44 protein-coding genes (2 of these 44 running past the window's edge) are annotated in these 57,671 nt (G+C 63.5%); 20 read left to right on the forward strand and 24 right to left on the reverse strand.

Features of this window, described 5'->3' with window-relative positions:
• Positions 1 to 1,007 carry the 3' portion of an MFS transporter gene (locus A8V01_RS00665; protein ID WP_103094028.1) on the forward strand. 253 nt of this gene lie to the left of the window's left edge, so 1,007 of the gene's 1,260 nt are visible here — the last part of the coding sequence; its start codon lies beyond the left edge, outside the window; it ends in the stop codon at positions 1,005 to 1,007.
• Between the two features lie 42 nt (positions 1,008 to 1,049).
• Here the strand turns inward: A8V01_RS00665 and A8V01_RS00670 are convergent, their stop codons facing one another.
• Entirely contained in the window at positions 1,050 to 2,141 is a 1,092-nt protein-coding gene (locus A8V01_RS00670) for an acetamidase/formamidase family protein (protein ID WP_103094029.1), read from the reverse strand.
• A 187-nt stretch (positions 2,142 to 2,328) separates the two neighbouring features.
• Between A8V01_RS00670 and A8V01_RS00675 the strand changes: the two genes are divergently transcribed.
• From A8V01_RS00675 to A8V01_RS00685, 3 genes are all read left to right on the forward strand, one after another.
• Entirely contained in the window at positions 2,329 to 2,814 is a 486-nt protein-coding gene (locus tag A8V01_RS00675) for a VOC family protein (RefSeq protein ID WP_103094177.1), read from the forward strand.
• A 109-nt stretch (positions 2,815 to 2,923) separates the two neighbouring features.
• Positions 2,924 to 4,117, forward strand: a complete 1,194-nt coding sequence (locus A8V01_RS00680) for an aromatic ring-hydroxylating oxygenase subunit alpha (RefSeq protein ID WP_103094030.1) — start codon at positions 2,924 to 2,926, stop codon at positions 4,115 to 4,117.
• Between the two features lie 49 nt (positions 4,118 to 4,166).
• Entirely contained in the window at positions 4,167 to 6,473 is a 2,307-nt protein-coding gene (locus A8V01_RS00685) for an acetamidase/formamidase family protein (protein ID WP_211294921.1), read from the forward strand.
• Positions 6,474 to 6,490: 17 nt separating this feature from the next.
• Here A8V01_RS00685 and A8V01_RS00690 read toward each other — a convergent pair whose 3' ends face one another.
• Positions 6,491 to 7,330, reverse strand: a complete 840-nt coding sequence (locus A8V01_RS00690) for an oxidoreductase (RefSeq protein ID WP_103094031.1) — start codon at positions 7,328 to 7,330, stop codon at positions 6,491 to 6,493.
• Between the two features lie 197 nt (positions 7,331 to 7,527).
• Between A8V01_RS00690 and A8V01_RS00695 the strand changes: the two genes are divergently transcribed.
• The 3 genes from A8V01_RS00695 to A8V01_RS00705 all read left to right on the forward strand — a co-directional run bounded on the left by A8V01_RS00695 (position 7,528) and on the right by A8V01_RS00705 (position 10,670).
• Positions 7,528 to 8,679, forward strand: coding sequence for an LLM class flavin-dependent oxidoreductase (locus tag A8V01_RS00695; protein WP_245892181.1), 1,152 nt, complete (start codon positions 7,528 to 7,530; stop codon positions 8,677 to 8,679).
• Positions 8,672 to 9,310, forward strand: coding sequence for a cysteine hydrolase family protein (locus tag A8V01_RS00700; protein ID WP_103094032.1), 639 nt, complete (start codon positions 8,672 to 8,674; stop codon positions 9,308 to 9,310). Before A8V01_RS00695 ends, A8V01_RS00700 begins: the two co-directional genes overlap by 8 nt.
• A gap of 139 nt (positions 9,311 to 9,449) precedes the next feature.
• Positions 9,450 to 10,670 carry an MFS transporter gene (locus A8V01_RS00705; protein WP_103094033.1) on the forward strand — a complete coding sequence of 407 codons (1,221 nt, stop codon included), beginning with the start codon at positions 9,450 to 9,452 and terminating at the stop codon, positions 10,668 to 10,670.
• Between the two features lie 22 nt (positions 10,671 to 10,692).
• Here the strand turns inward: A8V01_RS00705 and A8V01_RS00710 are convergent, their stop codons facing one another.
• A complete protein-coding gene (locus tag A8V01_RS00710) occupies positions 10,693 to 13,089 on the reverse strand; it encodes a TonB-dependent receptor (RefSeq protein WP_245892183.1) in 2,397 nt (798 codons plus the stop codon).
• 505 nt (positions 13,090 to 13,594) lie between these two features.
• Between A8V01_RS00710 and treF the strand changes: the two genes are divergently transcribed.
• On the forward strand, positions 13,595 to 15,217 hold the full coding sequence (gene treF, locus A8V01_RS00715) for an alpha,alpha-trehalase TreF (protein WP_425437239.1): 1,623 nt from the start codon (positions 13,595 to 13,597) through the stop codon (positions 15,215 to 15,217).
• A gap of 262 nt (positions 15,218 to 15,479) precedes the next feature.
• Here the strand turns inward: treF and A8V01_RS00720 are convergent, their stop codons facing one another.
• Together A8V01_RS00720 and A8V01_RS00725 are read right to left on the reverse strand one after the other, a co-directional pair.
• Complete coding sequence (locus A8V01_RS00720; RefSeq protein WP_103094035.1) at positions 15,480 to 16,532, reverse strand: sugar phosphate isomerase/epimerase family protein; 1,053 nt, start codon at positions 16,530 to 16,532, stop codon at positions 15,480 to 15,482.
• Positions 16,533 to 16,549: 17 nt separating this feature from the next.
• Positions 16,550 to 17,671 carry a Gfo/Idh/MocA family protein gene (locus A8V01_RS00725; protein WP_103094036.1) on the reverse strand — a complete coding sequence of 374 codons (1,122 nt, stop codon included), beginning with the start codon at positions 17,669 to 17,671 and terminating at the stop codon, positions 16,550 to 16,552.
• A 231-nt stretch (positions 17,672 to 17,902) separates the two neighbouring features.
• On the opposite strand from A8V01_RS00725, the gene A8V01_RS00730 reads away from it, so the two are divergent.
• The 4 genes from A8V01_RS00730 (at position 17,903) to A8V01_RS00745 (ending at position 22,931) form a co-directional block, all read left to right on the forward strand.
• Positions 17,903 to 18,853: a sugar phosphate isomerase/epimerase family protein gene (locus A8V01_RS00730; protein ID WP_103094037.1), complete on the forward strand. Its 951-nt coding sequence runs from the start codon at positions 17,903 to 17,905 to the stop codon at positions 18,851 to 18,853.
• Positions 18,850 to 20,172: an MFS transporter gene (locus A8V01_RS00735; protein ID WP_103094038.1), complete on the forward strand. Its 1,323-nt coding sequence runs from the start codon at positions 18,850 to 18,852 to the stop codon at positions 20,170 to 20,172. Before A8V01_RS00730 ends, A8V01_RS00735 begins: the two co-directional genes overlap by 4 nt.
• Positions 20,162 to 21,775, forward strand: coding sequence for a GMC family oxidoreductase (locus A8V01_RS00740; protein ID WP_103094039.1), 1,614 nt, complete (start codon positions 20,162 to 20,164; stop codon positions 21,773 to 21,775). Before A8V01_RS00735 ends, A8V01_RS00740 begins: the two co-directional genes overlap by 11 nt.
• Before the next feature lie 127 nt (positions 21,776 to 21,902).
• Entirely contained in the window at positions 21,903 to 22,931 is a 1,029-nt protein-coding gene (locus A8V01_RS00745; protein ID WP_103094040.1) for a LacI family DNA-binding transcriptional regulator, read from the forward strand.
• Positions 22,932 to 22,955: 24 nt separating this feature from the next.
• Here the strand turns inward: A8V01_RS00745 and A8V01_RS00750 are convergent, their stop codons facing one another.
• Complete coding sequence (locus A8V01_RS00750) at positions 22,956 to 24,194, reverse strand: amidase (RefSeq protein ID WP_103094041.1); 1,239 nt, start codon at positions 24,192 to 24,194, stop codon at positions 22,956 to 22,958.
• A gap of 99 nt (positions 24,195 to 24,293) precedes the next feature.
• Here A8V01_RS00750 and A8V01_RS00755 point away from each other — a divergent pair, with 99 nt between their 5' ends.
• The gene (locus A8V01_RS00755; protein ID WP_103094042.1) at positions 24,294 to 25,508 is read left to right on the forward strand and encodes an MFS transporter; all 1,215 of its coding nucleotides are present in this window, start codon (positions 24,294 to 24,296) and stop codon (positions 25,506 to 25,508) included.
• A gap of 165 nt (positions 25,509 to 25,673) precedes the next feature.
• On the opposite strand, the gene rutA is transcribed toward A8V01_RS00755, so the two are convergent.
• From rutA to A8V01_RS00770, 3 genes are all read right to left on the reverse strand, one after another.
• Positions 25,674 to 26,756 carry a pyrimidine utilization protein A gene (gene rutA / locus A8V01_RS00760; RefSeq protein ID WP_103094043.1) on the reverse strand — a complete coding sequence of 361 codons (1,083 nt, stop codon included), beginning with the start codon at positions 26,754 to 26,756 and terminating at the stop codon, positions 25,674 to 25,676.
• 24 nt (positions 26,757 to 26,780) lie between these two features.
• Entirely contained in the window at positions 26,781 to 28,148 is a 1,368-nt protein-coding gene (locus tag A8V01_RS00765) for an amidase (RefSeq protein ID WP_103094044.1), read from the reverse strand.
• A gap of 138 nt (positions 28,149 to 28,286) precedes the next feature.
• Positions 28,287 to 30,410 (reverse strand): TonB-dependent receptor, encoded by a 2,124-nt coding sequence (locus A8V01_RS00770; protein ID WP_103094045.1) that lies wholly within the window; start codon positions 30,408 to 30,410, stop codon positions 28,287 to 28,289.
• Between the two features lie 579 nt (positions 30,411 to 30,989).
• Here A8V01_RS00770 and A8V01_RS00775 point away from each other — a divergent pair.
• The gene (locus tag A8V01_RS00775) at positions 30,990 to 32,057 is read left to right on the forward strand and encodes an oxidoreductase (protein ID WP_103094046.1); all 1,068 of its coding nucleotides are present in this window, start codon (positions 30,990 to 30,992) and stop codon (positions 32,055 to 32,057) included.
• A gap of 3 nt (positions 32,058 to 32,060) precedes the next feature.
• Here the strand turns inward: A8V01_RS00775 and A8V01_RS00780 are convergent, their stop codons facing one another.
• The 4 genes from A8V01_RS00780 to A8V01_RS00795 form a co-directional block, all read right to left on the reverse strand.
• Entirely contained in the window at positions 32,061 to 35,369 is a 3,309-nt protein-coding gene (locus tag A8V01_RS00780) for a trifunctional glycoside hydrolase family 18/polysaccharide deacetylase/glycosyltransferase family 2 protein (protein WP_103094047.1), read from the reverse strand.
• Positions 35,370 to 35,629: 260 nt separating this feature from the next.
• Entirely contained in the window at positions 35,630 to 36,361 is a 732-nt protein-coding gene (locus tag A8V01_RS00785; protein WP_103094048.1) for an AcvB/VirJ family lysyl-phosphatidylglycerol hydrolase, read from the reverse strand.
• On the reverse strand, positions 36,358 to 38,967 hold the full coding sequence (mprF, locus tag A8V01_RS00790; protein WP_103094049.1) for a bifunctional lysylphosphatidylglycerol flippase/synthetase MprF: 2,610 nt from the start codon (positions 38,965 to 38,967) through the stop codon (positions 36,358 to 36,360). Before mprF ends, A8V01_RS00785 begins: the two co-directional genes overlap by 4 nt.
• The gene (locus tag A8V01_RS00795; RefSeq protein ID WP_245892185.1) at positions 38,964 to 39,371 is read right to left on the reverse strand and encodes a DUF2147 domain-containing protein; all 408 of its coding nucleotides are present in this window, start codon (positions 39,369 to 39,371) and stop codon (positions 38,964 to 38,966) included. Before A8V01_RS00795 ends, mprF begins: the two co-directional genes overlap by 4 nt.
• A gap of 239 nt (positions 39,372 to 39,610) precedes the next feature.
• On the opposite strand from A8V01_RS00795, the gene A8V01_RS00800 reads away from it, so the two are divergent.
• The 3 genes from A8V01_RS00800 (at position 39,611) to nhaA (ending at position 42,981) form a co-directional block, all read left to right on the forward strand.
• A complete protein-coding gene (locus tag A8V01_RS00800; protein ID WP_103094051.1) occupies positions 39,611 to 40,297 on the forward strand; it encodes a winged helix-turn-helix domain-containing protein in 687 nt (228 codons plus the stop codon).
• Complete coding sequence (locus A8V01_RS00805) at positions 40,294 to 41,655, forward strand: sensor histidine kinase (protein WP_103094052.1); 1,362 nt, start codon at positions 40,294 to 40,296, stop codon at positions 41,653 to 41,655. Before A8V01_RS00800 ends, A8V01_RS00805 begins: the two co-directional genes overlap by 4 nt.
• Positions 41,656 to 41,799: 144 nt before the next feature.
• Positions 41,800 to 42,981 carry a Na+/H+ antiporter NhaA gene (gene nhaA / locus A8V01_RS00810; RefSeq protein ID WP_103094053.1) on the forward strand — a complete coding sequence of 394 codons (1,182 nt, stop codon included), beginning with the start codon at positions 41,800 to 41,802 and terminating at the stop codon, positions 42,979 to 42,981.
• A gap of 6 nt (positions 42,982 to 42,987) precedes the next feature.
• Here nhaA and A8V01_RS00815 read toward each other — a convergent pair whose 3' ends face one another.
• The 8 genes from A8V01_RS00815 to ectA are packed head-to-tail and all read right to left on the reverse strand — an operon-like array spanning position 42,988 to position 51,044.
• Positions 42,988 to 43,830: a hypothetical protein gene (locus A8V01_RS00815; protein WP_245892187.1), complete on the reverse strand. Its 843-nt coding sequence runs from the start codon at positions 43,828 to 43,830 to the stop codon at positions 42,988 to 42,990.
• Positions 43,831 to 43,866: 36 nt separating this feature from the next.
• Positions 43,867 to 45,150 (reverse strand): MFS transporter, encoded by a 1,284-nt coding sequence (locus A8V01_RS00820; protein ID WP_103094055.1) that lies wholly within the window; start codon positions 45,148 to 45,150, stop codon positions 43,867 to 43,869.
• The gene (locus tag A8V01_RS00825; protein ID WP_103094056.1) at positions 45,147 to 46,382 is read right to left on the reverse strand and encodes an MFS transporter; all 1,236 of its coding nucleotides are present in this window, start codon (positions 46,380 to 46,382) and stop codon (positions 45,147 to 45,149) included. The genes A8V01_RS00820 and A8V01_RS00825 overlap by 4 nt, the downstream gene beginning before the upstream one ends.
• An 18-nt stretch (positions 46,383 to 46,400) precedes the next feature.
• Entirely contained in the window at positions 46,401 to 47,873 is a 1,473-nt protein-coding gene (locus A8V01_RS00830; RefSeq protein ID WP_103094057.1) for an aspartate kinase, read from the reverse strand.
• A complete protein-coding gene (thpD, locus tag A8V01_RS00835; protein WP_103094058.1) occupies positions 47,870 to 48,784 on the reverse strand; it encodes an ectoine hydroxylase in 915 nt (304 codons plus the stop codon). Before thpD ends, A8V01_RS00830 begins: the two co-directional genes overlap by 4 nt.
• An 18-nt stretch (positions 48,785 to 48,802) precedes the next feature.
• Positions 48,803 to 49,207: an ectoine synthase gene (locus A8V01_RS00840; RefSeq protein ID WP_103094059.1), complete on the reverse strand. Its 405-nt coding sequence runs from the start codon at positions 49,205 to 49,207 to the stop codon at positions 48,803 to 48,805.
• A 30-nt stretch (positions 49,208 to 49,237) separates the two neighbouring features.
• Entirely contained in the window at positions 49,238 to 50,545 is a 1,308-nt protein-coding gene (gene ectB / locus A8V01_RS00845) for a diaminobutyrate--2-oxoglutarate transaminase (protein ID WP_103094060.1), read from the reverse strand.
• Between the two features lie 16 nt (positions 50,546 to 50,561).
• Positions 50,562 to 51,044 carry a diaminobutyrate acetyltransferase gene (ectA, locus tag A8V01_RS00850; RefSeq protein ID WP_103094181.1) on the reverse strand — a complete coding sequence of 161 codons (483 nt, stop codon included), beginning with the start codon at positions 51,042 to 51,044 and terminating at the stop codon, positions 50,562 to 50,564.
• 301 nt (positions 51,045 to 51,345) lie between these two features.
• On the opposite strand from ectA, the gene A8V01_RS00855 reads away from it, so the two are divergent.
• A complete protein-coding gene (locus A8V01_RS00855; protein ID WP_103094061.1) occupies positions 51,346 to 51,798 on the forward strand; it encodes a MarR family winged helix-turn-helix transcriptional regulator in 453 nt (150 codons plus the stop codon).
• 10 nt (positions 51,799 to 51,808) lie between these two features.
• On the opposite strand, the gene A8V01_RS00860 is transcribed toward A8V01_RS00855, so the two are convergent.
• Positions 51,809 to 53,599 (reverse strand): sensor domain-containing diguanylate cyclase, encoded by a 1,791-nt coding sequence (locus A8V01_RS00860; RefSeq protein ID WP_245892190.1) that lies wholly within the window; start codon positions 53,597 to 53,599, stop codon positions 51,809 to 51,811.
• Positions 53,600 to 53,819: 220 nt separating this feature from the next.
• Here A8V01_RS00860 and A8V01_RS00865 point away from each other — a divergent pair, with 220 nt between their 5' ends.
• Positions 53,820 to 54,770, forward strand: coding sequence for an alpha/beta fold hydrolase (locus A8V01_RS00865; RefSeq protein ID WP_103094183.1), 951 nt, complete (start codon positions 53,820 to 53,822; stop codon positions 54,768 to 54,770).
• A 4-nt stretch (positions 54,771 to 54,774) separates the two neighbouring features.
• Here A8V01_RS00865 and A8V01_RS00870 read toward each other — a convergent pair whose 3' ends face one another.
• Together A8V01_RS00870 and A8V01_RS00875 are read right to left on the reverse strand one after the other, a co-directional pair.
• On the reverse strand, positions 54,775 to 55,074 hold the full coding sequence (locus A8V01_RS00870; RefSeq protein WP_103094062.1) for a hypothetical protein: 300 nt from the start codon (positions 55,072 to 55,074) through the stop codon (positions 54,775 to 54,777).
• 144 nt (positions 55,075 to 55,218) lie between these two features.
• The gene (locus tag A8V01_RS00875) at positions 55,219 to 56,535 is read right to left on the reverse strand and encodes an NAD(P)/FAD-dependent oxidoreductase (RefSeq protein WP_103094063.1); all 1,317 of its coding nucleotides are present in this window, start codon (positions 56,533 to 56,535) and stop codon (positions 55,219 to 55,221) included.
• A gap of 173 nt (positions 56,536 to 56,708) precedes the next feature.
• Between A8V01_RS00875 and A8V01_RS00880 the strand changes: the two genes are divergently transcribed.
• Positions 56,709 to 57,671, forward strand: partial view of a glucose/quinate/shikimate family membrane-bound PQQ-dependent dehydrogenase gene (locus A8V01_RS00880; protein WP_103094064.1) — the 5' portion only. 1,467 nt of this gene lie beyond the right edge of the window; 963 of the gene's 2,430 nt are visible here — the first part of the coding sequence; its start codon is at positions 56,709 to 56,711; its stop codon lies off the right edge, out of view.

Here is a 57,671-nt window from a genome sequence, read left to right on the forward strand (position 1 = left end):
GCATTCTGGTGGCAAGCCTTGCGTGGACCACCGACAGTCTGTGGCTGTTCTATCTGCAGTACGGCCTTATCGGTTTCGCCGGAGCCGCTTGCGCTTCGCCGATGATATCCAAGGTCGTGTCCAACTGGTTCGATAGCCGCCGCGGCTTGATGCTGGGCGTCACTGCCGGAATAGGAAACGGCGTGGGGGCAACGATGATGCCGGTGCTGGCGGGTATCCTGCTGCCCCAGATCGGGTGGCGGGCGTCCTATGGAGCGATCGGCGCGGCGGTTGTTCTTCTCGGATTTCCGGTCATGTGGTTATGGCTGCACGACACGCCGGATCATGCATCCCCGCGCCCCGACGAGCCGCAACGCGTTTTCGAAGGCATGACGCTGGGCGAAGCTGCCTCCACCCGGCGCTTCTGGGTGCTGCTGATTGCCGTGGCAAGCGGCGCGGGCGGAATGACGGCAGTGTTCACGCATGTCGTCCCGATGATGACCGATCGCGGTTTCGGCCTTGGCGAAGCGACAGGCGTTGTCGCAACTTTCGCGCTGGTCACCGCCGCCTGGCAGGTCGTGACTGGCGGACTGCTGGACAAGCTGCGCACGCCGTTGCTGATCGTCCCCATGTATGCGGCGGCGATGGCCGGCCTTGCCCTGCTGCAGTTCGGACAGGGCAGCCTTTCGGCCACTGCGGCGGGTGTGCTGCTGGGCATCGGCATGGGCGCGGAATACGCCGCGCTGCCCTATTTCTGTTCGCGCTACTTCGGTCTCAGGCATTTCGGGGCGATCAACGCCGTGCTCTACGCCGCCGTCATTCTTGCACAGGGCCTGACCCCGGCCGCGATGGACCTCAGCTATGACGCGACGGGCTCCTACGACCGGGCCTCGATGGTGATCATAAGTGTGCTGGGCGCGGGCATGGGGTTGCTGCTCCTGCTCCCCGGCATCGGCGTTGACGGCCGCCCCCGAACGCGAGCACCCAACGTCATGGAACCCGCACAACTGACTTTCGCGGCAGGCTGATGGAGAAGCGGCCCAGCTTCGCATCGTCCGTTGAAGCAGCCGTCAGCCGGGATCGATCACCGTTCCCTTTGCCGGGAACATCCTGCGTTCGATCCGCGCATGGACGCCCAGCGTACCATCCACCACTTGCGTCACGCCGAAGTCGGCCGCCACGCTCATCAGCGAATAGGCGTCCTCCTTGCTGAGCCCCTGCTGTTCGTGAAGCAGATGCAGCATGTCCATCGAGCAGTTTTTCATCGCCTGATCGAGATCCTCGCCGAAGCCGTGGACGATCCAGTTCTCCGGCGTTTCCAGCAGGGGTGAGGGGAAGGAGAAATCCTTCCTCAGTACGATCTGGAACAGGCAGTCCAGCGACGCTTCGATCGCCGTGCCGCTGATTTCCCCGTCACCCTGGCTGACGTGGGGATCGCCGATCGAGAACAACCCGCCCTTGACCTGACATTTGTAGAACATGGTCGAGCCCGCGCCGATGCGCCAGTTATCGATGTTGCCGCCGTGCAGGCCGGGCGGAATGGTCGATACCGGCGCGTCCACGGCAGGGGCAACTCCCGCCGTGCCCAGATGCGGCCGCGCCGGGATCGTGATGCCGGGAAGCGCGGGATGACGATCGCACACAGGGCAATTGGTGATCGTTCCGGGAATAAGGTATTCACCAGGGAAATCATAGGCATAAAGGGCATGTGCGGTATTGGCGCCGGCATCCAGTTCATAGATGGTCACACGCTCTTTCCGGCCGAACTCCTCGTACAGATGGCCCCAGTTTGCGGCCAGGTTCGAACCATAGTTGTTGCGCGGCTGCATCTGCAGATAACGGACCTCGATCATGTCGCCCGGCTCTGCATCGTCGATGTAGATCGGGCCGGTCATGATATGCACGCCGGGCGCACGCGATGCGGGATCGACTTCGCGAAAGATGCGCTCCACGCCTTCGTCGAACATCAGGTCGGGGGCGTCGCCGGCGTGGTGCGTAACCGCTTCGGCATGCACCAGATCGCCGCTCCTGATCGTCAGCGCGGGCTTGATGTCGGGAGAGAAAAAGCCCCAGTGAATGGTCTCCGGCGTGGCCTTCAAATGCCAGATCGCCGAGGGCCGCGTGTCCGCCTTCGCCGATGTCAAAGTGGTGACCGAAGCCATGCAGTGTCCTTTGCAGAGTGGAGGATCGACGGCTTCACCTTCCTCCGGGGGACTGAAAGGGTCTTGGCCTCCAGCGCACTGGTAGTTGGCGGCGGGTGCCGTCAACAAACCGGACGCCTGCCGCCAAGAGCCTTGCGAACAACTGGCGCAGACCGTGGGAACCACAAGAACGGGGACCAACGCCGCCATGCCCAACACGCTCATCTTCGTCGATCTGCCCGCCGATGACCCGGCGGCCGCAGCGCGGTTCTACGCCGAAGTCTTCGGCTGGCGCGACGATCACAAGCCGCTGGGAATCTATCATCGGATGGTGCCGGGGGGCATGTTCGCGAACCCCGACGGAACCGAAAGCCTGGTGGGCAATCTGCATGTCGGGATATTCAATCCCGCCAATGCCCGCCCGCATCCCGATCCTTCAGGCGTCGAGCCGCGCAGCATTGCTGCAGAGGGGAGAAAGCCCCGCATCTGGGTGCTGATCGGCGATGACGACACGCCTGAACGCATCCTTTCCGCTGCCGAAGAACGGGGAGCGACGGTGCTGTGGCGGGATCACTTCTGGAGCACGTTTAACGGTCTGAACCACGCATTCCGCGACCCTTGGGGCAACGAGATCGTGCTTTGGGGCAAGGCCGGAGATCCGCCCGCCGTTCCAGAAGGCTACACCAGAGAATAAGCCGTCTCGCATTTGCGATATTGCCTTCGCAGATGCCGCATGCACAAATGCACGGAACGGCACATCGCGGCACCCCAAGCATACCTAACCCGCACGCAGGACGGTCCCCATGCCCGCATCGACCATGACAGACGCCTTCATCGATTCCCTTTCCGCATCGGCGGTAGACCTTGCCGATGCGGTGACGCTGCCGCCGTCCTGCTACACCTCCGACACGTTCTACGAATTCGAGAAAGAGGCGCTCTATTACGGCGAATGGCAATGCGTCGGACGCGAGGACTGGATCGCGAAGCCGGGGGACTACTTCACCACCCGCACGGTCAACGAACCGATCATCGTATCGCGCAATCTTGAGGGCAAAGTGCGCGCAATGTCCGCCGTGTGCCAGCACCGAGCGATGCTGGTGGCCGAAGGCAGCGGATCGGCGCGCGGGTTCCTCTGCCCGTACCACCACTGGAGCTATTCGCTTGACGGTACGCTGGTGGCGGCGCCCGCAATGAACCGGACCTGCAATTTTGACCGCAAGGCCAGCAGCCTGCCGCGTTTTGCCGTAGAGATCTGGAACGGGTTCATCTTCGTCAACTTCAACGAGAACGCCGCGCCGCTGGCCCCTCGCCTTGCCCATGTGGCCGAAGCGATCGCGGGCTATGACCTTCCCACCGCCGAAGGGCCGCGCCCCGATCCGGGGGCAAGGCTGCCTTGGAACTGGAAGGTGATGTTCGAGAACAACAATGACGGCTATCACGCCAGTCGCCTTCACGCCGGGCCGCTGCATGACTTCGTCCCTTCGGGCAAGGCCGAATTTCCGCCGTCCGAGCCCGAGGATGCGGGCTTCCTGCGTTTCAACGGCACGCTTCACGCCGACGCCAGTTTCAACGCCACACAGCGCGCGGTGCTGCCGATCTTCCCCGGCCTGTCCGATGCCGCGCGCAACCGGATGACCTTCGCCAATGTTCCGCCATCGCTCAGCCTCATCATGATGAGCGATATGGTGATCTACCTGATCCTGCGCCCCGATGGCCCGCAATCGCTGGAGATGGACACCGGCCTGCTGTTCGCGCCCGGCGCAATGAAAGACCCCACTTTCGATCACAAGCTGGACATGAACATGCGCGCAACCGCACATATCATCGCGCAGGACTTTCACGTCGACGAACTGGTGCAGGAGGGCCTGCGATCCCGCTTTGCCCCGCGCGGCCGCTATTCCTGGCAGGAAGGAGCGCAGGGCCAGTTCAACAAGTGGCTGGTCCACCGTTACCGCACTGCACACAAGCGTCTGGCGGGATTGGAAAACGTAAGTTAGGCTGACATCCAAAGGGTCCGGAAGCGTTAGACACAAGGAAATTCCCGGCATGACCGGCGTGCGATTGACCACCAATGCCTACCCGCACGACCAGCGATTACAGGCCTGGCGTTTCGCACTGCAGCGCGTGTCGCTGGAACTGGATTCCGACAACGAGGATATCTACGGCGACATCGCCAGCTTCACCAGCGGGCAGAAGATCCAGTTCGTGCGCTGCACCGGAACCGCGCAGGCGCTGACCCTCGATTTCGGGCAGGAAGCGCAGTGCTTCTGGCTGGTGTTGCTGCTGGAAGGGGCGCTGGTGGCCCAGGCCGGGGATCGCACCGCCGAGATCGGGGAAGGCGACATGGTCTATGGCGGCGGCGACACCCGTTGCCGGATCGCCATGGAGGGCGATTTCCGCCTGCTGCTGGTCAAGGTGCCGCACAGCCTGCCCGCGCTCAAGTCCCGTTCCCAGTTGCCGACAGAGATCAGCGACCTTGTGGCCGACACTGCCGTCGGCCGCATGATGTCCAGCCTGCTGCGCACCGTTGCCGATACCATCCTTGAAATATCGGACGATCAGATCCGCCCGGTCGAACTGGCGCTGCCGGAAATGATCGCCGCCACCCTGCTGGACCGCGCACCCGCCAAACAGCTTGGCGGCGCCGCGGGCGGACGGGCGGCCATTCTTGAACGGGTGTTCCAGTCAATCGAGATGCGGCTGTCTGACCCCAATCTCAACACGCACCAGATCGCGTCCGAACACAATATCTCGCCGCGCTATCTGCAGAAGCTGTTCGAATCCCACGGGGAAAGCTTCGGCCACTATGTAAAGCTGCGCCGCCTTGAGCGTTGCCGCCTTGACCTTGGCAGCCCGCTCCACGCGCAGCGCTCAATTTCGGAAATCCTGTTCCAGTGGGGTTTCAACGACAGCGCCTCTTTCAGCCGTGCTTTCCGCGAACAGTACGGGATGAGCCCGCGCGAATATCGCAAGTCCCCCGAAATCGCCACCGCAGCGCCTGCAACCCCGCGCCGGGGCCGCCCGGAAAAAGCGCGCGACGTGCGGATGGACAACCGTGAACCGCCCAGCGTGCTGGCGGGCCTGCCCTCTCTGGATGACGCCGTGCGATCGCGCCGGCATCACTTCCTGCCCGCCCGGCCGGACACCATCCACTGGGGCTACTTCAGCCGGTCCCTGCAACCCGCGCTGGAGATCCGGTCAGGTGACTATGTCACGATCGAAACGCTGACCCACCACGCCAACGACGATGCCGAACGCATGATCGAAGGCGATGCGGGCGCAGAAGCGGTGTTCCACTGGACCGCCGAAGGCAAGGCCGTGGAGCGGCGGGGCGCCGGGCCGTTCGATGCCTCTGCGCTTGGCCGCGGCCCCGGCGAGGGGTTCGGCGTCCACATCTGTACTGGCCCGATTGCGGTGGAAGGAGCGCGCCCCGGCGACCTCATCGAAGTCCGCATACTCGACATGGAGAACCGCCCCAGCCAGAACCCCCGCTTTGCGGGAAGGGCGTTCGGCAGCAACGTGGCGGCCTATTGGGGCTACCACTACAACGACCTGCTGACCGAACCCAGGCAGCGCGAAGTCGTGACCATCTACGAAATCGAGAACGGCGCCGGTCGCGCCAGCGCGCAGGCGGTCTATTCCTATCGCTGGACGCCGCAGACGGACCCGTCGGGCGTAGTCCATGAACGGTACGATTACCCCGGCGTGCCGGTCGATCCCGAGACGATCACCCGCAACTTCGATGTGCTGCGCGACGTGACGATCCCGGTGCGCCCGCACTTCGGCGTGGTGGCGCTGGCGCCGGCCCATTCGGAACTGATCGATTCCGTGCCGCCTGCCAACTTCGGCGGCAATATCGACAACTGGCGGTTGGGCGCGGGGGCAAGCGTGTTCCTGCCGGTCGGCGTTCCGGGCGGCCTTCTGTCGATGGGCGACCCCCACGCCAGCCAGGGCGATTCCGAACTGTGCGGCACGGCGATCGAATGTTCGATGACGGCGGTGATCCAGGTGATCCTCCACCCCGCCAAGAACCGCGCGAAATATATCCTCGACATAGACTATCCGATGATCGAAACCCGTGACGAATGGGTGATCCTGGGCTTCTCCAGCGCGGAATACCTCAAGGATCTGGGCGCCAATGCCCAGAGCGAGGTCTACAAGCAGTCCTCCATCGATGCGGCCATGCGCGACGCCTTCCGCAAGGCGCGCCGCTTCCTGATGACCTTGCGCGATCTCAGCGAAGACGAGGCGATATCACTGCTTTCGGTCGGCGTGGATTTTGGGATCAGTCAGGTCGCCAACGGCAACTGGGGCGTTCACGCGGTCATCCGCAAGAGCCTGTTCCCGGCCTGAGCCTTTGCCTTATTGCGCTACTGCGCGCCGCCCTGCTGCGCCGCAACGCCGGTGGTCAGATGCTGCCAGTCGTCAAACTGGGCTTGCAGCATCGCGAACTCATGCCGGGCATAGCCCTGCGCGTCGGTTCCCAGCAGAAGCACCAGCGGCGGATGGGGCGACGAGACGGCCTCAAGCACTGCGTGGGCCACTTTGACGGGATCGCTCGGTTCTTCCCCGTGGTGGCCCGTCAGCACCTGGCGCGCCATGTGCGCCGTCCCGGCGTAATCGGAGATGCGCGGCTCTGCCCCCAGCAGGCGGGATGCGGCGAATTCGGTGCGCATGCCGCCCGGTGCTACGTTGGTCACCTTGATGCCAAGCGGCCCGACCTCCTGCGCCAGTGTGCGTCCGATGCAGTCGAGCGCGAACTTGCTGGCGCCGTAGATGCCGGTGCCGTTCCAGCAGGCCATGCCGCTGATCGAGCCGACATTGACGATATGCCCTGCCCTGCGCGCGCGAAGATGCGGCAACGCCGCCTGGATCACCGCCAGCGGGCCCCAGACGTTGACGTCGAACAACGTCTTTGCGTCATCGATCGGGGTTTCCTCGATCGCGCCGGTATAGCCCAGCCCGGCATTGTTGACGATGACGTCAAGCCCGCCGGTCCGCGCCTCTGCCGCATCCACGGTGGCCTTAACCGCCTGCGCATCGGTGACGTCGAGGACAACGCCGACGGCCCGCTCACCCAGCGTCTCGAAGGCGACAACGGCGGCCGGATCGCGCAGGGTGCCGACAACGGTGTGGCCCGCTTCCAGCGCGACTTGCGCGATAGCGCGGCCAAGGCCGGTGCTGACGCCGGTGATGAACCAGGTGCTCATGTCGATCTTCCCTCGTGAAACCCTCGGCGCGAACGGCGCGCTCGGCACCGCCCAGCCCCTAGCCTCATCGCCCATGCGCATCTATACCCCCTGCGCCTCATGCCTTGACCGGCGACAACAGCATGGGCGCACGGTGACAAGAACCGCGCGCCACCCCATTCTAGCCTGTGCCAAGGACGAGCGAGCAGGGAACCCGGATGAGCCCCCAGACGATGCCTCAGACGATGCAGGCCCAACCGCGACCGGCCAGCTTCGGCCTGCCCTCCGATAGCGGCGGGCGCGATCTGGGCATTTTCATGCCGATGGCGAATGGCGGCTGGATCCTTTCGAAGAACGCGCCCACGCTTGACGGATCCTACGACTATAACCTCAAAGCCGCCCGGCTGGCCGAGGAGATCGGCCTGGACTTCATCATGGCCATGGCCAAGTATCGCGGTTACGGCGGCGAGACTCAGCACTGGAACGCATCGCTGGATTCGCCGATGATGATGGCGGGTCTGGCCCAGGCGACCAGCCGGGTGAAAGTCTGGGCAACCGTCCACACGATCCTGCAAAACCCGGCCGTCGTTGCCAAGATGATCGCCACGCTCGACCAGATCAGCCACGGCCGCGCCGGGCTCAACGTCGTCACCGGTTCGTACAAGGGCGAATTTTCGCAGATGGGCGCCTGGCCCGAAGGCGTCGACCACGATGAGCGCTACGTCCTGGCCACCGAATGGATCCAGGGCATCAAGGCGCTGTGGACGCAGGATACGGTGACGATGAAGGGCAGGTACTTCACCCTCGACGATTGCATGTCGAACCCCAAGCCCTCCGCCCCGCCCTTTCTTGTCTGCGCAGGAACCTCCAAAGTCGGGATCGAATTCACCGCCAACGAAATGGATGCGCTGTTCCTTTCGGGCGGCAACGTGGATGAGCTGGCAAAGGCCAGCGCCGATGCAAAGGCCGGCGCGGCAGAGCATGGGGCCAGGATACGCACGTATTCGATGATGACCGTCGTGTTCGGCGAAACCGATGAGGCCGCAGAAGAAACCGCCGCCTCGTTCCGCGCCGGGTTCGACGAAGGCGCCCTTCACGGCATGATGCGCGCCTACGGCTTTCTTGACGCGGAAATCGGCAAGGAGAACGCCTTCACGCAAAAGGCCCGCTCCACGTTCATGACCCCGCATGTGCTGGGCACGCCGGAAACGGTGACCGCGCGCCTGTCCGAGATCTTCGACAAGACCTCGCTTGACGGGCTCATGCTGATCTTCCCGGATTATCACGCGGCGCTGCCGGTCTTCGGTGAAAAGGTGCTTCCGGTCCTGCGCGAACGCTTCCCCGCGCAGATGGAAAACGCGCATGGCTGACCTGCCGCACGTGGCCGATCCGGGCGATATGATCGCGCCCGCGCGCACCGCGTTGATTGTGGTGGACGTGCAGGTGGACTTCGCCTCTGCCAAGGGACTGATCGGCCGCCACGGCACCGACATGGCCGCCGCCGAAGCCGCGATCGACCATATCGAACCGCTGATCGCAGCCGCGCGCAGCGCCGGAGCCACGGTGGGTTTCATGCGCGTCATGACGCGGCCCGAAACCGATGCCAATGCACTGGTGACGCTGATGGTCCGGCGCGGTATGCCGGGGGCGGAAGGCATCTGCCGCGTCGGCAGCGGCGGCGAGGACTATTATCGCCTTTTCCCCGAACCCGGCGACATCGAAGTGGAAAAGCGCGCCTATTCCAGCTTCCACGGCACGGATTTGGAGGCGCAGTTGCACGCGCGCGGGATCGACACGCTGGTGATGACCGGCCTTACGACTGACTGTTGCGTCGATTCCACCACGCGCGATGCGTTTCACCGCGATTTCCATACCTTCGTGGTCTCTGACGCCTGCGCCGCTTTCGATCCAGACCTTCACAGCCATGCGCTCAGGGCGCTGAGCCAGCACACATCGCTGCTGGTGACGAGCGAGGCGGTGATTGCGGCATGGGCGCCATGAACCACCTCTCTACGGTGAAGGGCTGTGATGCCATCCTGCTCCACGTGGAGAGCAATATCGACGCAGGGCTTGCGCCAACCCACGATAAAGTCACCGCAACCGCTTCTACCACCCGTTCCGTGATAGGGACCATGCCGCGATGAATACCCGTCTGCTCGTCATCATCGTGCTTCAGGCGCTGTGCCTGATGTACTTCCTGCTTTCGGCGGGGACGTTCAATTCGCTGGGCATGGTGCTGCCCTCCATGGTGGAGGCGTTCGGCATGAACTGGGCGCAGGCAGGTTTCGGCTTCACCCTGCTGGGCACCGCCTGTGGGCTTGTCAGCCTTGCGCCGGCGCTTACCATCCGCAAACTGGGCGTAGGGCGCACGCTGGCAGCGGGTACGGTGATGCTCTTCGCCGCCTTCATGCTGCTTTACACCTCTACCGGCGTGATGAGCTACTATCTGGGCACCACCCTGCTGGGCATCGGCTACTGCTTCTGCGGCACGGTGCCCGCTGTTCACGTGCTGTCGAGCAGCTTTCGCCGTCGCTCCACGGTGCTTGGGCTCTATTTCACCATCGGCAATCTGGGCGCAGTGGCCGGACCGCTGCTGTGGTACGCATCGCAAAGCGCCGGGTTCGACTGGCGGTTCTACTGGCTGTTGTTCGCCGTGGCGTCGGTGATCGTCGGCGCCTTCTGCACCCTGACTGCCGGACGCCTGCACATCGCGGCACCGGAAGAGCAGGCCCCCTCCCCCGACACCTCTACCGAATGGACGGTGCGCCGGGCGCTTGGCACCGTGCAGTTCTGGGTCGTGGTGGGCGCTTATACTGCCTGCCTTGCCATCAACACGACAACGCACGGCTTCGCCTATCAGCACCTGATGGAGCACGGCGTCGGGCAGGATCGCGCGTCGCAGCTCATCAGCCTGTCCGCCCTTGTCTGCGCGGTCGGCTCGGCGCTGGCGGGAATCGCGGGCGAGAAGGCAAGCGCGCGCACCCTGACGCTGTTCTCGCTCGGCTGCCTCGGCGTGTCGGCGGCGACGCTGGCGCTGGTGGACGGCCCACTATCGCTGATGCTCTGGATGGTGACCTTTGGCGGAGGGCTGGGATTCAGCTACGTCAGCACGGTCATGCTGCTGCAATCGTACTTCGGCCAGCGGGCATCGCTTGAACTCTATTCGATCATGATGGCGGTATCGACATCGGCCGCGATCGGCCCTGCGCTGGGCGGAGCGGTAAAGGACCAGACCGGCAGCTTCGCGGGCATCTTCATCGGCCTTGCAGCCATCAGCGCCGTGCTGTTCTGCGCTGTTGCAATCCTGCGCAAGCCGGGCGCACGCCCGGTGCCCGATACCCCGGCGATACCGGCGGAGTGATCAGGCGATCGAACCGCCTCTTTCAGAACTTGTAGCCGACCGAGAAGATGGCCTGGCGCGGAGCGATGTAGGTATCGGAAACCTGCCCGCTGCCATAGGGGTCAGTAAAGCGTGAATTGACACCGTCCTTGTCGAACAAGTTGGTCACCGTGGCCGAAACGCTGATGCCGGTATCAGCGATGGCGTAGCTGGCAAACAGGTTGACCTGCGAATAATCGGGCGTGTCATCCTGCACCGGGGTGTTGAACACGCGCGACTGGAATGTGCCGCGATAGATGTACTGTGCGCGGGCGGTGAATTCACCCGGCCCAAGTTCCCCCGTCCACGAAACCGCTGCCGATCCCTGTACTGACGGCATCTTGGGAATCTTGTTGCCATTGATGTTCACACGTGCGGCTTCGCGCACCAGCGACGCGGCGTAGAAATTCGCATAGAACCCGGTGATCCCAAGGTAGCCCGCCGCATTCTGCACGGCACCGGCGGTCGTTGCGCTGAGTGCCATGTAATCCCCGGTGAACTTGCCCTGCAACAGCGACAGCGACCCTTCGAGGCGCAATTGCTGTGCAGGATGCCAGTCCATCTCCAGTTCGGCGCCATAGACTTCGGCCTTGGGCGCATTGCTGATACCCTCGCCAAAAAGCACCGCGTCTTCTTCAAGGAACTGCAGGTCCTTGTAGAAATAATAGAAGGCCGATGCGTTGATCTGCAGGGTATCGCCGAAAAAGCGGTTCTTCGATCCGATCTCTATCGAATCAAGCGTCTCGGGCTTGTACGTCGGCTTCACGCCGGTATCCCACTGGAACACCGTGTAGGAACTGTTCCCGCTGGCGGCAGAGCTGTTGATGCCGCCCGGCTTGAACCCGCGCGTGTAGCTTGCGTATATCATGTTGTCGGGCGTCAGCTGGTAGTCCAGCGCGAACTTGCCTGTCAGCCGGCCAGTGCTCGTCCCCACGGTGCGCGCGGGTTGCAGGTAGGCGCCCGAAGTCTGGCCGCTGACCCCGCCGGACATGCTGTCGCTGACGCCGCTGTACTTGTCATGATTGTAGCGGATGCCTGCCGTCACCGTCAGCGCATCCGTGACGGCAAGGCTTCCCTGCGCATAGCCGGCGTAAGCTTCGCGCACGATGCCGGACAGTTCGGCATAGGTCAGCGCCTTCACGGCAGCGTCGTTGAATGGGGTGCTTGTGGCAAGCGGCGGGTTCAGGCCGGCCCCGTCGTCATCGCGATATTCGTTGATGTAGTTGCCATTCTTCGAACGCAAATAGACCCCGCCGACGATCCAGCGCAGCGGTCCGTCACCGTTGGAGGCAAGGTTGTATTCCTGCGTCCACGATCGGGTGTTCTGTTCCCAACTGGCAATGTGGTCGTAGGTATAAAGCCCCTCGCTCGCCTCTGCGAACAGAGCGCGGTTCAGTCCGTCGCCATCCCACGACAAGTCGCTGTGCAGCTTCTGGTAGCTGGTGATCGAACTGAACGTCGCTCCGCCAAGATCGAACCGGACCACGCCATAATACAGCTGAGTGCGGATGTAAGTCTTTCCGGGGAAATCCTGAGTCAGTTCACGCGGGTCGGGGTTCGGGTCCAAAATGTTCTTCTGCGCGGTTGCGTTCTGGTCACCCTTGTACTGGATGGTGGAAAGCAGCACCGATATGCGGTCAGTCGGCGTCCATTTGACCGCAAGCTTGCCGCCCCATTCATCCGCATCGTCAAGTTCGTAATCGGCATCGGCGGCAACGTCGGTGGCCTTCGCATAGCCATCGTGACGCAGGCGCTGCCCGGCGGCGCGGATCGCCAGCGTGCCGGTGATCGGCACGTTGATGGCGGCATCGGACTTGAACATGTCATAATTGCCGTAACCCAGGTTCACCGAACCCGACAGGGCAGAGGTGTCCGGCTGCTTCGACACCACGTTGATGGTGCCGCCGGTGGAGCCTTGTCCGTACATCGTGCCCTGCGGGCCACGCAGCACTTCAACTTGCGCAATGTCGATGAAAGCGGCGTTCGCGGCGATCGAATTGAAAATGTAGACGCCGTCGATGTGGAACGACACACCCGGCTGGGTCGAAGGGTTCTCCGGCGTTTCCGAACCGATGCCGCGGATGGAGATCATGCGTTCACCGCCCCCGCTCTTGGCCACGACAAGGCCTGGAACAGTGCCGTTGAGGCCGGTGATCTCGGTGATATTGGCCTTGTTCAGCGTATCGTCTGTTACGGCGGTGACGGACAGCGATGCCTTCTGAAGCGTAACGTTCGTCCGCTCGGCGGAAACGACGATCTCTCCGATCGGACCGCCACCTTCGGCCGCAGCCCCATCGGCCGTGTCCGCATCTGCCGCCCACGCAAAAGATGGGCAAGCCGCTGCCAGCAACGCAAGGACGGAGACGCCTGCGGCGCCCATGAAACGAGCATTCGTGGTCACAATAACCCCCATCCAAGAAGGCGCATCGCATCGATGCGCACGTTGGCACCGCCTTCCCTTTTCCGATGATCCTCGCCCGAGGGGGCTGGCGACCGGCTTTGCCGGTTCACCATCGTGCCGATTCCGGCAATGCCCCCGTCGCGGCTACTGCCGCTGTTACTGCCGCTGTTACTGGCGCGGTTCCTGCCGCTTTTCCCTGAACCTTTTCTCGCAACCATCTTGCCCGGCCGCCCATCAAGACTTCGGCGAAACCCGGTTCGACGCAAGCGCCAACTTGCCGCGTGCGCTCGCGATCAAGCGGCGGGGCATCATGCGCAAAGAACCCTTTCGCAACGAAGCGACCCGAAGATGGCCGCAACGTGACCATGTATCCGGGATGCCGCTGTACCGCCGAAACGGCACTGAAACCCTGAGCCGCCTGACCCGTTGCAGTCCCCAAGAGCCACGATCGAGGGGAAGTCAAGTGATTGCAGGCCGCTTTGCGCGCTACACAGCCAAACGCCGCATCGCACGCGGCAGCCGTGTCTGTTTGAGCGCACCCTTGCTGGCGCTTGCACTGATGGCCAATGCGCCGGCCGCGCCCCCTTCCCCTGCGGATCAGTTCGGGGATCTTTTCGCCGCCGTGCAGGAAGGCCACGTGTTCGAAGATGGCAAGACATTCGCCGACGCCGTCCCCAAACGCGCGCCTGATGCGATCATGGCGCAGTACAGCACCATGATCGCATCAGGCGCGCCTGCCACGTCGACCGACCTGCGGGCCTTCGTGCTGGACAACTTCACCGTTCCCGGCGTCAACGACCAGCCTCTGCCGCCGCTGCGCGATCATATCCGCGCCTTGTGGCCCCAGTTGTCACGCGAAGGCGCGGGCGATCCCCCCGCCGGCAGTTCCGCCATTCCTTTGCCCAAGCCCTATGTCGTGCCCGGCGGACGGTTCCGCGAAATCTACTACTGGGATTCCTACTTCACCATGCTGGGCCTCGTCGCCGACGGCCGCGACGATCTGGTCGAGGGCATGATCGATGACTTCACCAGCCTGATCGAGCGCTTTGGCCATATCCCGAACGGCACCCGCAGCTATTACCTCAGCCGTTCGCAGCCGCCGTTCTTTGCGCTGATGCTGGACCTTTCGCGCCAGACCGATGGCACCGTGCGCGCCCGGCGACTTGCCGCCTTGCTTAAGGAGCATGCCTACTGGATGAAGGGGGAAAGCTGCGCGCGCATGCAAACGCCTTGTGAGCGGGTGGTGCGCATGCCCGATGGCAGCGTGCTCAACCGCTATTGGGACGATCGAGACACTCCGCGCGACGAATCCTTTGCGGAAGATCGGGCCACTGCAAAGAAAGCCGCTTCCCGGCCCCCCGCTGAGGTATACCGGGACTTGCGCGCGGGCGCGGAAAGCGGCTGGGATTTCAGCTCTCGCTGGCTAGCCGATCCGCAGGACCTTGGCACGATCCGCACCACACAGGTCGTTCCAGTCGATCTGAACGCGCTGATGTGGGCCATGGAAAAGCGCATCGAGAAAGGCTGCAGGCAGGCGGGCGACCGGTCCTGCGTGAGCGATTTTGCCCGCCGCGCCGCCGCCCGCAAGCGGGCGCTCGACCGCTACTTGTGGCAACCGCGCGAACAGCGCTTCGCCGACTGGCTGGTTTCCGGGCAAAAGCCCAGCGCGGTGCAATCGGCCGCCACCCTGTTCCCGCTCTTCGTCGGCATGGCCGCACCCGATCAGGTCAGTGGCGTGGCAGCAACGACGCGGCGCACGTTGATAGCGCAAGGCGGCTTGCGCACGACCTCGCAGCGGACGGGCCAGCAGTGGGACGCGCCCAACGGCTGGGCGCCATTGCAGTGGGTCGCGATCGATGGCCTGCGCCGTAACGGAAAGAATGCGCTTGCCGGACAGATCGCCGCGCGTTGGCTGGGCACGGTTAACTGCACTTACCTTGAGACTGGCAAGATGCTGGAGAAGTACGACATAGAGGAACGCCGTGCCGGCGGCGGCGGTGAATATCCCTTGCAGGACGGGTTCGGCTGGACCAATGGCGTAACTTCTGCAATTATGCAGCAATATTCGTCACTTGTGCCCGGCCGCACTTTGCAATCCTGCGCTCCGACCGGGCAGATCGATGAATGATCCCCGGAAATGCGTCATTCCGGGACTTGCTGTTCTTTCGTACAGCTTGCAGATGATATCGTTTACATGTATAAGCCGGTTTATGCGTTGTCCTTAACCGGATTCTTGTCGCCAGGCGGTGCTCTCCTCCCTCAGCCGCCTGAGCTGGATAAGCGCACAAGCCTTCTCGGGTCGCAACCGTAGACGGTAAAAGAGAAACCCCGGAGCCTTCCGCAGCTCCGGGGTTTCCAATTTCAGCCCGCGGAACTTCGCGGGGGAAACATCAGGCCATGCCCATCCGGCGAAAGTCCGGCAATGCCCCGTCGCCGCCCGCAAAATCGTCGAAAGCATGTTCGGTGACGCGGATGATATGCTGTTCGATGAAGGGGGCACCTTCTGCTGCACCGACCTGCGGATGCTTGAGCGCGCATTCCCATTCCAGGACGGCCCAGCCTGCAAAGTCGTACTGCGCCATCTTCGCGAAAATCGCACCGAAATCGACCTGACCATCGCCCAGCGAACGGAACCGCCCCGGCCGCTCGACCCAGCCCTGATAGCCGCCGTAGACACCAGCTTTGGGCGACGGGCGGAATTCTGCGTCCTTGACGTGGAAACACTTCACACGCTCATGATAGACGTCAAGGAAGCCAAGGTAGTCCATCTGCTGGAGTACCATGTGGCTGGGGTCATAGAGGATGTTGGCGCGGGGGTGATTTCCGGTTGCGTCCAGAAACCGTTCGAACGTCACACCATCGTGCAGATCTTCGCCTGGGTGCAGTTCGAACCCGATGTCGACACCGCATTCGTCGAAGCGGTCGAGGATCGGCTGCCAGCGGCGGGCCAGTTCGGCGAACGCCTCGTCCACCAGTGCGGCGGGGCGCTGCGGCCATGCATAGAAATAGGGCCACGCCAGCGCGCCCGAAAAACTGGCCTGCGTGGTCAGCCCAAGGCGCTCGCTGGCTTTCGCTGCCAGATACATCTGGTTCACCGCCCACTGCTGGCGCACGCCCGGATTACCACGCACCGCTTCGGGCGCGAAGGCATCGAAAGCGGCGTCGTAGGCCGGATGGACCGCAACAAGCTGGCCCTGGATGTGCGTCGACAGTTCGGTCAGCGCCAGTCCGTGCTGTGCAAGGATACCCAGCACCTCGTCGCAATAGTCCTGACTCTCGGCGGCCTTTTCCAGATCGAACAGCCGCGCGTCGTTCGAGGGCACCTGCACCCCCTTGTAGCCGAGGCTGGCCGCCCATGCGGCGATCGAATCGAGCGAATTGAACGGCGCCTCGTTGCCGGCGAACTGGGCAAGGAAGATGCCCGGCCCCTTGATGGTCTTCATGTCCTGCGAACCTCTTGTTAGCAGACCGTGAAATCGACCCAGCCACGCTCGTCACGGCTGGCGGCGACGGCTGCGGCGACAAGCGCCATGCCGCGTAATCCATCCCCTGCGCCGGGGACGAGCGAACCGGACTGCCCGCGCAGTTCCATGGCGAAATCGCGATAGAGGTTGGCCAGCGATTCAAGGAGCCCTTCAGGGTGCCCGCCCGGCAGCCGTGTGCCGCGCCGGGCCACCTCGGAAAGTCCCGGATCACCGGCTCGCACGATCTCCATGCCGCCGTCGCCGCGCAGCCATTCCAGACGGTTGGGGTTCTCCTGGCTCCAGCGATAACCGCCATTCTCGCCATAAATGCGCAAGGCAAGATCGTTGCCTTCGCCGGTCATCACCTGCGAGGCCATCAGCAGCCCGCGCGCGCCGCCTTCGAAGCGCAGGAACATCTGGCAATCGTCATCGAGAAGGCGTCCGGGCACCACCGTACCAAGGTCCGCATTGATGCGGTTGACCGTCAGGCCGGTGACGAACTCCGCAAGGTGAAAGGCGTGGACACCGATATCGGCGATGCAGCCACCTTCGCCCGAGCGTGCGGGATCAAGCCGCCATTCGGCCTGCTTGCCCTCGCCTGCTCCGGCCAGCCAGCCCTGATTGTATTCGACCACGACCTTTCGCACCGGGCCAATTGCACCCGCTGCGATCCTTTCGCGCATCTCGCGAACAAGGGGATAGCCGGAATAGGTGTATGTCAGGCCGTAGGGAACGGGCGTCGCATCGAGCGATGCGGCAAGTTCGCGTGCCTCGGCCAGTGTTGCGGTCATCGGCTTGTCGCTCATCACCGCAATCCCCGCCGCGATCGCTGCGCGGGCTGCGGGAAGGTGGTGGAAATTCGGCGAAGCGATGGTGACGAACTGGATGCCGTCCTCGCGCTGTGCTTCGGCCGCCAGCATGGCTTCCACCGAAGGGTAGGCCCGCGACGGATCGATGCCATATCCGCGCCCGGCCTGCTCGCTTTTCGCGGCATCGCGACTGAATGCGCCGGCGACCAGCGCGATCTCGCCATCAAGCTCGGCAGCGATTCGGTGAACCGGACCAATGAACGACCCCGGCCCGCCGCCGATAAGGCCCATGCGAATGCGTTCGGACACGCTTTTCCTTCCCTTTTCAGTCGTCCGGCAAGGCTCTTCGAGGCTCACGCGACCTTACAAATGAAAACGATAACACAACAACTTTAGGCGGAAATCAGCCATTTGTCCAACCCCGTGATGGGCGTGACTTGACAGGGGGCGGCAATTGAGGCTTTTTCGCGAAAGAAAAGGTTTACATTGAGGGTGCGGGGCAATGGACGCGCACCTTCGTCAGACAAGGTGTGCTTGGCAATGCTCGCGTTCGGGGTCGATCTCATCACGTTCTTTCATCCCTGTTTCTGGGGGATGGCGGATGAGCAAGCGGTCATCGCCTTTGGCCGCGACAATCCGCGCCCGTTCTGGGACCGCATGCTGGACACGCTGCAGGCAAGCGGCGTCACCGGGATAGAGCTGACCTTCGACCCGTTCGGCCCCGAGGGCCTGATCGCCGCCTATGGCTCGGTAGAAGCAGCCAGGGGCGAACTCGATCGCCGTGGCCTGGCGATCGCCAGCGGCTTTTTCGCCGATGTCGCCATCGAAGGCGGCATGGGCGATGCGCAGACGGAGGCGCGCTGGCTTGACCGGGCGGAACAAACCGCAAGGGCACTGGCGGCATGGGGTTCGGACATCATGGTCATGGGCCTGCCCATGCGCACCAGTTGGGACGCGGAACCGCCGGTTTTCATCGATCTCGAATATGCCAGAACAGCCGCTGACTTCTGCAACCGCCTTGGCGCGCTGGCCCTGCGCCACGGCGTTCGGCTGGCCCTCCACACCGAAGCGCATTCCACCTTCTGCCAGCCCCGCGATATCGACCTGCTGCTGATGCTGACGGACCCCGTCTACGTCGGCTTCTGCCCTGACAGTGCACATATCCTGCTTTCAGGCGGCGATCCGGTCACCGTGGTGGCGCGTCATATCGAACGTGTGGTCACCGCCCACTGGAAGGACGCAAAAAGCGCGATGCCGATCAACATCCCGATCGATCACGGCATTCATCACGCCCACCGCGAATACTTCTGCGCAATCGGCGAAGGCACCGTTGACTTCGATGGCTGGGCCGCGCTCATGCTGGCGAAGACCGATCAGAAGTGGGCCATCCTGGAGATCGACGCCGTGCCCGATCCGCTGACCGAAACGCGCAAGTCGCTTGCTTTCGCGGGTGCGGTGCTTGACCGGCTTTCCGCAGAGACCGCTGCATGAACGCCGCACTGTCCTGGCGCGAAAAGCTCAGCTACGCGCTGGGCAACTTCGGCATCAACCTGCCGTTCGGCATGACCAATGCCTACCTGCTGTACTTCTACACTGACGTCTACGGCGTGAGTGCAGGCACGGTGGCATCGCTGTTCCTGATCGCGCGCTGCGTGGACGCGGTGTTCGATCCGCTGATGGGCCTGCTGATCGATCGCACCGAGACGCGTTGGGGCAAACACCGCCCGTTCCTGCTGTGGCTTGCGGTTCCCTTCGCCGTCTGTGGCGCAATCGTGTTCTGGGCACCGCCGCTGGATGGCTGGCAGAAGATCGCCTTCATCTTTGCCACCTACACGCTGATGGGAATCCTCTATTCCGCCGTCAGCCTGCCGCTCAACTCCATGCTGCCGACGCTGACCCGCGATCCCAGACAGCGCAACACCGTCAACGCCCTGCGCGAATTCGTCGGATCCTCGGCCACGGTCGGCATCGGCTATGCCGCGCTGCCGCTGGTCAAGAAGTTCAGCAACGGCGATGAGGCCCACGGCTTCCTTGTCCTTGCCGCGATCACCGGAACGATCACGCTGGTCTGCATGCTGAACGCCTTCGCGAACACGCGCGAACGGGTAGAGGTGGACCAATCCGTCGCGCGGCTCACCACGGCGCAATCGCTGCAGGCGACGAAGGGCAACTGGCCCTGGATCGCGACGATGCTGGTGAACTTCTTCTTCTGGATCGGCTTTACCGGGCACATCCAGTCCTTCGTCTATTTCGCGCAAAGCGTGCTGGGCGATGCCGAATTCACTTCCACCCTGATGCTGACGATGCTTGCGGTTCTGGTGGGCACGGGCCTTGCCGGCGTCTGCGCCAATGCCATCGGCAAGCGCATGACGGGTGCGATCGGCGCTGCCGTGGCGACCGTTTTCACCGCGATCATGCCGCTGTCGAACGACCACACATGGCTGATTGCCACCAACTGCGTCGCGTATATCGGACAAGGACTGATCGGCGGCCTGCTGTTCTCGCTGATGGCGGACGCCGTGGACTACGGCGCGTGGAAATCGGGCTACCGCGCGCAGGGCTTCCTGTTCGCGGCATCCAGCTTCGGCGTGAAGCTGGGCATGAGCGTGGGCGGCGCGGCGGGCGCGTGGTTCCTCAGTCTTGCCGCTTACGACGCCAAGGCCCCCGTTACCCCGGAAGTCGCCGCAGCGGTCATGGCAGGACACGTCTGGCTTCCGGCCGCAAGCTATGTCGCGATGGGCCTGTCGCTCATGCTGTTCCGCTTCCTTCCTGCCTACACCTCCAGCAACGGGGCAGTTCATGCGCACTGAGTTCGATTATATCATCGTCGGCGCAGGCAGTGCCGGCTGCGTCCTTGCCGAACGTCTGAGCGCCGACGGCACGAAGCAGGTGCTTCTCCTCGAAGCGGGTGGCCGCAACGAGGAATTGATGGTGCGCATGCCGCGCGGCATGGTGAAGATCTGGACCAAGCCAAAATGGTACTGGCCCTTCCCCGCCGAACAGCAGGGCGAACGGCCTGCGGGCGAAACCTGGTTCTACGGCAAGGGCCTTGGCGGTTCCAGCGCGGTCAACGGCACATGGTACTTCCGCGGCCAGCCCCGCGATTACGACAGCTGGGAAGCACAGGGCAATCAGGGTTGGAACTGGGCCGAGATCGAGCGCTGCTACGAGGAACTCGAACACTACCACGGCAAGGGCTACGGCCGGCGCGGCAAGCGCGGTCCGCTTGAAGTCACCGACGTGCCCGAAGGCGATCCCGTCCTGACCGGCGCGATCCTGCAGGCTGCGCACGAGGCGGGGATTCCCGTGCTTGATGACGTCAACACGCCCGGCACCGAAGTCGCCGGTCGCACGCAGCAGACGGTGGACCGGCGCGGCGCCCGCGTCACCGCCTATACCGCATTCCTGAAAACGGCGGCCCGGCGGCCCAATCTTACCATCCTGACCGGCGCGCTGGTGCGCCGCGTGACCTTTGAAGGCAAGCACGCCACCGGGGTACTCGCCGCGATTGACGGAAAGGATATCAACTTCACCGCAAGCCGCACCATCCTGACGGCAGGCGTATTGCAGAGCCCCAAGCTGCTCCAGCTTTCCGGCATCGGCCCTGCCGATGTGCTTGACCGCCACGGCATCGATGTTGTGCACGTGAACCCGCATGTCGGGCGCAACATGAACGAGCACATGATGGTCGCCTTGTCATGGCGGCTCAACAAGGCGCGCGGCCTCAACCACGAATTCCGGGGATGGCGCGCCTATTGGCACGGCCTGCGTTACGTGCTGACCGGAAAGGGGCTCATGGCATCGCTGCTGCCCGAAGTGTCGGTCATGGCATCGCTGGAGGCGGACAAGGACTGGCCCGACCTGCAACTTGGCATCTCGCCCTATTCGATGGCAGCATCCGAAGATGACAAGCCCGAGGCCGGGCGTGGCCAGACCGAAGCAGTCCCCGGCATCACCGCTACCGCATTCTGCCTGCGCCCCAACAGCCACGGCTACGTCGAACTGGCCAGCACCGATCCGGCAGCACCGCCGCGCCTTGTTCCCAACTGGTTCGCCGCCCCAGAAGACCGCGCCACGATCCTGCGCGCGATCCGCAAGGTGCGCGAAATCATGAGCCAGCCCGCGCTTGCGCCCTATATCGGCGCGGAAACCGTGCCCGGCCCTTCGATACAAAGCGATGAGGAAATCCAGCAGGCCGCGAACTGGATGGTCTCCACCGGCCTGCACGGCACCGGCACTTGCCGCATGGGCTCTGCCGAAAGCGGCGTCGTCGATGCCGGGCTGCGTGTCCATGGCGTGACCGGCCTTTACGTGGCGGATTGTTCTGCCATGCCGACGGGGATATCCGGGAACACGAACGGTCCCGCCATGGCCTTCGCATGGCGCGCGGCAGAAGTGATCGCGGCCCACTGACGATCGGCAGGGATGCGAACGGCCCTGCCCGTCGCATCCTTGCCGGACATCGAACTCAGCCTCAATATTTGCACCTTACGCAACTCTGCTTGCCCCGCTGCTTGTGCCTATGTAACGTTTACATACAATGGCGAATATCAAGGACATCGCCCGCGTTGCGGGAGTATCGGTAGCGACAGTGTCGCGTGCGCTCAGCACCCCCTCGCTGGTGCGGCCCGCCACGATCGAGCGGATAGAGGCGGCCATCGCCGATCTCAATTACGAACCCAACCACCTTGCCGCCGGCCTGCGCCGCCAGCGCAGCGACAACGTGATCGTCGCAGTGCCCAGCATCTACAACCCGTTCACCTCCGCTTTCGTGGAAGGGATCGAGAACGTCGCGCGCGCGAACAGGATGCGGGTACTTCTGGGTATTACCGAAGGCGATCCCGAAACGCTCAACAAGTATACGTCGATGATCGCGGGCAAGCAGGCAGACGGGCTGATCCTGCTGGAAAAGAACCTGCCCGATATCGTCCTCAATCCCCCCGCAAAGGGCAAAATGCCGCCGATGGTAGCGGCCTGCGAATATCCGCCAGACCTCAACCTGCCGCGCGTGCGCACGGACAACCATGAAGCCAGCGCCCTTGTCGTGGGCCACCTTGCCGAACTGGGGCACAAGCATATTGCCGCGATTACCGGCCCCCTCGACCAGTTCATGTCGATGGACCGGCTTTCCGGCTACAAGCTGGGCCTGCTGCGCGCACGGATAGACTTCGATGAAGCGCTGGTCGCTCACGGCGATTTCTCGCTGCAATCGGGTTACGACGCGATGATCCGCCTGCTCGACAGCGGGGTGGAATTCACCGCAGTCGCCTGCGCCAATGATGAGATGGCGATGGGCGCGATGAGCGCGCTGCAACAGCGCGGGATCTCGGTGCCGGATGATATGTCCGTTGCCGGATTCGACGACTTGCGCTTCGGGGCCTTCGCCATTCCCCCGCTGACAACCGTGCACATCCCTACGGTTGAGATCGGTGAGGCAGCGATGCGACTTATGCTGGATTCGCTGCTGCTGCAGGATCATGAAGGGCCGGCGCGCGAAGTGGTACTGCCGCATCGGTTGATCGTGCGCCAGTCCACCGCGGCACCCAGAAAGCGGCGCAAAAAAGCCTGAACTTATGCGGGTGAACGTGGCATGCTAAATGCTTGCCGCTGCCAATCGCAGTTCCACTTCGCGCGCGACGGCGATCAACCGGCGATCGTCATAGCGCGGCGCGACCAGCGACACGCCGATGGGCATCCCTGCGTCACCCCTCGCCAGCGGCAGGTTGATCACCGGTGCATGCAAAAGGGTCCAGGGCTGGTTGAACCGGGGTTCTCCCGGAGAGCGACCGAGCGGCGCGATACCCGGCGCGCTGGGGGCCAGCAGTGCATCCAGCCCCGCGATCGCCCGTTCGAAGCCCACCCGCGCCGCCGCCGCACGATCATGCGCTTCGCGCAACCGGGCGTCGGAATATGTCGCCAGCGCATCGACCCGCAAGTGGAAGTCGGCATGCAGCAGATCCGGCCGTGCCCGCGCCAGAGCGAGGAAGGCCGCCGCGCCTTCGCGAAACAGGATCGCACGATGATCGTCGTTGAGATGCGCGAATTCGGGCAGGCCGGCGATCTCCACCGTTTCGATGCCAGCCCGCGCCATCGCCGCGCTGACACTATCGAAAGCGGCCTGACCGTCAGGCGCCATTTCGTCCCACCAGGGTGTGCGGAAAACGCCGATGCGCAACCGAGAGCTGTCGAACCGCTCTGCCGAAGCAAGGCCGTAGACGTCACAAACGCGGTCGATCATGTCGAGGTCGCGCGCATACCAGCCCACGGTATCCAGACTATTGGCGTAAGTTTTCACGCCTTCGCGGCTGACAAGGCCCCAGCTTGGCTTGAAGCCATGGATTCCGCAGAAACTGGCGGGACGGATAGTCGACCCGCCGGTTTGCGTCGCCAGGGCCAGCGGCACATGTCCGTCTGCCACTGCCGCAGCCGATCCGGCCGAGGAGCCGCCCGGCGTGCGCGCCGTGTCATGGGGATTGGCGCTGGCGGCATTGCGCCCGGCAGCGGCAAATTCCGTGGTGTCCGTTTTCCCGATGATCACCGCACCTGCCGCACGCAAGGTTGCAACACAGGGCGCATCCTCCGACGGAACATGGCCGGAGAATAACGGAGAATTGTGCGTAAGCGGCATTCCGGCCACTGCAATCACATCCTTTACGCCCACGCAAACACCGTGGAGAGGGCCGGGTTCCGACTGATCCAGCGCCTTCGCCGCAGCCAGCGCCCCTGCATCATCAACATGCAGCCACGCGCGAACCAGCGCGTCCCGCCCGCCGATACGCTGCAATGCAGCATGGACATTGGCTGTCACAGGGGCGTAGGGGGTCTGGACCATGGAAATTCGGCTCCCAAGCAGGCGGCACCAAAGTGCGATATCCCGTGAATGTGACTTCCCGCTTGGCTCGTGTAAAGCATTACATTATGCAGTGCAGCAATGACCGCCACATCGACCGCCCATAGCGCGCCTGAAAAGGCGCCGTCCATCGCCTCCGCGCTGGCCACCACGACGACGATCCAGATCCTGTCGACGATGACGGCACTGGCGCTTACGGGCATTGCGCCGCTGGTCGCAGGACAATTCGGGCTGGCGCCGCATTATGTCGGTTATCAGATCAGCGTGATCTATGCCGCCGGAACCTTTGCTTCTGCCATGGCCGGCACGCTGATCCAGCATCGAGGGCCGGTGCAGGTAGAGCAGCTTGCCCTGGCCTGCTTCGGCACTGCGCTTCTGCTGCTGACAAGCGCAAGCCCGTGGCTGGCATTGCTGGCATCAATGGTGATCGGCCTGGGTTACGGGGTGCAGAACCCGGCGTCGGCGCAAATTCTTGGCGCCGTCACTCCGCCGCACCGCCGCTCCCTGATCTTCTCGATCAAGCAGGCCGGTGTGCCGATCGGCGGCGTCCTGGCAGCATTGCTGATCCCTGCGATGGCCGGGTGGCTGGGCTGGCGCACGACGTTCGTAGTGGGCGCAGTCCCGTGTTTTGCCATGATCGGCGTGCTGGCGCTAAAAGGCGGGCCGCAACGCCCCCCCGCCCCGGCCACGATCTCGGTCTGGCGCGGCTTCATCTATGAGCAGCGCCTGGTCTGGGGCAAGGCGCCGCTACGTGTCCTGGCGATGCTGGGGATGCTTTATTCCTCGCTTCAGCTTTCGCTGTCTGCCTTCGCCGTCATCATGCTGGTCGAACATCACTGGTCGATGGTCGAAGCCGGTCTTGTCGCCGGGGCGGTGCAGGCTTGCGGAGCACTTGGCCGCGTCTCATGGGGTGGGCTGGGCGACCGGTACGGCGGCTTCACGGTGCTTGCCCTGATCGGCGTCGTATCGATGGCCTGCATGATCGCATTGTGGTGGCTTGATACCCTGCCCGCCGTGGTGGCGATCGGCGTGCTGTGCATATTCGGCTTCTGCATGAGCGGTTGGAACGGCGTGGTCATGGCCGAATGCACGCACCACTGTGCACCTGAAGACGCCGGCCGTGTGATTGGCGGGTCCCTGGTCTACACCTTTATCGGCGTGATGATCGGCCCTGCGGCAATGGCGACGATCTACGGCTTGTGCGGTGATTACGGCACAAGCTTCCTGCTGGTGAGCTGGGTTGCTGGCCTTGGTGCCTTGCTGGCAGCGCGGGCGTCTCTGGCTGCACGCGACTGAGCTGCACCTTTCAGATTTCCGCATGAGCGGATTTGAGGAGCGTCGCGCTTCACCCGTTTCAAACGCACAGAGTTGAAAAAGGCCGGTCACGCTGGGTGCGTGACCGGCCGAGGCAGTTTGGACAGCCCGATGGAGAGAAAGACCGGGCCGTCAGGGTAACTCAGATCAGGCTGCTACAAGGCGATCCTGACGGCAGGCCATCAGCGGCTGCACCTTCTCGCCAAAGTCGACGAGGCCCTTTTCGAAGTCATCGAAGGTCAGCATGATGCCCTTGGTGCCGGGCACCGATGCGGCTTCGTCCAGCAGCCCGGCGACCGTTTCGTAGGAACCGACGAACGTACCGATACCAAGGTTCACAGCGCCTTCGGGCAGGTTGATGTGGCGCGCGGTCGAGCCTTCACCGGCCGTCTTGTCAGCCGCGCCCTGATCGCTCATCCACGCCAGCGCGTCGACGTCTGCGCCTTCGCGGTAGGACTGCCACTTGGCCATCGCCTTTTCGTCAGTCTCGTCGGCGATCACCATGCACAGGATGTAGGCGCCCACGTCGCGGCCGGTCTTCTTGGCTGCTTCCACCAGCGCCTCGACTGTCGGCGCGTGCTTGGTCGGCTTGTTGAGGCCACCGGCGGTGACAAAGTTGTAGTCGCCATAGTTCGACACGAATTCCATGCCGCGCGCCGACTGGCCCGCACCCACGATCTCGATCTTGCCGGTGCTGGGCTTGGGCAGAAGATGGCAGTCTTCCATCTGGAAATGCTCACCCTTGAAGTCCGACTTGCCGTCCGCCCACAGGTCCTTCATCACCTGGACGTATTCGCTGGCGTAGTCGTAGCGGTGACCGAAGTAGGCATCGCCCGGCCACATGCCCATCTGTTCGTATTCGCCCTTGGCCCAGCCGGTGACGACGTTGACGCCGAAACGGCCCGGTGCGACCGAATCGATTGTCACCGCCATGCGCGCAACCATGGCCGGCGGCAGGGTAAGAATAGCCGTCGAAGCGAACAGCTTGATCTTGCTGGTGACAGCGGCAAGCGCGCTCATCAGCGTGAAGCTTTCGAGGTTGTAGTCCCAGAACTCGGTCTTGCCGCCGAAACCGCGCAGCTTGATCATCGAAAGCGCGAAGTCGAAGCCATAGCCTTCGGCCGTCTGGACCAGCTTCTTGTTCATTTCGAAGCTGGGTTTGTACTGCGGAGCGTTCTCGGAAATCAGCCAACCGTTGTTGCCGATGGGAATGAACAGACCAATATCCATTGCAATGCTCCTGGGAGAGAGAAGTTAAGGGAGAGGAGGAGGAGACGGTACGCGCGCCAGCCAGGAAGTCGCCTGTTCATAGGCAAACCCTCCACGCAGCAAGAATTGTTCGGAATGGGGACGTCCGACGAGTTGCAAGGCAAGCGGCAGGCCGCGCGCATCAAAGCCCATCGGCGTAACAAGCGCCGGAAAGCCCAGCATCGAGATCGTGCGCGTAAGCGCGGACAGTTCCGCTACCATTGCCTGCATCTCGGCGCCGCCGGTTGCGCCGACCTGGCTGGCCAGCGGCACCGGGAAACGCGATGCAGGGGTAAGCAGGAGGTCTACGCCGGAGAACGGACCTGCCAGCATGTCCGACTGCGCGGATTTGCGGCGACCAAGCGCAGCCAGATAAGCGTCGGGAGGCACAGCCGCGCCGGCCAGCAGCCGGTTGCGCACCTGATCTCCGAAATCTTCCGATCGATCGGCAAGGTGCCGCGCATGGAAGGCCGCAGCTTCGGGCGCCCATATGTCCGCGGCAATATCGGGATAGCCCGAATGGTCGGGGATCGCCACATCGACGACTTTCGCACCCAGATCCGCAAAGACCTGCCTTGCTGTGGCAAAGGCAGCGGCGACTTCCGGATGAAGGTCGTTGGTGAAGTAGCTGGTCGGCACGCCGATCGTCATGCCCGAACAGTCGGCAACCAGATGTGCTTCGTATTCGCTATCCGACAGCACATCCATCAGGCGCGCCAATGAACGGCTGGAAGTGGACAGCGGCCCCGCCGTGTCCAGCGTCCTCGACAGCGGCATCATCGCAGTATCGGGAAGCAGCCCATTCGTGGGCTTGAGCCCGGCCACGCCGCAGAAGGCCGCAGGAAGGCGCACGGAACCACCAGTGTCCGATCCCAGCGCCCCCGTGACGATGCGCGCGCCCACCGCTGCGCCCGAACCCGATGACGACCCGCCAGAGATCGCATCGCCGTTCCATGGATTGCGACACCGGCCAAGATGCGCGTTGTGGCCGGTCGGGCCCATCGCGAACTCGGCCATGTGCAGGCGGCCGATCGTGATCGCGCCTGCCGCGGCCAGCCTGGCCATTAGCGGCGATGTTTCGGTGGGCACATGGCCCTGCCAGATTTTCGAGCCGGCCTCGGTGGGGATACCGGCGCGGTAGAACATGTCCTTGTGCGCCAGAGGCACACCATGCAGAGGCCCCCGCAGCGATCCGCGCCTGCGCTGTTCATCGCAGGCACGCGCCTGATCAAGCGCAGTCTCTGCCTCGATCGCGACGAATGCGTTCAGATCGCGCCAATCCTCGGCGCGCTCCAGCGCATCGGTGACGGCATCGACGGCGCTCAAAGCACCGCTGACGATGGCCTGTGCAAGTTCGACGAGATCGTGAGGCATGGCTGTCCTGTCCGCGAGGATCGGGTGTTTCGGTGCGGATGGGAAGAGGGTTACCCCCACCCCCCGCGCTTGCGCTCGCGGAGGGTGGGAGGGAGCGCGGGACAGTCCGGAGGAGAGAAGGACCATCCCGCTTTCTCGTCAGAACGAGTAAGTCAGACGCGCACCGTACGTACGCGGCGGAGCGAACTGGACAAGGTAAGCGCTGGCGTAGCCGGCGTTGGCATTCGCCGTCAGGATCGTCTTGTTCTCGATGTTGCGCACATATGCGGTGATCGAGAACGGACCGTCATCCGGCGTGTACGTGATCTGCGCGTCGCTCTTCCAGTAAGCGCCCTGCTGCTCTGCCGCCGTATTGTAGAAGGTGAAGTAGCTCTTCGACTGGTAGCGGGTCTGCACGCGCGGGGTCAGGGTGCCACCCAGCAGGTGGAAATCGTGCTGGATGCCCCCCGAAAGCGTCCATTCCGGAGCCTGCGTCAGACGGTTGCCGGAAAGATCGCTGGCCGCCGGGCAGGTATCTGCGGTGACGGTGCAGAATTCCGAATACTTGGCGTCAAGCCACGCAACGTTGGCATCGATGCGGGTGTCCGGCGTGACCTGCCACAGCGTTTCCAGTTCCGCACCCCACACGCGCGCCTTGCCCGCGTTGAGGGTGTAGACAAGCGCGGTAGCCGGATCTTCCTGCTGCGTCTGCAGATCGGAATAGTCGTAGTAGAAGCCGCTCAGGTTGACCTGCAGCGTGTTGTTGAGGAAGCGGTTCTTGGTGCCGATTTCGTAAGCGATGATCTGCTCGGGACCGAACGAGGAATTGGTGGTGTAGCCGCCCGCCTTGTAGCCCTTGTCGACCTTGGCATAGAACAGGTTGTCCGGCGTCACCTGATAGTTGGCGCCGAAATGCCAGGTAACCTGATCGCCCGAATAGTGGTTATCGAGGTCCGCATAAGCGCCTGCGATATCGTTGTAGCCGACCTGGTACTTGTTGTCCTTGGTGTAGCGAACGCCTGCTTCAAGCTTCAGCTGATCGGTAACGTCGTAGCCGACTTGCGCGAAGGCGGCCTTGGACTTGCTGCCAACGTCATAGTCGAACGTGTAATAATTGAACGGCGTGGTGCCGGCGTCGCCATGAACCTGGAAATAGGTCAGCAGCGCATCGGTTTCCTTGAAAAAGTATCCGCCGACCTGCCACGTAAAGCCCGTCTTGTTGTTCGAGCTGAGGCGCAGTTCGTAGTTCTGATCCTTGACGTCTTCGTTCTGCTGGAAGCCGTAGTTGTAGACAGTGCCGCCGTCCTGATCGTTATCACGGTTCAGCGTCGACTTCTGGTATCCGCCGAAGAAGCTGAGCGTCGCGAAGTCCATGTCATAGGAGATCGCGCTGCGTACAGCCTTGGTGCGGATGCGGGTGTAGCCCTGATTGTTCAGTTCGAAACGCTTGGACGAACCGATTTCCAGCGTGCCATCGTCGTTGACGTCACTGTAAGGCACCGCCTTGATGGTGGAGCCGACGCCGTCCACGCGGGTCATCTCGCCGGTGACGAGGATCGAAAGACGGCTGGTCGGAGTCCACAGCGCATGGACACGGCCGCCGGTGACATTGCCGTCATCGCCATCCTTGAGCCCCGGATTGTCGCGATACCCTTCATGGGTCTTGCGCGTGCCGGCAAAGCGGAAGCTCAGCGTGTCGCTGACGGGGACGGTTGCGCCGACGTCGAAGTTGAGCGTGCCGTAATTGCCGATTTCGGCCGCGGCATCGAGCTTCCAGTCGTCGGTCGGCTTTACCGTTGCAATGTTGACGGCGCCCGCCGTCGCGTTGCGGCCATAAAGAGTGCCCTGTGGACCGCGCAGCACTTCGATACGCTCGACGTCGAACATCGCCGCGTTGAGGGCGAATGCGCGCTGAAGATAGAAGTTGTCGACCGAAACGGCGACCGCCGGATCACCCGTTTCCGAGTAGTCGCGGCTCGACACACCGCGAATGGTGATCATGGTATTCGCGTTGTTCTGAGCAATGTTGACGGTGGGCGCGATGTTGGACAGCGCATTGACGTCTGTAACGCCCGCCTTCGAGAGTTCCTCGCCGCTGGCGACAGTCATTGCGATCGGCGTGCTCTGGGCGCTCGTCTCGCGCTTGGTCGCGGTCACGACGATCTCGCCGAGGCCCTCGGATGCCGCGTCGGCCGCAGGAGCGGAATCCTGCGCGAAAGCAGGCTGGGCGAAGGCCGCGGCGATGGAAAGCGCGCTGGCAGTAAACGTTAGACGCTTGAGCAAGATTGGAACTCCCTGTGACCCGTTCTCGAATGATTGACGTTTTCATTACAATGACCGATTCGCGGATGAATGCAAGCAGCCCTTTTCGGCGCACATTGGGATGATGTTGCATATCATTGATTATATGACGTTTTTTAAAGATCATTAGCAAGGTAACGTTTTCATTACGCCATGAAGCGTCGCGCCGAAATGTGGCTGGAATTAGCCAGATCCCAAGGATTACAACGCCGTAGCGGCGGCGCCATGCACGCCATTGGTAAGCCGCAGTTCCCCCCGAATCGTCCCTTATGAGTGAAGCGCCGCTTTATCGTCGCACGGCCTTCCCGATCGCAGCGGAACGCGCAGGCTTGGCGGCATTTTGGCCGCTGATCAGACAAATCTGAGCAGGAGCCAGCCCGTCCGGGCCGGCGGGAGTACCAACTCGGCGATCTCACTTATGTAATCGTTACCAGTTCAAAGCGCAGCGCTTAAGAGTTGATCAGGGGGCAGCAGGCGGTACATCCGGTTTTGCGCCCTCAAAGGCAAAGGGGCCGAAACCGGAAGGCCGCAAGAAAAGGCCGCAAGAAAAGGATCGCAATCGTGAACAAGTCAGGCCGCCCTTTCCGAGTTGGCCTTCTTGGCTACGGATTTGCCGGGAAGACCTTCCACGCGCCGCTGATCGCCGCGTGCGAGAGCCTTTCGCTTCACGCGGTCGCCTCTCGCGATGCGGCCAAGGTCCATGCGGACTTTCCGGACGCCACGGTGTATCGCGCGCCCGAAGATCTGATCGCGGACGACATGATCGACCTTGTAGTCATCGCGACCCCCAACGACACTCATGCCCCCCTTGCCCGCGCGGCGCTGGAGGCCGGGCGCGATGTCGTGGTCGACAAGCCTTTTGCGCTGAATCTGGAGGAAGCGCGCGGCTTGATCGCGCTTGCCAAGGCGCGTGGCCGGCAGCTTCAGGTGTTCCATAACCGCCGCTGGGACAGCGATTTTCTTACCATACGCCGCGCCATTGAATCAGGGCTGCTGCGCCGCGTCACACATTTCGAATCCCGTATCGACCGGTTCCGCCCGCAAGTGCGCGACCGCTGGCGAGAGCATGCCGTACCCGGCGCAGGCATCTGGTTCGACCTTGGCCCGCACATGGTCGATCAGGCGCTGGCGCTGTTCGGCCTGCCTGACAGCGTTACCGCCAGCATCGCCACGCAGCGTGACGGCGCGCAGATCGACGACTGGGCCCATGCCGTGCTCAACTACGGAGAGCGACGCGTCATCATCCATGCAGGGATGCTGGTGGCGGGGGGATCTGCGCGCTTCACCGTTCACGGCACCGGCGGCAGTGCGGTCAAGGCGAAGGCCGATGGCCAGGAAGCGCAGTTGCTGTCCGGAATACGGCCCGGAGCACCGGGATGGGGAGAGGACGCCGACGATCTCATCTTTTTCAGCGGCTCTGGCGAACCCCGCACGATCGCGGCCACTGCGGGCGACCAGCGCGGGTTCTATACCGCCGTCGCCTCAGCCCTTGCCGGAGAAGGCCCGCTGCCGGTACGCCCGATCGAAGCCCTTGCGGTGATGGCCGTGCTGGAAGCAGGCGCTGCATCCGCCCGCGATGGTTGCACCATGCAATTGCCCCTCACGCCCGATGAGCGCGCTCTCTGGTAGCGGTCATCGGGCCGCTGCGGTGGCGGAGACGGAGCCGGTACGCTCCAGTTTGCCCCACCCCACTATCCAGCCGGCAATGGCAGATGCGATTGCGCGCAGCACGACCCAGTACATGATCTGGCGATAGACAAGGCGCTGCGCGACCAGCAGATGCGCTGGATAGCGAACACGCGCTCCGTCGAGGCGGTAGGCAATCCAGCCGCAGAGCACATCTATCGCGGTGAAGGCCATCCAATAGGCTCCCATCATGCCGACATCCCCGCTCGTCTGCGCCCCGCCGTGGGCCGAAACGCGCAGAGCCGTGCCGATGATCGAGACGATCAGCGCAAGGTCGATCAAGGGCGAAATCGCTGCGAAAGCGATCTGGAACAGCCATGCCTGTGGCAGCCCCACAAGGCCAAGCCCGGCCGGCCTGCGCGTGCGGATGACCGCGCGGTGCTTCCAAAGGCACTGCAGCGTTCCGAAAGCCCAGCGAAAGCGCTGCCGGGCCAGGGCGCTGAAACTTTCGGGCGCCTCGGTCCAGGCCACGGCGCGCGGATCGTAGGTGACGCGCCAACCGGCGCGCTGAATGGCGATGGTAAGATCCTGATCCTCGGCCAGCGTATCTTCGGGATAGCCTCCAACGCAGTCCAGAGCCGCACGCCGCCAAGCGCCGACAGCACCCGGCACTACGGTCATCGCATCGAACCCGGCCAGCGCCCGACGCTCAAGGTTCTGCGCGGTTATATATTCGACCGCCTGCCAGCGGGTGACCAGATTGACCCGGTTGCCCACCCGTGCATCCCCGGCGACCGCGCCCAGTTGCGGGTCTGCGAACCAGCGCGCAAGTCGGCGGATCGTTTCGGGTTCGAACTGGGTATCGGCATCAAGCGCGATGATGACCTCGCCGGTGGCTTGCGCAAGCGCACGATTGAGCGCGCTGGCCTTGCCCCCGTTCTTCAGCGTCAGCAACGTCACACGCGGATCGTGTCCGAAGGTGGACTGCACGATCCGGCTTGTGGCATCCTTCGATCCGTCATCGGCCACGATGACATGCAAGTCAGGATAATCGCTGGCCAGCACACGCGCGACGGAAGCGGCGATCACGCGCTCTTCGTTGTAAGCCGGGATGACGACCGAAACGGCGGGCTCGAAATGCGGAGGGTCCGGGCGGCGACGGCGGCTCTGATACCAGGCAAGCGCAGCCATTATCACCGCCCGCGCAATGCCGAGAGAGATCGCGAGGTAGAATATCCAGGCGAGCACCGCCGCCACGGCCATCAATGCCACGAAAGCGGCAACATCCACGCGCACCGCAGCAAGATCGGTCGTCGAGATTGCAGGCATCGCGCGCGCCTGCGGGATGCCGACAAGCTGTGAAGCAGTAACAAACGTGTAGCCTTCGGCCTTCAGTGCCTTGATGATGCGCGGAAGCGCGGCCACGGTTTGCGCACGGTCGCCACCACCATCATGCAGCAGGACGACGTTGGTTGCATTCTGCGGTGTCGCGGAGTGCACCTGGCGAAGTACCTGATCGACGATCTCGTCCTCTCCCGGCCGTTGCCAGTCGTTGGGGTCCACGTGGAGGCCCACGACCGTATAGCCCGCTTGCTGGGCAGCAAGCGCCGGGCCGAGTTCGTCCGGCGTGGTAGGCTCCGCATCCCCGAAGTAAGGCGCGCGAAACAAGGTCATGCTGCGCCCTGTGTAGGCTTCGACCAGCCGCTGGGTGGCGTTCAGTTCCAGCCGTGTCTGACGTGGCCCTGCATTGGCAAGGTTGGGATGGGTATAAGTGTGGTTGCCCAGTTCGTCTCCATCGGCAACGATACGCTTGAGCAAGCCGGGGCTGCCAAGGGCATTTTCCCCGATCACGAAGAATGTTGCAGGCACATGTGCCGCTTCCAGTTCACGCAGGATCAGCGGGGTCCATTTGGGATCGGGTCCGTCATCGAAAGTAAGCGCGATCCGTTTGGCATCGGCACCGCCCGAACGCTGGACCACGTAAGGTGTGGGCAGAGCAGCGTATGCTTCCTGATGGATAACGCCATTGGCATCGAAGCCTACTGTGCGGCGTCCATCACGCGGAGTGGCCGTGATGCGCAGGATTTCTCCCGAACCTTCGATATCGGCGCTGCTGAGCGCCCGAGGCGTCGAAAGGTCCGGGGCTCCGCCCTTGCGGAACGCGTTAAGATCATTCCAGAATCCGGAATCCTCGGTGCCCAGCCGCCAGAGCGCCATGTCCCGTATGCCAAGGCGCCGCAACGCAGCCAGTTCGTTCCAGCTTGCGGCGGCATCGAGCATCCAGATCGTATGATGCGCCTGATCGTCGTCATAGGCGAAGGCCGAATTGCCGCTTTCCGGGTCAAAGACGATCTTCGCATCGCTGTCATGCGCGGCAAGCCATGCATCCTCGATAGCAAGGGCATCCGTGTCCTTGCCGTGCCAGTCATAGGCATAGCTACCCAGCGCGATGACAAGGTGATCGGGACCGATGCGTCTGAGCGCGCTTTGCACTTCATGGATGAACCACCCCTGGGCGGCGATCGGACCGGGCGTGCCGCCCTCCCAATGCTGGTCATACGCCATGAAGATGACCTTGTCGGTCACTTTGGCCAGGGATTGAAGCGGCCAGCCTCCCTCGTCATCGGCAGGCGTCGTCACGGCCAGCGACGTCCCCTTGGGCATGGCCGCGTGCAGGCTGCGCAGGAAAGCAAGGTAATCGGGCATGGCACGCGCCGGAAGCGCCTCAAGGTCCATTACGAGGCCCGCATAACGCCCCTGCGCAACGGCTCCGCCGAGGCGTTTGGCCAGCGCGAGGCGCTGTGTCCGATCATGCAGCAGCGCGGCTGTTCCAACGCCGTCCCATCCATCGGTCCCGACGTTCTGGACCATCGGCAGAACCTTGAAATGGTGCGACTGGCCAGCGACGAGCCGGTCGAACCGGGCGTCCGGCTCAACCGTAACAGCGTGCCGTGGCCCGGCAATGTTGATCAGCGCAGGCACTACCCAGTCAAGATCATTGCCGTGATGCACCAGAGACAGAAAGCTGGCATCGTTGTTGGGCAAATAGAAACCGATGCTCAACGGCTTCTGCCCAGGCCCTTTCCGGCCACGCGGCAGCCATGACTTCAGCTCATGCCTGAAGGCGCCGCCATGCAACGTGGAGGGCTTCAGGCGCGGTGTCGGCAATTCCAGCTCACGCTGCGTCGGCACCGCAACAAGGGTTGTTGCGAATGCAGCTGCCCCCAGCAGGACAAGGATGAGAAGCACGGCAACGACACCGCGCGCCCAGCGGCTGCGGCGGCCGGTGGGGTCATAGAATATGGGGCTGCTCATATCGTCACATGTCCGGGGGATAGGGTATGCTCAGGCGATAGGCCCGGCACTTTCTTCGCGACCTGATCGGCGTCTTAAATTTTCGTCATGTTCGATGGCTCAGCCCATCATGCCGGATCGGAACCATCGGCGCATTGCGGGCAAGCGCCGAAGATCGCAGCCGCAGACCTTGCAACGGCAGGTCTGTATGCCCAGCGCATCGACCACGAACTTTCGAGGAGCGACATGCCGTTCGGCCCGGCAATCAGCCAGTGTCCCGCTCATGGCCGAAGCCCTGCCCGCGGCGCGGCTTCCCGCAGCGCGGCAATCGTCGTTGCCATGAGGCGCGCAGCGTCATGATTGAGGTAGTGGTCACCGGACAGCCCGATCACCCTTGCCCGTCCCTGCAGGGAAGGACACAGACTGTCCCTTTCTGCCAGCCCATAGACGCAGATGATCGGAGCCCAGTTGATCCGGCGCATCGCAGGCAATGGTCGCGCGTCCGGCTGGCCGGTATAGGCAAGACCAGCCGGATCGGCGCGAAAATAGACGTCGTGGGCGGGTACAGTCAGATCTATGGCAAGAACCCGGCGGCGAAGGTCCGGCGGCAGATCGGGGGCGCTTGTCGCAAGGATATCGGCGCCATACGACTGGCCCATCAGTATCACCCGGCGCGCCCCGGTCCGCGCCATGGCAAGACGGATGGCGCCGGCCAACACGGTATCCACATCGGCACGTGTACGGTGCGCGGCGAAGACGACCGGCGACGCCACGCCGACAACGGGCACTCCCTTGGCTGCGATCGCGGCAGCGACATTCGCTCCCATGCCAAAGCGAAAACCCATGTCGCCGGACAGAAATACTGCGGCGACACGCGGATGAGGCGCACTGCCCGGAAACATCTCTACAGGCCGGGTGCCAAGCAGCCCCAGCATCGGCGCGGCCAGTGCCCCGGCGCCCAGCACGGCCACCACCAGAAGCGCCAGGACAAAACGGGTGCGAAGGCGCGTCATGCCGGCAGCATTCCTGCATTCAGGGCGCTGGCAGGCACAGGCGGCATGGAGCGCGCGGGAGCACTGCCAGCTGTTCCGCCGATCAGCCGCGAAACGTCGTGCAATCCCTGGATAAGTCCAAGCCCGTTCGGCCCCGCGACGTAGCGTGGCTCCCAGTGCGGCGCGAACTTTTCCTTGTAGCCGCGCAGGCCACGGAAACCGTAGAACCTTTCACCATGCCGGAACACCAGCGCTGCCGCCTTGGCCCATGCCGGTGCCAGGGGCCCGCCATCGATGCCGGAAAGCGGCACCATTCCCAGCGTGAAGCGCCGATAGCCGCGCGCCTTGGCCCAGAGCAGGAGATTGGTGAACAGGAAGTCCATTGTGCCCCGCGGCGCGTCTTCCCGGTGCCGCATAAGGTCCACCGAAGCCTCTGCACGGTCCTGTGTGCACCACAGGTTGGCGAAGGCGACGATGCGATCCTCCACCATGACCAGAGCCATGTCGAAGTTCACCAGGTATTCGCGATCGAAGGCGCCAAGGCTGAAGCTCTTTTCGCGTTGCCCCTTGGCCGCCATCCATTCGTTCGAGATCGCTTCCAGCTCATCCAGGATCACCGGCACTGCTGCTGCGGGCACTACCCGCAGCCTTGCACCTGCGCGGCCTGCGGTGCGTTCGGACTTGCGCACGGATCGCAGCTGCGGCGTATCCAGTTCAAATGTCGTGAGGTCGACCACCGCCTCTTCGCCGTACTTCACGATCTGCAACCCCATGCCGATGGCAAGGTCCAGCATCGCCGGGGAAATCTCGTAGAGAACCAGCCGCCCCTGACGTCGGTGCGACATGTCGCGCAGGGCCCAGAGCAGTTCGCCCCACGATGCCTCCGCCCCCACCGGATCGCCCATGACGACCCAGCTGGAACCCTTGATCTGATACATGATGAAGGCGTCCTTGCCCTCGGACACCAGGAATTGCTTGTCCCCGGTCAGGGCAAGCATTGCCTCCGTGCGCGCGCTGCTGGCAAGGATGGCATTAATGGCGGCCTCATCCTCAGAAGCGGCACCGGCATCGCCACGGATCGTCCCCGGCGCACACAGCCTCCAGACGGCAACCCCGGCAAGCAATACCGAAGAAGCCAGAGCAGCACGAAGGTAACGCGGCGCATCGGCGCGCAGGGCGAACTTCCACCACAAGTCGTCGTTGTAAGGCACATGGCGGTAGGCAAAAAGCCCCGCCCAGAGCGCCAGCCCAGCAGCCATTAGCATGGCGGCGATCCAGCCTGCGGTGAACGGCGTCTCGGTCAGGGCAGTGCGGCGATAGAAGGCGCGGCGCGTGAACTGCAACAGCCCGGCAAGCATGAGGCAGCCCATAGCCTCTTCGTAATCGATGCCTTTGGCCAGCGAGAAGACTGCACCGGCCACCAGCAGCAACCTTGCGGCAAGGCAGGCTCCATCAAGCCTGCGATAAAGACCGGGCGCCAGCAACAACAGTGCGGTGCCGACAAGGCTGGCCGCGATGTGGCTTGCTTCGATTACCGGCAGGGGGACGAGGCCCGCCAGCAACCCCATGCGCGCGTGCACCGCAGGCAACGAGCCGGAAAGCAAAAGCATTCCCCCAACCAGAAACGTCGCACTTGCCAGCAGCAGTGGCGACAGGCTGGTGGCCGCGCCTCCCACCAGACGCGATAGCAGCGGGCTGCGCGCGCCTTCGCGCCACGCCAGCAGCAGTGCCGCGATCGCCAGCGGAAGCAGGTAATAGATGAGGCGGTAGACTATCAGCCCGGCAAACAGATGCGTGCGGTCCCCCGGTGCAACGGCAAGCACAACCGCCTCGAACACGCCAAGCCCGCCGGGCACATGCGTCACCAGAGCGACAACGATGCCCAGTGCATAGGCCAGAACGAAAAGCGGAAGCTGCGCCGGATCGGCTCCGGGAAGCAGCACGAAAAGCGCCGCACCAGCACACGCGATATCCACCACGCCAACGCCGGCCTGCAAGGCGATCTCATGCGCACAGGGCAAGGGCAGGCGAATGCCCGGCAGCTTCAGATGCCTTGTCCGGGCAACCGCGATCGCCAGCACCCCGAGCAAGGCCAGCACAGCGGCACCCAGCCCGTGCACGGCGCCTTGTTCCAGCACCACCGAGCCCACCTTCAGGCTGCCGCTGTGGAACAGCATCGCAGTGCCGCTGACGGCCAGCACACCTGCCCAGAAGTTTCCCGCAGCCAGCATCACCACTTTGGCAACGTCCGGCCCATCCAGCCCTGCACCGACATAGATGCGATAGCGCGCCGACCCGCCGGTCAGCAGCGAAAGGCCCAGGTTGTGGCTGAGCGTATAGCTGGTGAACGAAGCCAGTGCGGCGGTGCGCCATGGCAGGGGGCGCCCGATCGTTCTCAGGGCAAGGAAATCGTAGAACGTCAGCGTGAAATAGCTGGCAGAAGCAAGCACAAGGCTCAGGACAATCCGGCCGCCGTCCAGCGCGTGAACGGCCGCGCGCACCTGCGAATAGCGGATTTCGTGCGTCAGCGTATTCAGGGCCGCAAAGCCCAGCGAAATGACCGCCAGCACGGCAACGGCTTCCATCAGCTTGCGATGGCGGCGCAGGGCAACGGACAGCGCGGTCATGCGGGCACCTGCGCCACGCGGGTCCAGACCTGCGAACGACAAAAGATACCGCCCAGGATGCAACCGCTGATCTTCAGCCGATCGGGCGAAAGCGCCTCGATCCTGGAATCGAAGTGACGCCCCATGTCGGGCACGTAGACCGAGCCGCGCCAGACAGGCCCTTCGGCACGGTAATCGTGCAAAAGTTCAGTGCCGATCAGCGACGTGACGCCGCTGTCCTGCGCATCCGCCAACGCCTTGCCGCTTGCCCAGACCACGCGTCCGCAAAGGCCCTGCCCGCAGGCGCCGGTACGCACCGCGACGCTGCGAGAAGGATTGAGCCAGATACCCTCGGTGCAAGTCGCGGCATTCACGGCAACCGGCGCAGCAACGAGCGAGAAAAACAGGGCGGTTTTCAGCAGCATGGGACCGCTTTTGCATTCCGCCAGATTGCGGGACGATCGCCACAACATGAACAATCGGCAATCTGGAAGGCCGTCCCTTCCAAAAGGCGTGAGGTCTTGTCGTCGCCCGTACAAGGTGCATACGATGCTCAGACCTTGCTGCGGCCAATGGAAACATGAGCGAAAGTTAATTCGCTCCCCATCGTGCCGAATGGCGACGCGGCCCATAAGCGAAGGGCCGTAATTGTAAGGAAGGCGCGTTGAGCCAGAAGATCCTGCTTGTCGAAGACGATGCTGCCACCGCCGACTTCATAGCCAAGGGGCTCGACGAAGCGGGCTTCACGGTGGACCGCGCCGGCAACGGTCGCGACGGACTGTTCCTTGCCACTGACGGCGGATACGCCTGCATCGTGCTGGACAGGATGCTGCCGGGACTGGACGGCATGGCAGTTCTGGCCGCGCTGCGAAGTGCGGGCATGGAAACCCCCGTCATCATCCTGTCCGCGCTCGGGTCGCCCGAAGATCGGATCAAGGGCCTTACCAACGGCTGTGACGATTATCTGGTCAAGCCTTTCGCCTTTGCCGAACTGCTCGCGCGCATCCGATTGTTGATCCGCCGCAGCGCTCCTGCTGCCGTCGCCGAGACGGTATTGCGCTGCGACGATCTGGAAATGGACCTCCTTTCCCGCCGCGTCCGCCGGGGTGGTCGGGTGATCGAATTGCAGCCTCGCGAATTCCGTCTGCTGGAATTCCTGCTGCGCCATGTCGATCAGGTCGTGACCCGCACGATGTTGCTAGAAGGCGTGTGGGACTATCACTTCGATCCCGGCACCAACGTGGTGGACGTCCACCTCAGCCGCCTGCGCAAGAAGATTGACGAAGGAGAACCCCGCCGACTGCTGCACACCGCGCGCGGGGCAGGATATCGGATCGGCGCCGAACCGTGAGGATATGGCACTCGACGACGTTCCGCTTCGCGGCGCTCGTCTTCCTGTTCCAGATCGTGGCGGCGGCGGTATTGCTGCTTGGTCCGGCACTTCTGCTACGATCACAAAGCCATGCCGATGCCGTGGAGGTTGCTGAAACCCTGCGGGACGACTTGCTGGATGCCTATGCCGATGGCGGGCAGCCAGCGCTGTCACACGCCATCGAGGCGCGTGTTTCACGCCGGGTGGAACGGGCAAGCGTACTGCTGCTGGCCGGAGCCGATGGAAAGCGCCTCAGCGGCAACCTTGATCGTCTTCCGTCAGACCTGACGCCCGGTGCTGCCTACGCACTGGAAAAACTGTCCCGCTCGGGCCACGCCTTGCCAGAAGCCATGCTGGTCCAATCAACCCGCCTGCCCGATGGTTCGATGCTGGTGACCGGAACTGTAGTGGAAACCGAAAGGCAGGTGCTGGCGCTGCTTGAACGTACCTCGATGATCGCGCTGGGCCTGTCCGTGGTCTTTGCGGCATTTGCAGCCTATGTCTCGACGCGGTTGATCCTGAACCGTCTTGGCGCCAGCGTCGCCACCTTGCGGGACGTTCGCGAAGGTCGCCTGTCCCGGCGCGTTCCCGCCGACGACACGGGCGACGCCTTTGCCCTGCTCGGCAGCGAGGTAAATCAGGCACTGGATCGCGTAGCCGCGCTCAACGCGGAACTGAAGCTGGCGACGGACGCCCTGGCACACGATCTGAAATCGCCCCTCACGCGTATGCGTGCGGCGCTCGACCGGGCGGCACAGCATGTCGATGACCCGCTCGCCCAGCCTTTCGTGGATCAGGCACTGACAGAAAGCGAAAGGCTGATGGCGATCGTCGAAACCGCGCTTACCATTACGCGCGCCGAAGCGGGAATGGGGCGCGAAAGCCTTGCCGATGCCGATTTGTCGGAGCTGCTGGAAACGGTGGCAGAGATATACTCCCCGCTGGTGGAAGATCAGGGCCGCGCAATCATCGTGCATGCGCCTGCTGCGCTGCACATGCGGGTGCATCGTCAGTTGCTGGATCAGGCGCTTGGCAATCTCGTGGACAATACGCTCAAGTACGGCACGGGAACGATCACGCTGTCTCTCATACCCGAGATCAACGGAGCTGCGATCTCGGTCGCCGACGAAGGCCCAGGCATCCCGCCGGAGCGCCGCGAACAGGCGCTGCGCCGTTTCAGTCGGCTGGACGAGGCCCGCGGAGGCTGGGGGGCAGGACTTGGGCTGTCACTCGTGCAGGCCGTGGCGCACCTGCATGGCGGAACGATCGAACTGCAAGACGCCGCGCCGGGTCTGGCGGTGCGGATCAGGCTGATCGAACCGCCCACGCCATCCTAAGGATTTTGATAAGCGGCCTGTTGCTGTTGCGATGCAGCGCCAAGGCTGCAATAGAATTCAGCGGGTGTTCGCCAACGGTCGGCGGGCAGGTTTGGTAGCATCGGTCGGGCCGCCGGTGCATGTTCAGTCATGCCCGGAGCCCACATGGTCCTTTCCCGTCTCAAGCCCCCCAGCGCTCTGCGCCAGTTCCTTGAAGGGCAGTCCTCGGCAGGGCTGTTCCTGATGGCTATGGCGGCACTTGCCCTGATCCTTGCCAATTCGCCCTTGGCCCACGATTACGAGCAGATCCTGCACATCCACCTTGGTCCGCTGTCTATGGCGCACTGGATCAATGATGGACTGATGGCGATATTCTTCCTGCTCGTCGGGCTGGAAATAAAGCGGGAGATGCTTGACGGGCAGCTGTCGTCCTGGTCGCGCCGCGTGCTGCCTGGGATCGCGGCGGTAGGCGGCATGGCCGTCCCCGCCCTGCTGTTCTACGCGTTCAACACCGGCGAAACAGCGAAGGGCTGGGCCATCCCCGCAGCGACGGACATCGCCTTTGCGCTTGGCGTGATTTCGCTGCTGGGCAATCGGGTGCCGGCCTCCTTGCGGGTGTTCCTTGCCGCGCTGGCGATCATCGATGACCTTGGCGCGGTTATCATCATCGCCCTGTTCTACACTGCATCGATTTCTATCCCCGACCTTGCCGGCGCTTTCGCCGTCCTGGTGATGCTTGTCGCCCTGAACCGGTTCCGGGTGCGCAGCCTGACGCCCTATCTTCTGCTTGGCGTGGTCCTTTGGGTACTGACTTACAGGTCCGGGATCCACGCCACGCTGGCGGGTGTCGCATTGGCTCTGACCATTCCGATGGAGGGCACGCCGGCCCGTTCCGATGGTGACGCGACCAGCCCCCTGCATCGGCTGGAACACGCACTGCACCTGCCCGTGGGCTTCATCATCGTCCCGCTGTTTGCCCTTGCCAATGCCGGTGTCCCGGTCCTCAGCCTGCCCGCAGAAGCCCTGGCGGCTCCGGTCACCCTGGGCGTGGCGGTCGGATTGCTGATCGGCAAGCCGCTAGGCGTGTTCGGCCTTTCCATGATCGCGGTGCGCTTTGGCCTTGCCGACGCGCCCGCGCATGCAAGCCGGCTGCAGATGCTGGGCGTTGCCCTGCTGTGCGGCATCGGCTTCACCATGAGCCTGTTCATCGCCCTGCTGGCGTTTCCCGACGCCCCGATACTGCAATCCGAAGCCAAGCTGGGCATCCTGGCCGGCTCGCTTTTGTCGGGGCTGCTGGGTTACGGCATCCTGCGGGTGGCGAACAGGGAACTCCCGGCACAGGCCTGACGCACATCAGGTTACGTTGTGCGGGCAATCCCCAAGCGCGTTCAGGACCATGTAGTAATCCAGGATCGCCTGATCCCTGTTGGCATCGCTGCCCGGCACACGCGTCTGCGACGGCAGGGTCCGGGGCAGGAAACACGCAAGGCTGTACCATTCCAGCGTATCCGGTGCCGGAGGGCGCGATGCCTTTCCGACCACTTCCGAGAAGGAAACGCTCCATACGGGGGCCTTGCCCGGTTCGTGACGCACGGTGACGCTGGCCGTACCGTTGTCTTTTGTGCCCAGCAGCATCTGCGTGCGCCCCTGCCCCGCAAGATTGCCCGGAACATAAAGCAGTTCACGAACACTGGTTGTCGGCGACGGCGTATCCCGCGCGACCAGTCCGGTCAGCACCGATCGCACCCGGCTCTCGGCCTCAGGGGTCCACGGCTGCTGGGCGGTCGGCGTGACAAGGCGCAGTTCTGTGGGCTTGCCGTCCACGCGCCAGGCGAACAGCAGCACGTCCTGCCCGGCGACCACGGAACCGGGCGCGCCCTGCATGGTGGGGACATCCGCGATATAGCGCAGCGATCCCCCGATACCCTGTGTGCCGTAAAGCAGGGCCTGCGTCTTCGCTTCCACAAGGTAGCGTTGGTAGGGGCTGGCCGCGCCTGCCGCATTTGCCGTGTTCACGCGCGTCATCCGCACGATTTGCGCGCGCAGGACAAGCCCGGCGCGCTTGGCAAGTTCAACTGTGTCCGCGTAAGTTGGTGCACCCTGAGCAACGGCGCCGGGCGAGGCAAGGCTGAGCGAAGCGCCAAGCATCAGGCTTGCAAGGCGGGAACAACGGGCAATCATCGAGGTCGGGGCCATCGAGGTCGGGGCTTTCGTGGTTTCGCGGACACAGGTTCAGATCGCGCGTAGCGGCTTGCCCGCGGTCTCCTCGGTAAAGCGTAGCGCGACGAGGCCGACAAGGCACGCGGCGATCATGACATAGGCGGGCATAAGCGGATCGCCCGTCCGGTCGATCAGCCAGGCATTCACCGCCGGAGCCGTCCCGCCGAACAATGATGTCGATAGGTTATAAGCCACGGCAAAGCCCGCGAACCGCACCGCCGTGGGAAAGAACGCCGGGAAAGTCGCCGAAATCGTCGCCAGTTGCGGAACATAAAGCACGCCGAGCACGGCATAACCAACAACCGCGCTTGCCAGCCCGATGCCCATCACATGGTACAGCGGCACTACCGCAAGTATAAGCCCGATCAGGGACGCCATCCACATCGGCTTCCTGCCGATCCGGTCGGACAACGCGCCCGCAAACGGCAACAGCACCATCATGAACAGCATGCCCGCGATCGGCACCGCCAGCGCCGCGTCGGTGGACAGGCCCAGCCGCCGCTCCAGATAAGTCGGCATGTAGCTGAGCAGCGTATAGTTCACGACGTTGAGGGCGATCACCAACCCGCTCATCGCCAGCAAGGGACGGCGATGACGCGCCCACAATTCGCGCAAGGGTGCTCTGGAGCTCTGCTCCTCTGCCTTCTCGGCTTCACGGAACAGGGGCGTTTCCTCCATCCGCGCGCGCAAGTATACCCCTACGAAGCCCAGCGGCCCGGCAAGCAGGAACGGCAGGCGCCATGCCCAGTCACGCATCGCGCTGTCGCCCAGCAGCAGCGAAAAGCCCAGCATCAGCATGGCGCCTGCACAAAATCCCGCCAATGTGCCGACTTCCAGAAAGCTGCCGTAGAACCCGCGCTTTGCGTCCGGCGCATATTCGGCCATGAAGATCGCCGCGCCGCCATATTCACCGCCTGTCGAAAAGCCCTGCACCATGCGCAGGATGACCAGCAGCACGGGTGCCCAGACGCCGATGGTGGCATAAGACGGGATCAGCCCAACCGCGACGGTCGCGCCGGCCATCATCACGATGGTAATGCCCAGAACCGCCTTGCGTCCGTACTTGTCGCCCAGCGGCCCCCAGAAAAAGCCACCCAGCGGACGCACGAGAAACGAGATCGCGAAAGTCGCCAGCGCAAACAGCGTCGCCTCGGAGGTTTCTCCGGGGAAAATGGCGGCCGCGATATAGGTCACGCCATAGGCGTAGATGCCATAGTCGAACCACTCCGTCGCGTTACCTATCGCCGATGCGGCAATGGCGCGATGCAGCAGTTTCGGCGGGGTCTGATCAGTCATTCATTCGTGCTTTCATCCGCCGCCACCGGGTCGAGCGCGGCGGACATGGGGGTCGTGCGCGGCAGCACGACGTAGGTTTCCTGAAGATGTGCGGGCACCGGCTCGGACCGGACCTGACGCCACAAGCCGAAGGCAAGCGCCGCCCCGGCGCATAAGGCGACGAAAAGGAACAATCCGGACGTTCCCGACAAAGTCATGGCGATGGCGCCAAGAGACGGACCGATGGCAGCACCCATGGAATAGAGCAGCACCAGCCCGCCGCTTGCGGCAACGCGCTGCTGCGATGAAAGGTGATCGTTGGTGTGGGCGACGCACAAGGGGTACAGAGCAAAGCTCAAACCACCGAACAGGGCGCCAAAAGCCATCAGCGGGACGATGCCGCTCGTCAGCGCTATGGCAAGGCTTGCGGCAAGCGTTCCCGCAAAACCGATGACGATCACCTTGCGCCGATCCATGCGATCGGACAGGCGGCCGAGCGGCCATTGCAGTGCAACCCCGCCAAGGATGACGACGCTCATGAACGTTGCCGTGGCCGACAGGTCCAGCCCGGACCGCCGCGCATAGACTGCGCCCATCGCATAGAACGCGCCCAGCATGACCCCGGTCAGGAACGCACCCACGATACCCAGCGGCGATACGCAGTAGAGTTCGCGGAAAGACAGTGAAGCGGCCTCGTCCGGCGCGGGTGCTGCAATGCGTGTCAGCACGACCGGCACGGCGGCCAGCGATACAAGGATCGAACCTGCCAGCAGCGGCATGGCAGAGCCGCCCCCGCCAAGGTTGAGTATGAACTGCCCGATCGCCTGCCCGCCATAAAGCGCGATCATGTACCCGGCGAGAACGCTACCCCGCCCTGCCCCTTCGGCCCGCTCGCCCAGCCAGCTTTCAAGGCAGACATATATGCCGGCAAGGCATACCCCGTCGGCAAAGCGCAACAGCCCCCAGAACGCCGCATCGCGGTGGATCGCATACGCCAGCGTACTGGCGCTCAATACCGCCACGAAGGCGGCGAACGCGCGGATATGGCCGATGCGCCGGAGCAAGGAGGGCGCGCGCAGCGATCCCGCGACAAGGCCGGCGAAATAGGCAGTGCCGACAAGGCCGATCGCCAGCGTGCCGCTCCCCGCACGCTCCAGTCGCACGCTGACCAGCGTGTTCATGAAGCCGCCGCCTGCCATCAGCATGAAGATGGCAAGCAGCAGGCTGCGCACGGGAAGGATGGCGTTCAGCATCGGCAGGTCAGGCAGCCATCAGGCCGCAGCGCGCGCCGTCGCCGTTCCGGTCGCCGTCGTCGTTCCCGTCGTCGTTGCCGCGCCTTCGACCAGAGCCTTGTGCAGAACACGCACCGCAGCGTCGAAGTCTTCCACGCCGACGATGAACTGCACGTCCACGTTGCGGATCTGGTGCTGCATGGCAACCATCCCGATGCCCGCGTCGGCCAGCGCCAGCAGTGCGCGCGGGACAAGTCCCGGTTCGTTGAGGTCGCTGCCGATCACCGAGACCATCGCCACCGGCTGCACGGTCACTGCCGCACCGGGCCACTTCGCCTCGATGTCCGCAACGATCGCCGCCATCTGCGCGGTATCAGTGCCCGACAGGTAATGCGTGATCGTATTGGCGTTGGAACTCTTGCTGACGATCCACGCCCCGTGCCGGGTCAGGGTTTCAAGGATCGCGGCATCGTAGCCCTTCTCCCCCACCATGTCCTGTTCGAACACTTGCAGCGCCTGAACCGAGGACAGGCCCGTGACGATCTCGACGCGGGGCGCTTCGGAAACGTAATCGCCGCAGATCAGCGTGCCGCCATCGTGGCGGTCGAAGGTGTTGCGCACGCGCAGGGGAATGCCCGACTGACGCAGCCCGCGTCCGGCACGCGGATGGATCGCCTCCATGCCAAGGTTCGCAAGCTGGTCGGCGACATCATAGTTCGTCCGTCCGATCTTGCGCGCCACCGTCTCTCCGACAAGGCGCGGGTCGGCGCTGGAGAGGTGGAACTCCTTGTGGATGATCGCCTCGCGGGCCTCGGTCAGCACGGCAATGCGCGAGAACGTCATCTCGGAGTAACCACGCGCATAGCGGCGCACCATGCCGCCCTCGCAGCCGGCATAGCCGGTGACGATGGGCATCTGCGTGGCAAGGTCGATCGGGCCGAGTGCTTCCTCGATCCGCGCATCCAGGCTGCGCATGTCCTCATGGTTCCACAAGGTAAGATCGACGAAGACCGCGTTCACGCCCCTGTCGCGCAGCATGAGCGCGGTAGAGTGCGCCGAATGCGCCTCGCCCAGCCCGGCCAGCATCTCGCGCACGGTAGTCATCTGCTCCTTCAGGCAGAAGCGGCCATGGGCGCGCAGGCGGTCGAGGTCATCGAGGCACGTTTCCAGCGCGGCGATGCGCCGGGCAACGAAAGCGTCGGCTTCCTCGCGGCTTTCGGCGCGCGCGAACATCTCTGCATTGCGTGCCCACATTGCGCCCATCACGTCCGCCAGCGCAGAGCGCCAGGCGCCGGGCACTTCGTTGCGAATGAAGTGGGCGTGCACGCCGGGCTGGCCGGATTTCTTGTGCTCCAGCAGCAGGTCCGTCATCCCGGCATAGGCCGAGACGACGAAGATGCGATTGTAGAGATCCGCGCCCTTGCGCCCCGCGATCAGGACGTTGTCGAACACGGTCGAGGTGGCGGCCATCGAAGTGCCGCCGATCTTTTCCACGGAATGGATCCGGGTCATGCGGGTACTCCTTCGAGGCTTCCCGAAACGGGTTGGATCGTCTTCACCTCACGCGCGGCGATGAAGTCGGGGCGCGGGGCGGCGGCGGCGAAAGGCGCTTCAAGCCGGTTGCTCACCGCGTTGTAGACAAGGAAGGCATTCGCGCGCGGAAACGGGGTGATGTTGCCGTTCGATCCGTGCATCGTGTTGCAGTCGAACAGGATCACAGTGCCCGGCTTGCCGGTCGGCGCGACGATACCCTGACGGTGCGCCAGCTCGGCCAGCGTATCCTCATCGGGCACGCCGTATTCCTGCTTGCGCAGCGATTCCTTGTAATGATCGTCCGGCGTCTCGCCCACGCAGGCGATGAAGACATGCTGCGATCCGGGGATCACCATCAGTGGGCCGTTGTTTGGCGTGTTCTCCGCCAGCAGCACCGACATCGACAGAGCGCGCATGCGCGGCATGCCGTCTTCGGCGTGCCAGGTTTCAAAGTCCGAATGCCAGTAGAACTCGCGCCCCTTGAAGCCCGGCTTGTAATTGAGCCTGGACTGATGAAGGTACACCTCGTCGTCGAGAAGATAGCTGGCGACACCCGCCAGTCGTTCATCGGCGGCCAGCCGGGCCATCATCCGGCTCTGCTCGTGTATCTCGAAAATAGAGCGGATTTCGCGGCTGCCCGGCTCGGCGATTACGGTTTCGTCCTTCAGGCCGCCGGGATCGCCCAGCAGGCGGCCGGTCTCTGCCTGCAGCGCGGCAATCTCGGCCTCGGAGAAGACATTCTCCAGCACGAGGTAGCCGTCACGATCGAACTGGGCGATCTGCTCTGCGGTCAGCGGCGCTCCGGCCCGCCATTCGCGGCGGGCGACGGGTTCGCTGCGCGCCAGCAACTGAGGTTCAGGCGCGCAGCGGGTGGGATAATGATCTTGCATCTGGTGCCCCCTGTCTCCTTAGTCTGCGAGTGCCGGTTCACTGGTGTCGGCAGGATAGGCGCCGTTCTCGTCGTGGACTTCCCGGCCGGTGACGGGCGGATTGAAGACGCAGGCACAGACGATGTCCTGCACCGGACGCACGATATGCCTGTCATTGGCGTTCAGCGCATACATCACGCCCGGCTTCAGTTCGTGCGTCAGGCCGGTGCCCAGATCCTCGATGGTGCCCTCGCCCTGCATGACGAGCACCGCTTCCAGATGGTTCTGGTAATGCATGTGCAGTTCCTCGCCCGCGAACATCGTGGTGACGTGGAACGAGAAACCCATCTTGTCGTCCTTCAGCAGCAGGCGATCAGAATGCCAGCCATTGGATTCAACGTGACGGTCGGACTTGCGGATATCGTTGAGATTGCGAACGATCATATGTGTATTCCTTTGAATTGATGGGGAAGATCAGGCGGCGACAAGCTTGCGCTTCACCGGCGCGATCGCCTGCGCGACCGCCTCTTCCAGAATGTCCAGCCCTGCTTCGAGCACGGCGTCCTCGATCGTCAGCGGGGCAAGCACCTTGACGATTTCGTCGTGTGCGCCGCTGGTTTCGATGATCAGTCCCTCGTCGAAACAGGCCGAGGTGATCTGCGATGCAACCTCGCCCGTGCCCACGTTGATGCCGCGCATCATTCCCCGGCCGCGCGTGGTGAGGCCGTGGCGCTCGGCGATGCGATCAAGGCGACGCTCCAGGATGCCGCCGCGGCGGGCAACCGCATCGGCGAATGCCGGATCGGCCCAGAATTCGCGCAGGGCAGCCGTTGCGGTCACGAAAGCGTGATTGTTGCCGCGGAACGTGCCGTTATGCTCACCCGGATTCCAGACATCGAGGTCCGGCCGCATCAGCGTCAGCGCAAAGGGCAGGCCCATCCCCGACAACGACTTCGCCAGCGTGACGATATCAGGCGTGAAGCCCATGCCTTCGAAACTGAAGAAGCCGCCGGTGCGACCGCAGCCTGCCTGAATATCGTCGACGATCATCAGCGCGCCATGCTTCTTCGCCAGCGCGGCGATGCGGCGCAGCCATTCGGGACGCGCGGCATTCAGACCGCCTTCGCCCTGCACTGTCTCGACAAGGAAGGCAGCAGGCGCGTCAAGACCGCTCGAAGGGTCGGCAAGGCGCTGTTCCAGCAGGTCTGCGGTATCCACATCATCGCCATAATAGCCGTCGAACGGCTCATGGCTCACGTGGCTGAGCGGCACGCCGGCGCCGCTGCGCTTGCCCGCATTGCCGGTGCAGGCCAGCGCGCCCAGCGTCATGCCGTGGAAACCGTTGGTGAAAGCCACCACCAGTTCACGACCCGTTACCTTGCGCGCCAGCTTGATGGCCGCCTCGACCGCATTCGTCCCGGTCGGTCCGGTGAACATCGCGCGATAATCGAGCCCTCGCGGAGACAGGATCACGTCCTCGAACGTGCGCAGGAAAGCGGCCTTTGCATCCGTGTGCAGGTCAAGCGCGTGCGTCACGCCGTCATCGGCGATATAATCCATCAGCGCCTTCTTCAGCACCGGATGGTTGTGCCCGTAATTCAGCGAGGAGCAGCCCGACAGGAAATCAAGATAGCGCCCGCCTTCATTGTCATGCAGCCAGACGCCTTGCGCCTTGCCGAACTGGCGCGGCATCGAGCGCGAATAGCTGCGCACGCTGCTTTCACGGCGGTCATAGATCTTCGTATCCGGCGCAGTGGCGCTCGGCATGGGGGTCTTGGTCATGTCAGGAAGTCCCTGTTCAAGTATTGGCGGAAGGCAGCGGGGCGATGCTCGCCTGCCATTCCGTGTCATGCGCACCGGCAAAGTGCGCCTCGCGTTCAAAACGCGGCGATCGGCTGAGCGACGCGCCGTGGCGGCGCGCGAAAGCCGTGAACAGACCCCAGCTTGCAGGGTTGTTCTCGGTGATGGTGGTTGTCAGCGTGGTCGCACCGCGCACCGCGGGACGGGCCAGCAATGCATCCAGCATCCGCCCGCCCAGACCTTCACCGCGAGCCGATGCGTCCACCGCGACCTGCCACACGAATATGCGCTCAGGGTGCGAAGGCGCACGATAGCCGGATATCCAGCCGATGATCCTTCCATCACGCTCGGCGATGACGCAGGTATCGGCGAAATCACTGCACTGAAGCAGGTTGCAATAGGCGGAATTGGGATCGAGCGGCGGCGATGCCGCGATCAGGGCCGTGACGGCAGCGCCATCCTCGGCCGTGGGGCAGCGCATGACGACCTCGCCCAGAGGGACGCGGTCATGCGGCGCGTTCTCGGAGCCCCCGGAATCGATCCGGAGACTGGCCTCGTTCGCATTCAAATCTAAGATTACTTCACCCTCCGAAGCACATCATTGTGCTTGGCAATTGCCTCTTTGTGACTGCGCTCGCGACAAAACATAGCTATTTCGTGCCGCATTGCAACAGCCCAACGCGGATAAGGTTGCAGGGCATCGTAATATAATGTCATAAATCTTCCACATCCGAAGCATCTTCCGGCTTGGCGCAAAGCCGCGGGAAAGCTAGCTGTGAGGCATGGAAACCGACCTCACGCCGGCAGCGCTGACGGCATTGCGAAAAATTCTCGATGCTGCCGACATGGACAACCGCAAGATGGCAGCGGCAACGGGCCTGACGCCATCACAAGGGCTGGTGCTGCGCCAGATCTGCGCGCATGAGGCCACCACACCCGGCGCAGTAGCGGCGGCATTGCGGTTCGGTCAGGCAACCATAACGAACATCGTCGACAGGCTTGTCGCGCTGGGCCTTGTCACCCGCACCCGCAGCATGGCCGACAAGCGCCAGATACTGCTGCAGGCAACCGAAGAAGGCCGCGAAAAGCTGCGGGCCTCGCCCTTCCCGCTCCAGTTGCGCTTCAGTCAGGGATACGCGCAACTGGAGCGGTGGGAGCAGGCGATGCTGCTGGCCGGCCTTGAAAGGCTGGGCTCGTTGCTATCAACCGAAACGCCTCCGATGCAGGGCGAGTAACCCTGCCCGGTCAGGCCGCCGCCGACTGGTTGCGACCGCCGCGCTTGGCGCGATAAAGCGCTTCGTCGGCAGCCGCCAGGATGCGCTCCGGATCGCTGTCGATCGATAGCGGCGCTATGCCGACGCTGACGGTAGCGGCGATGACCGGGCCGGACGGCGTATCGACCCCCACCGCGCCAAGCCGCATGCGAATGCGCTCACACACAAGATGTGCCTGCTCGACGGACAGGCCGGCCAGCAGCACCGCGAATTCCTCACCCCCCAGCCGCGCGACGAGATCGCCGTCCCGCACTGCTCCGCGCACGATCGCAACGAAACGTACCAGCACCGCGTCCCCTGCGGCGTGACCGTATTCGTCGTTGATGCGCTTGAAATGATCGAGATCGAAAACCGCCAGACATCCGGCTTCGCCCCCCATCGAAGGCGACGTCACCAGCGCGCCAAGGGCATCGTCGAAAGCACGGCGATTGCTGGCACCCGTCAGCGGGTCCGTCATCGCCTGCTGCCTGAGGTCCTCGACGAAGTGGCGCCGCTCCGTAACCTCGCGAATGATGCTGATGGTGCCCGACACATTGCCGTCCGCATTGACCATCGCGCGCACATGGCTTTCCACCCAGACGACGCTGCCGCCTTTCTGGATAACCCGGTATTCGACGATGGCACTATCTTCGGGAGAGGCCATGACCGCCCGCCGGGTTTCAAGGACCAGCGGCAGATCTTCCGGCATGATCAGGTTGAACAGCGGCCGCCCGCCCAGCTCGGTAGCCGGGTATCCGGTTACGCGCTCCACCGAGGGGGAGGCATAGCGCACCGTACCGTCAAGCCCCGCACGCAGCACAATGTCGCTCATGCGGTCCAGAACAAGCCGATGAAGCGCCTCTGCCGCGTGCAGACGTTCAACGATCCGGCGGCGCGCGTAAAGCTCGGCTGCCAGAGGCAGCAACAGCAACACGATCGTGGCGAAATATATCTGCAGGACCTGCAGCTTGAGCGCCATGCCGCCCGTCAGGAGCGCCGTAGGGCCAAGTCCTGCCAAAGAACAGGCAAGCCCCACCGGGATGACGATCATGATCGACGCAACCGCTCCGAACCGGCCCAGCTTGAAGGTCGCCGCGATCATCGGCAGGAAAGGCACCACTACAAGCGGGATCCTGCTCTGCCCGAATGCGGCGAGCGAGGCCAACAGCACCAGACCCAGGAGGCCGAAGGTTCGCCGTTGGACGCGCGGGCCGGCCGTCCGCGTCCACTGCGCCACGTCACCGCGCAGAAGCAGCACCAGCGGCGGCCCGAATACGATGAAACCCAGTGCATGCCCGGCATACCAGTCGCGCCACGCCGTCAGGTAGCCGACATCACGCGCCGCATTCGCGATCACGGCAGCGAACACCGCGGATAGTGCGGGCAAGGTAAAGCCGCAGATGATCAGGAACGTCATCACCTCGCGCATGGATTGAAAGCGGCCGAAGCGCGGGAAAAACCGGCGCATCAGCCATGCCGCGCCGACCGCTTCGACAATGCAGGCCAGCGGAAGCCCCACCCCCGCCCAGCCCTTGAAGCCGAACAGCTGCGAAGCGCAGATCGCCGCCGGAACGCACAAGACGATGATCGGCATCCACCGGCGGCGCGGAGTAACCTGAAGCCTTGCGAACAAAACCGCGCCTGCCAACCAGACCACGGCAATACCACCATCGAAGCGTGTCAGCATAAGAGCAAGCAACGCGCAGACGAAATAGGCAATCGCGGTGCCGAGCACCTCAGCCGGGTGCCACCAAACGCGACGGGTCGACTCGTGGAACATCATCTTCGTCTAATGAAACATGGTTTACCTGTGGTAAACGCCTATGCGCACAGCAACTTACGCGAGACCGGTCCATCGCAACGCGGGCCGTTCCTGTAACCTCGCCCTTCCCCCCTCACCGGACAGCGATCAAACTGCAAAGTCGTGTGGCCATCGGCAGCGCCAGCCCCACTCTGGCACAGGCGCGCAGCGGCTGTCGCCCATGCGTAACAAGGGGGTGATCATGGACGGACTGATGGGGCGCCGCGGGGCGATGCAGATCATGGGCGCCGGCCTTGGCAGCGGCATACTTGCTTCCTCAGTGCCAGCCGCCTCCACCACTGCCTCCGCCTCCGCAAAGGAGCAGACGGCCACCTCCGGCGATGCAAAGATGCGACGGGGCTATGCCGATGGCCCCTACGGACAGATCCATTATCTTGACGGAGTGAACGGCACGCCCCTGATATTGCTGCATCAGGCGGTAATGACCGCAAATCAGTTCGACCGCGTTTTCGCGCCGCTCGCAAGGCATGGCTTTCGTCCGATCGCGATCGACCTTCCGGGCTTCGGCCTGTCCGACAAACCGCCTTTTGAACCCAGGGTGAGCGATTACGCGCCGGTCGTCCCGGCCGTGCTCGATGCGTTGGGCATTCGGCGCGCAATCGTGGCGGGGCATCACACAGGCGCGCTGGTGACCAATGAAGTGGCCATCCAGTTCCCGGAGCGGGTCGTGGCCAACGTCATCTGCGGCCCTCTGTTCATTCCCGATGAGCAGCGTGCTGCCCTGATCGCCGACATCGGCGGCCGCGAACGCGCGTTCAAGGCGCTGCCCCATGCCGCCCACATGAACCAGTTGGCACAGGCCCGCGAACGCTACGCCATGGGTTCCATCAGCGCAGAGCGTATCAGTGACTACGTGGTGCAGGCCATGCTGGCGTTCCAGCGCGGCGCATACTGGTACGGGCACAACGCCGGCCTTACCTACCGACAGGAAGCGCCACTGATGAAGATCCGGCAACCCACGCTGCTGCTGACCAATACCGGCGACATGCTTTATGCCTCCGCGCTCAAGGCAAGGGAAATGCGCCCGGACTTCGCCTTTGCCGAATTGCAGGGCGGCGGGATCGACATCGTCGATCAGCAGCCCGAACAATGGGCCGGCGCAATTGCCGAATTCGCCAGATCGATCGCCTGACGCGTCAGGCCGAAAGGATCGCCACGTCGTCCTCTCGGGGCGCGGCGCCGTCGTAGGAAGGAAGCAGGTCGAAACTGTCGGGAGTCAGCTTTGCATCGGCAAGACCAGCCAGCTTGAACTGTCCAAGGCGCGGCTCTTCATCGCTGCGCCATGCCTTTTCAGGGTTGAGTGCGGAGATGAACAAATCGCCCCGTCGCTCAAACAGAAGATGGGGCGCCAGCCGAATGACAGCCCCGTTATACCGCGCTTCCACCAACCTGCGGGTCGTGATCGCTTCCATAATCGTTAACCGCAGATCACTCATTTCAACTTCGCTCTTTGTCCATGCGACTGTTTGTGCATCGCAGCACGTTCGGGCATTTGAACCGGAAACGCAAGTCGGCCATCCCCGGTTTCAAGCCGTGATGGCCGCCTGGCGGCTCATTATTTCGCGCAAAAGATCCTCTGATCAGTGCAACTTGAGGCGCGGCCTTACCACGCGGTTCACATGGCCGACGGCGATCAGTGCACAGCCCTTGATCCAGCCGTGAATGGCGATGAGGTGCATCCGGTACAGTGACAGGTAGATCATGCGGGCAAGCCGCCCCTCCACCGCCATGCGCCCGCCGACCAGATTGCCCATCAGCGTGCCTACCGTCGAGAACCGGCTGAGCGACACCAGAGAGCCCCGATCCTTGTAATCGAAGTCCTTAAGCGGCTTGCCGGTCATCAGACGCGCAAGGTTGTCGAACGCGGTCGCTGCCATCTGGTGCGCGGCCTGCGCGCGCGGCGGGATAGGGCGATCCCTGCCCGGCAGCATACAGAACGCACAGTCCCCCAGCGCGAAGACTTTGGGATCGGTCACGCTTTGAAGGGTGGGCGTAACGACGATCTGCCCTGACCTTGAAAGCTCAAGGCCGTCCAGCCCGTCTGCAATGGGTCTGGCCTTGACCCCCGCTGCCCAGACCTGAAGATCAGCTTCGATCAGTTCGCCATCGCCGGTGATCATGCCCGATGCAGTGCTTTCCACGATGGGCGTCGAAGTCCTGACGCGCACGCCAAGGTTCTGCAATTCTTCACGGGCGGATTCGGCAAGGCGTTCCGGCAAGGCGGGCAGGATGCGGGGGCCGGCCTCAACCAGCGTGACCTTCAACCGTCCACGGTCGAACACTTCCAGACCATAATGGCCGAGGGCATCGGCGGCATTGAAAAGCTCTGCCGCCAGTTCGACCCCGGTGGCCCCGCCGCCAACGATGGAAACCTTTACTCGGGCGTCGCTGCCCTCGTCCGCAGACATGGCGCGCGATACGCGCAGGCACTGGTCCAGCAAGCGATCGCGAAAGAGGTCCGCATCGGCGCGGCGGTCAAGGAAAATGCAATTCTCCCGCACCCCCGGCGTGCCGAAATCGTTGGTAACCGAGCCATAGGCCAGCACCAGATAATCGTAGCGCAGTTCCTGCGCGCCCACGACTTCGGCTCCGCGATCGTCAAGGATCGGGGCCAGATGGATGCGCTGCGCAGAACGGTCGATACCTGCCAGCGTACCCTTGAAGTAGCGGTAGCCCCACTTGTGGCAATGGCCGCGATAGCCGACCTCATCGAGATTGGCGTCAAGCGATCCAGCGGCCACTTCGTGCAGCAGCGGCTTCCAGATGTGAGTGCGGTTCTCATCCACAAGGATGATGTCGTGGTGCGCGCGGCCATAGCGGGCGCCCAGCCGGGTGGCCAGTTCAAGCCCTGCGGCACCGCCGCCAACGATCACGATCTGGGTCTTCTGAGATTGCACGTCTGGTCCTTCATTCGGGGCATCTTGCCGCGCGAAATGTTATGTACTAACTGGTACACACGTTGAGCGGTGCTGTCACCGCCCGATTTCCTGTCGCTTCATGGTAACCCGACGCCGGCCGCAAGTGCATTGGTCAAAGGGTCCCATCGATAAAAATATCAAGGAGAAGCCGCATGTCCGGCTCGATAGCAAGGGGCGATCTGCCAAGCCGCATATGGCTGGCGGTGCTCGGCATAGTGATCCTGGCCGCAGGGCTGTTCTTCGTCATCGGCGGCGCGCGACTCGTGACGCTGGGGGGCAGTTCCTATTTCCTGCTGGCCGGTATCGGGCTTGCCGTTTCCGGTGCGCTCATCGCGTGCCGCCGCCCGAATGGGGGCCTGCTGTTCGCCGTCGTCTTCATCGCAACGATCCTGTGGTCCTTATGGGAAGTGGGCCTTGCGTTCTGGCCGCTGATCTCGCGCCTGCTTGCGCTGGGCGTGGGCATGACGGTGGTGGCCCTCTCGCTCCCGTTGATGCGCCGCGCGCAGGGACTGGCTCCCTCCTGGCGCCCTGCCATCGGCGCTGCCGCCGTTGTGGGCCTGGCCTGTGCGGCGGCTTTGACCGCGATGTTCTTTCCGCATCCGACCGTTCCTTTCACCGGCGCACAAGCCGCGCTGAACCCGGTCGATGCCACGCATGAGCAGCGCAACTGGGAGGCTTACGGCAACACCGGCGGTGGCGACCGTTTCGTTGCGCTTGACCAGATCACCCGTGACAATGTGAAGAACCTTCAGGTCGCATGGACCTATCGCACCGGCGACGTGGCGGTCAGCGACGGCAATGGCGCCGAGGATCAGGACACGCCCCTGCAGGTTGGGGACACGGTCTACATCTGCACCCCGCACAACAACGTCATCGCGCTCGACGCGGATACCGGCAGGGAGAAATGGAAGGCCGAGGTCAACGCCCATGCCTCTGTGTGGATGCGCTGTCGCGGCCTTGCCTATTTCGACGCCGGGGCGCCCCTGAAGCAGCCCAGCCTGCCGGGCTCGACGCCGGTGACGGCGGTGACGGTGCCCCAAGGCGCACCCTGCCAGCGCCGCATCCTGATGAACACCATCGACGGCAAGCTGATGGCCTTCGACGCGCAGACCGGC

Origin of the sequence: Novosphingobium guangzhouense (genome assembly GCF_002896965.1) — a bacterium.
GTDB lineage: Bacteria > Pseudomonadota > Alphaproteobacteria > Sphingomonadales > Sphingomonadaceae > Novosphingobium > Novosphingobium guangzhouense.

What these genes read in the sequence shown, in the direction of transcription:
- A8V01_RS00750 (WP_103094041.1), bottom strand. Translation starts at nt 24,194, where the DNA reads ATGGTCCAGACCCCCTACGCCCCTGTGACAGCCAATGTCCATGCTGCA.
- A8V01_RS00860 (WP_245892190.1), bottom strand. Translation starts at nt 53,599, where the DNA reads ATGATGTTCCACGAGTCGACCCGTCGCGTTTGGTGGCACCCGGCTGAG.
- A8V01_RS00720 (WP_103094035.1), bottom strand. Translation starts at nt 16,532, where the DNA reads ATGAAGACCATCAAGGGGCCGGGCATCTTCCTTGCCCAGTTCGCCGGC.
- A8V01_RS00705 (WP_103094033.1), top strand. Translation starts at nt 9,450, where the DNA reads ATGAATACCCGTCTGCTCGTCATCATCGTGCTTCAGGCGCTGTGCCTG.
- A8V01_RS00815 (WP_245892187.1), bottom strand. Translation starts at nt 43,830, where the DNA reads ATGGCCCCGACCTCGATGATTGCCCGTTGTTCCCGCCTTGCAAGCCTG.
- A8V01_RS00820 (WP_103094055.1), bottom strand. Translation starts at nt 45,150, where the DNA reads ATGACTGATCAGACCCCGCCGAAACTGCTGCATCGCGCCATTGCCGCA.
- A8V01_RS00740 (WP_103094039.1), top strand. Translation starts at nt 20,162, where the DNA reads ATGCGCACTGAGTTCGATTATATCATCGTCGGCGCAGGCAGTGCCGGC.
- mprF (WP_103094049.1), bottom strand. Translation starts at nt 38,967, where the DNA reads ATGACCGCGCTGTCCGTTGCCCTGCGCCGCCATCGCAAGCTGATGGAA.
- A8V01_RS00735 (WP_103094038.1), top strand. Translation starts at nt 18,850, where the DNA reads ATGAACGCCGCACTGTCCTGGCGCGAAAAGCTCAGCTACGCGCTGGGC.
- A8V01_RS00795 (WP_245892185.1), bottom strand. Translation starts at nt 39,371, where the DNA reads ATGCTGCTGAAAACCGCCCTGTTTTTCTCGCTCGTTGCTGCGCCGGTT.
- A8V01_RS00685 (WP_211294921.1), top strand. Translation starts at nt 4,167, where the DNA reads ATGACCGGCGTGCGATTGACCACCAATGCCTACCCGCACGACCAGCGA.
- ectA (WP_103094181.1), bottom strand. Translation starts at nt 51,044, where the DNA reads ATGCGCTGCCCCACGGCCGAGGATGGCGCTGCCGTCACGGCCCTGATC.
- A8V01_RS00870 (WP_103094062.1), bottom strand. Translation starts at nt 55,074, where the DNA reads ATGAGTGATCTGCGGTTAACGATTATGGAAGCGATCACGACCCGCAGG.
- A8V01_RS00765 (WP_103094044.1), bottom strand. Translation starts at nt 28,148, where the DNA reads ATGCCTCACGATCTCGTCGAACTTGCACAGGCCATCGTCAGCGGTGCT.
- A8V01_RS00865 (WP_103094183.1), top strand. Translation starts at nt 53,820, where the DNA reads ATGGACGGACTGATGGGGCGCCGCGGGGCGATGCAGATCATGGGCGCC.
- A8V01_RS00825 (WP_103094056.1), bottom strand. Translation starts at nt 46,382, where the DNA reads ATGCTGAACGCCATCCTTCCCGTGCGCAGCCTGCTGCTTGCCATCTTC.
- A8V01_RS00840 (WP_103094059.1), bottom strand. Translation starts at nt 49,207, where the DNA reads ATGATCGTTCGCAATCTCAACGATATCCGCAAGTCCGACCGTCACGTT.
- A8V01_RS00690 (WP_103094031.1), bottom strand. Translation starts at nt 7,330, where the DNA reads ATGAGCACCTGGTTCATCACCGGCGTCAGCACCGGCCTTGGCCGCGCT.
- A8V01_RS00755 (WP_103094042.1), top strand. Translation starts at nt 24,294, where the DNA reads ATGACCGCCACATCGACCGCCCATAGCGCGCCTGAAAAGGCGCCGTCC.
- thpD (WP_103094058.1), bottom strand. Translation starts at nt 48,784, where the DNA reads ATGCAAGATCATTATCCCACCCGCTGCGCGCCTGAACCTCAGTTGCTG.
- rutA (WP_103094043.1), bottom strand. Translation starts at nt 26,756, where the DNA reads ATGGATATTGGTCTGTTCATTCCCATCGGCAACAACGGTTGGCTGATT.
- nhaA (WP_103094053.1), top strand. Translation starts at nt 41,800, where the DNA reads ATGGTCCTTTCCCGTCTCAAGCCCCCCAGCGCTCTGCGCCAGTTCCTT.
- A8V01_RS00730 (WP_103094037.1), top strand. Translation starts at nt 17,903, where the DNA reads ATGCTCGCGTTCGGGGTCGATCTCATCACGTTCTTTCATCCCTGTTTC.
- A8V01_RS00785 (WP_103094048.1), bottom strand. Translation starts at nt 36,361, where the DNA reads ATGACGCGCCTTCGCACCCGTTTTGTCCTGGCGCTTCTGGTGGTGGCC.
- A8V01_RS00830 (WP_103094057.1), bottom strand. Translation starts at nt 47,873, where the DNA reads ATGACCCGGATCCATTCCGTGGAAAAGATCGGCGGCACTTCGATGGCC.
- A8V01_RS00670 (WP_103094029.1), bottom strand. Translation starts at nt 2,141, where the DNA reads ATGGCTTCGGTCACCACTTTGACATCGGCGAAGGCGGACACGCGGCCC.
- A8V01_RS00855 (WP_103094061.1), top strand. Translation starts at nt 51,346, where the DNA reads ATGGAAACCGACCTCACGCCGGCAGCGCTGACGGCATTGCGAAAAATT.
- A8V01_RS00675 (WP_103094177.1), top strand. Translation starts at nt 2,329, where the DNA reads ATGCCCAACACGCTCATCTTCGTCGATCTGCCCGCCGATGACCCGGCG.
- A8V01_RS00695 (WP_245892181.1), top strand. Translation starts at nt 7,528, where the DNA reads ATGAGCCCCCAGACGATGCCTCAGACGATGCAGGCCCAACCGCGACCG.
- A8V01_RS00700 (WP_103094032.1), top strand. Translation starts at nt 8,672, where the DNA reads ATGGCTGACCTGCCGCACGTGGCCGATCCGGGCGATATGATCGCGCCC.
- A8V01_RS00780 (WP_103094047.1), bottom strand. Translation starts at nt 35,369, where the DNA reads ATGAGCAGCCCCATATTCTATGACCCCACCGGCCGCCGCAGCCGCTGG.
- A8V01_RS00745 (WP_103094040.1), top strand. Translation starts at nt 21,903, where the DNA reads ATGGCGAATATCAAGGACATCGCCCGCGTTGCGGGAGTATCGGTAGCG.
- ectB (WP_103094060.1), bottom strand. Translation starts at nt 50,545, where the DNA reads ATGACCAAGACCCCCATGCCGAGCGCCACTGCGCCGGATACGAAGATC.
- A8V01_RS00680 (WP_103094030.1), top strand. Translation starts at nt 2,924, where the DNA reads ATGCCCGCATCGACCATGACAGACGCCTTCATCGATTCCCTTTCCGCA.